The 57,671-nt window shown below is 43.3% G+C and carries 56 protein-coding genes (1 of these 56 running past the window's edge); 52 read left to right on the top strand and 4 right to left on the bottom strand.

What is annotated here, in order from left to right; all coding sequences use genetic code 11:
• The 10 genes from O3626_RS08055 to O3626_RS08010 all read left to right on the top strand — a co-directional run.
• A protein-coding gene (locus O3626_RS08055) for an ROK family protein (RefSeq protein WP_070448808.1) crosses the window boundary here: on the top strand, positions 1–514 show its 3' portion. 356 nt of this gene lie to the left of the window's left edge; only the last 514 of its 870 coding nucleotides appear in the window; the start codon falls outside the window, past its left edge; it ends in the stop codon at positions 512–514.
• Positions 508–2,388, top strand: coding sequence for a beta-N-acetylhexosaminidase (locus O3626_RS08050; protein WP_371496288.1), 1,881 nt, complete (start codon positions 508–510; stop codon positions 2,386–2,388). The genes O3626_RS08055 and O3626_RS08050 overlap by 7 nt, the downstream gene beginning before the upstream one ends.
• A gap of 225 nt (positions 2,389–2,613) precedes the next feature.
• The gene (locus O3626_RS08045; protein WP_003009701.1) at positions 2,614–3,543 is read left to right on the top strand and encodes a sugar ABC transporter permease; all 930 of its coding nucleotides are present in this window, start codon (positions 2,614–2,616) and stop codon (positions 3,541–3,543) included.
• A gap of 13 nt (positions 3,544–3,556) precedes the next feature.
• Positions 3,557–4,489 (top strand): carbohydrate ABC transporter permease, encoded by a 933-nt coding sequence (locus tag O3626_RS08040; protein ID WP_070587891.1) that lies wholly within the window; start codon positions 3,557–3,559, stop codon positions 4,487–4,489.
• 79 nt (positions 4,490–4,568) lie between these two features.
• The gene (locus O3626_RS08035) at positions 4,569–6,050 is read left to right on the top strand and encodes an ABC transporter substrate-binding protein (RefSeq protein ID WP_070448811.1); all 1,482 of its coding nucleotides are present in this window, start codon (positions 4,569–4,571) and stop codon (positions 6,048–6,050) included.
• 171 nt (positions 6,051–6,221) lie between these two features.
• The gene (locus O3626_RS08030; RefSeq protein ID WP_021154271.1) at positions 6,222–6,833 is read left to right on the top strand and encodes a YesL family protein; all 612 of its coding nucleotides are present in this window, start codon (positions 6,222–6,224) and stop codon (positions 6,831–6,833) included.
• Positions 6,834–6,835: 2 nt separating this feature from the next.
• A complete protein-coding gene (locus O3626_RS08025; protein WP_049492095.1) occupies positions 6,836–8,482 on the top strand; it encodes a sensor histidine kinase in 1,647 nt (548 codons plus the stop codon).
• A gap of 10 nt (positions 8,483–8,492) precedes the next feature.
• The gene (locus O3626_RS08020) at positions 8,493–9,797 is read left to right on the top strand and encodes a response regulator transcription factor (protein ID WP_049492100.1); all 1,305 of its coding nucleotides are present in this window, start codon (positions 8,493–8,495) and stop codon (positions 9,795–9,797) included.
• A gap of 197 nt (positions 9,798–9,994) precedes the next feature.
• Entirely contained in the window at positions 9,995–10,588 is a 594-nt protein-coding gene (locus tag O3626_RS08015; RefSeq protein ID WP_003004492.1) for a TetR/AcrR family transcriptional regulator, read from the top strand.
• Positions 10,588–11,151 (top strand): NAD(P)H-dependent oxidoreductase, encoded by a 564-nt coding sequence (locus tag O3626_RS08010; protein ID WP_014712763.1) that lies wholly within the window; start codon positions 10,588–10,590, stop codon positions 11,149–11,151. Before O3626_RS08015 ends, O3626_RS08010 begins: the two co-directional genes overlap by 1 nt.
• 83 nt (positions 11,152–11,234) lie before the next feature.
• Here O3626_RS08010 and O3626_RS08005 read toward each other — a convergent pair whose 3' ends face one another.
• Complete coding sequence (locus O3626_RS08005; protein ID WP_070448816.1) at positions 11,235–12,089, bottom strand: methyltransferase domain-containing protein; 855 nt, start codon at positions 12,087–12,089, stop codon at positions 11,235–11,237.
• 235 nt (positions 12,090–12,324) lie between these two features.
• Here O3626_RS08005 and O3626_RS08000 point away from each other — a divergent pair, with 235 nt between their 5' ends.
• Genes O3626_RS08000 through O3626_RS07985 form a run of 4 tightly spaced genes read left to right on the top strand, consistent with a single transcriptional unit; the run spans position 12,325 to position 14,930 of the window.
• A complete protein-coding gene (locus tag O3626_RS08000; RefSeq protein WP_129299632.1) occupies positions 12,325–13,191 on the top strand; it encodes an ABC transporter ATP-binding protein in 867 nt (288 codons plus the stop codon).
• Entirely contained in the window at positions 13,191–14,033 is an 843-nt protein-coding gene (locus O3626_RS07995; RefSeq protein ID WP_070448820.1) for an ABC transporter permease, read from the top strand. Before O3626_RS08000 ends, O3626_RS07995 begins: the two co-directional genes overlap by 1 nt.
• Positions 14,034–14,051: 18 nt before the next feature.
• Positions 14,052–14,507, top strand: a complete 456-nt coding sequence (locus O3626_RS07990) for a LytTR family DNA-binding domain-containing protein (protein WP_031572580.1) — start codon at positions 14,052–14,054, stop codon at positions 14,505–14,507.
• A 9-nt stretch (positions 14,508–14,516) separates the two neighbouring features.
• Positions 14,517–14,930 carry a DUF3021 domain-containing protein gene (locus O3626_RS07985; RefSeq protein WP_129299633.1) on the top strand — a complete coding sequence of 138 codons (414 nt, stop codon included), beginning with the start codon at positions 14,517–14,519 and terminating at the stop codon, positions 14,928–14,930.
• A gap of 62 nt (positions 14,931–14,992) precedes the next feature.
• Here O3626_RS07985 and tyrS read toward each other — a convergent pair whose 3' ends face one another.
• Entirely contained in the window at positions 14,993–16,249 is a 1,257-nt protein-coding gene (gene tyrS / locus O3626_RS07980; RefSeq protein ID WP_003004779.1) for a tyrosine--tRNA ligase, read from the bottom strand.
• Between the two features lie 182 nt (positions 16,250–16,431).
• Between tyrS and pbp1b the strand changes: the two genes are divergently transcribed.
• From pbp1b to folK, 23 genes are all read left to right on the top strand, one after another.
• Positions 16,432–18,888: a penicillin-binding protein PBP1B gene (pbp1b, locus tag O3626_RS07975; RefSeq protein ID WP_371496281.1), complete on the top strand. Its 2,457-nt coding sequence runs from the start codon at positions 16,432–16,434 to the stop codon at positions 18,886–18,888.
• A 351-nt stretch (positions 18,889–19,239) separates the two neighbouring features.
• A complete protein-coding gene (gene rpoB, locus O3626_RS07970) occupies positions 19,240–22,809 on the top strand; it encodes a DNA-directed RNA polymerase subunit beta (RefSeq protein WP_371496279.1) in 3,570 nt (1,189 codons plus the stop codon).
• Between the two features lie 159 nt (positions 22,810–22,968).
• Positions 22,969–26,622 (top strand): DNA-directed RNA polymerase subunit beta', encoded by a 3,654-nt coding sequence (rpoC, locus tag O3626_RS07965; RefSeq protein ID WP_195423841.1) that lies wholly within the window; start codon positions 22,969–22,971, stop codon positions 26,620–26,622.
• A 322-nt stretch (positions 26,623–26,944) separates the two neighbouring features.
• Positions 26,945–28,102, top strand: a complete 1,158-nt coding sequence (wecB, locus tag O3626_RS07960) for a non-hydrolyzing UDP-N-acetylglucosamine 2-epimerase (protein ID WP_371496277.1) — start codon at positions 26,945–26,947, stop codon at positions 28,100–28,102.
• Positions 28,099–28,887 (top strand): hypothetical protein, encoded by a 789-nt coding sequence (locus O3626_RS07955; RefSeq protein ID WP_371496275.1) that lies wholly within the window; start codon positions 28,099–28,101, stop codon positions 28,885–28,887. The genes wecB and O3626_RS07955 overlap by 4 nt, the downstream gene beginning before the upstream one ends.
• Positions 28,888–28,896: 9 nt before the next feature.
• Positions 28,897–29,037 (top strand): hypothetical protein, encoded by a 141-nt coding sequence (locus O3626_RS07950; protein ID WP_003004308.1) that lies wholly within the window; start codon positions 28,897–28,899, stop codon positions 29,035–29,037.
• Positions 29,030–30,340: a glycosyltransferase gene (locus tag O3626_RS07945; RefSeq protein WP_195423844.1), complete on the top strand. Its 1,311-nt coding sequence runs from the start codon at positions 29,030–29,032 to the stop codon at positions 30,338–30,340. The genes O3626_RS07950 and O3626_RS07945 overlap by 8 nt, the downstream gene beginning before the upstream one ends.
• An 8-nt stretch (positions 30,341–30,348) precedes the next feature.
• A complete protein-coding gene (locus O3626_RS07940; protein ID WP_371496273.1) occupies positions 30,349–31,452 on the top strand; it encodes a glycosyl hydrolase family 8 in 1,104 nt (367 codons plus the stop codon).
• Positions 31,453–31,671: 219 nt separating this feature from the next.
• Complete coding sequence (locus O3626_RS07935; RefSeq protein ID WP_371496307.1) at positions 31,672–32,061, top strand: DUF1033 family protein; 390 nt, start codon at positions 31,672–31,674, stop codon at positions 32,059–32,061.
• An 87-nt stretch (positions 32,062–32,148) separates the two neighbouring features.
• Positions 32,149–33,090 (top strand): competence type IV pilus ATPase ComGA, encoded by a 942-nt coding sequence (gene comGA / locus O3626_RS07930; RefSeq protein WP_371496271.1) that lies wholly within the window; start codon positions 32,149–32,151, stop codon positions 33,088–33,090.
• Entirely contained in the window at positions 33,023–34,054 is a 1,032-nt protein-coding gene (gene comGB, locus O3626_RS07925) for a competence type IV pilus assembly protein ComGB (RefSeq protein ID WP_371496305.1), read from the top strand. The genes comGA and comGB overlap by 68 nt, the downstream gene beginning before the upstream one ends.
• Positions 34,051–34,368, top strand: a complete 318-nt coding sequence (gene comGC, locus O3626_RS07920; RefSeq protein ID WP_101770912.1) for a competence type IV pilus major pilin ComGC — start codon at positions 34,051–34,053, stop codon at positions 34,366–34,368. The genes comGB and comGC overlap by 4 nt, the downstream gene beginning before the upstream one ends.
• Positions 34,358–34,762, top strand: a complete 405-nt coding sequence (gene comGD / locus O3626_RS07915) for a competence type IV pilus minor pilin ComGD (RefSeq protein ID WP_371496303.1) — start codon at positions 34,358–34,360, stop codon at positions 34,760–34,762. Before comGC ends, comGD begins: the two co-directional genes overlap by 11 nt.
• Positions 34,728–35,015 carry a competence type IV pilus minor pilin ComGE gene (comGE, locus tag O3626_RS07910; protein WP_371496269.1) on the top strand — a complete coding sequence of 96 codons (288 nt, stop codon included), beginning with the start codon at positions 34,728–34,730 and terminating at the stop codon, positions 35,013–35,015. The genes comGD and comGE overlap by 35 nt, the downstream gene beginning before the upstream one ends.
• Positions 35,005–35,457 (top strand): competence type IV pilus minor pilin ComGF, encoded by a 453-nt coding sequence (gene comGF / locus O3626_RS07905; RefSeq protein WP_371496267.1) that lies wholly within the window; start codon positions 35,005–35,007, stop codon positions 35,455–35,457. Before comGE ends, comGF begins: the two co-directional genes overlap by 11 nt.
• Positions 35,423–35,881: a competence type IV pilus minor pilin ComGG gene (gene comGG / locus O3626_RS07900; RefSeq protein ID WP_371496301.1), complete on the top strand. Its 459-nt coding sequence runs from the start codon at positions 35,423–35,425 to the stop codon at positions 35,879–35,881. Before comGF ends, comGG begins: the two co-directional genes overlap by 35 nt.
• A 30-nt stretch (positions 35,882–35,911) precedes the next feature.
• On the top strand, positions 35,912–36,865 hold the full coding sequence (locus O3626_RS07895) for a class I SAM-dependent methyltransferase (protein WP_371496265.1): 954 nt from the start codon (positions 35,912–35,914) through the stop codon (positions 36,863–36,865).
• A gap of 51 nt (positions 36,866–36,916) precedes the next feature.
• Entirely contained in the window at positions 36,917–38,110 is a 1,194-nt protein-coding gene (locus O3626_RS07890) for an acetate kinase (protein WP_049513868.1), read from the top strand.
• A 72-nt stretch (positions 38,111–38,182) separates the two neighbouring features.
• Positions 38,183–38,914, top strand: a complete 732-nt coding sequence (locus O3626_RS07885) for a CPBP family intramembrane glutamic endopeptidase (protein WP_371496263.1) — start codon at positions 38,183–38,185, stop codon at positions 38,912–38,914.
• A 152-nt stretch (positions 38,915–39,066) separates the two neighbouring features.
• Entirely contained in the window at positions 39,067–40,017 is a 951-nt protein-coding gene (folP, locus tag O3626_RS07880; RefSeq protein WP_049505966.1) for a dihydropteroate synthase, read from the top strand.
• Entirely contained in the window at positions 40,018–41,328 is a 1,311-nt protein-coding gene (locus O3626_RS07875) for a folylpolyglutamate synthase/dihydrofolate synthase family protein (RefSeq protein ID WP_371496261.1), read from the top strand.
• 8 nt (positions 41,329–41,336) lie between these two features.
• Complete coding sequence (gene folE, locus O3626_RS07870) at positions 41,337–41,891, top strand: GTP cyclohydrolase I FolE (RefSeq protein WP_031572633.1); 555 nt, start codon at positions 41,337–41,339, stop codon at positions 41,889–41,891.
• Positions 41,892–41,916: 25 nt separating this feature from the next.
• Positions 41,917–42,726 carry a 2-amino-4-hydroxy-6-hydroxymethyldihydropteridine diphosphokinase gene (gene folK, locus O3626_RS07865; protein ID WP_049475011.1) on the top strand — a complete coding sequence of 270 codons (810 nt, stop codon included), beginning with the start codon at positions 41,917–41,919 and terminating at the stop codon, positions 42,724–42,726.
• Between the two features lie 63 nt (positions 42,727–42,789).
• Here the strand turns inward: folK and O3626_RS07860 are convergent, their stop codons facing one another.
• Positions 42,790–44,274 (bottom strand): DUF1846 domain-containing protein, encoded by a 1,485-nt coding sequence (locus tag O3626_RS07860; RefSeq protein ID WP_003009791.1) that lies wholly within the window; start codon positions 44,272–44,274, stop codon positions 42,790–42,792.
• A 448-nt stretch (positions 44,275–44,722) separates the two neighbouring features.
• Positions 44,723–45,787 (bottom strand): glutamyl aminopeptidase, encoded by a 1,065-nt coding sequence (gene pepA, locus O3626_RS07855; RefSeq protein ID WP_021154295.1) that lies wholly within the window; start codon positions 45,785–45,787, stop codon positions 44,723–44,725.
• A 142-nt stretch (positions 45,788–45,929) separates the two neighbouring features.
• Between pepA and O3626_RS07850 the strand changes: the two genes are divergently transcribed.
• The 15 genes from O3626_RS07850 to groL all read left to right on the top strand — a co-directional run bounded on the left by O3626_RS07850 (position 45,930) and on the right by groL (position 57,415).
• Positions 45,930–46,220, top strand: a complete 291-nt coding sequence (locus O3626_RS07850; protein WP_003004245.1) for a DUF4651 domain-containing protein — start codon at positions 45,930–45,932, stop codon at positions 46,218–46,220.
• A complete protein-coding gene (locus O3626_RS07845; RefSeq protein ID WP_045759006.1) occupies positions 46,217–46,534 on the top strand; it encodes a thioredoxin family protein in 318 nt (105 codons plus the stop codon). The genes O3626_RS07850 and O3626_RS07845 overlap by 4 nt, the downstream gene beginning before the upstream one ends.
• Positions 46,535–46,543: 9 nt before the next feature.
• Positions 46,544–47,170, top strand: coding sequence for a YtpR family tRNA-binding protein (gene ytpR / locus O3626_RS07840; protein WP_023919637.1), 627 nt, complete (start codon positions 46,544–46,546; stop codon positions 47,168–47,170).
• Positions 47,171–47,270: 100 nt separating this feature from the next.
• A complete protein-coding gene (locus O3626_RS07835) occupies positions 47,271–47,666 on the top strand; it encodes a single-stranded DNA-binding protein (RefSeq protein WP_031572656.1) in 396 nt (131 codons plus the stop codon).
• A gap of 188 nt (positions 47,667–47,854) precedes the next feature.
• The gene (locus O3626_RS07830) at positions 47,855–48,838 is read left to right on the top strand and encodes a substrate-binding domain-containing protein (protein WP_031572659.1); all 984 of its coding nucleotides are present in this window, start codon (positions 47,855–47,857) and stop codon (positions 48,836–48,838) included.
• Positions 48,838–50,154 (top strand): sensor histidine kinase, encoded by a 1,317-nt coding sequence (locus O3626_RS07825; protein WP_045759008.1) that lies wholly within the window; start codon positions 48,838–48,840, stop codon positions 50,152–50,154. Before O3626_RS07830 ends, O3626_RS07825 begins: the two co-directional genes overlap by 1 nt.
• 5 nt (positions 50,155–50,159) lie before the next feature.
• Positions 50,160–50,843 carry a response regulator transcription factor gene (locus O3626_RS07820; RefSeq protein ID WP_037585171.1) on the top strand — a complete coding sequence of 228 codons (684 nt, stop codon included), beginning with the start codon at positions 50,160–50,162 and terminating at the stop codon, positions 50,841–50,843.
• Entirely contained in the window at positions 50,840–52,138 is a 1,299-nt protein-coding gene (locus O3626_RS07815) for an ABC transporter substrate-binding protein (RefSeq protein ID WP_003009814.1), read from the top strand. Before O3626_RS07820 ends, O3626_RS07815 begins: the two co-directional genes overlap by 4 nt.
• Positions 52,139–52,278: 140 nt before the next feature.
• A complete protein-coding gene (locus tag O3626_RS07810) occupies positions 52,279–52,716 on the top strand; it encodes a PTS sugar transporter subunit IIA (protein WP_031572670.1) in 438 nt (145 codons plus the stop codon).
• A 14-nt stretch (positions 52,717–52,730) separates the two neighbouring features.
• Complete coding sequence (locus tag O3626_RS07805; RefSeq protein WP_000261775.1) at positions 52,731–53,225, top strand: PTS sugar transporter subunit IIB; 495 nt, start codon at positions 52,731–52,733, stop codon at positions 53,223–53,225.
• Between the two features lie 56 nt (positions 53,226–53,281).
• A complete protein-coding gene (locus O3626_RS07800) occupies positions 53,282–54,124 on the top strand; it encodes a PTS sugar transporter subunit IIC (protein ID WP_003004789.1) in 843 nt (280 codons plus the stop codon).
• Entirely contained in the window at positions 54,108–54,962 is an 855-nt protein-coding gene (locus O3626_RS07795; RefSeq protein ID WP_371496298.1) for a PTS system mannose/fructose/sorbose family transporter subunit IID, read from the top strand. The genes O3626_RS07800 and O3626_RS07795 overlap by 17 nt, the downstream gene beginning before the upstream one ends.
• Positions 54,963–55,063: 101 nt before the next feature.
• Positions 55,064–55,357 (top strand): hypothetical protein, encoded by a 294-nt coding sequence (locus tag O3626_RS07790; protein ID WP_003004348.1) that lies wholly within the window; start codon positions 55,064–55,066, stop codon positions 55,355–55,357.
• Positions 55,358–55,486: 129 nt separating this feature from the next.
• Positions 55,487–55,768, top strand: a complete 282-nt coding sequence (groES, locus tag O3626_RS07785) for a co-chaperone GroES (RefSeq protein ID WP_024055367.1) — start codon at positions 55,487–55,489, stop codon at positions 55,766–55,768.
• Between the two features lie 21 nt (positions 55,769–55,789).
• The gene (gene groL / locus O3626_RS07780) at positions 55,790–57,415 is read left to right on the top strand and encodes a chaperonin GroEL (protein WP_371496257.1); all 1,626 of its coding nucleotides are present in this window, start codon (positions 55,790–55,792) and stop codon (positions 57,413–57,415) included.
• The last annotated feature ends 256 nt before the right edge of the window (positions 57,416–57,671 follow it).

Here is a 57,671-nt window from a genome sequence, read left to right as displayed (position 1 = left end):
CTGTGTTGTCATTGGCACAGGAATTGGTGGGGCTATGATTATCAATGGTAAGCTTCACCGTGGTCGCCATGGTTTGGGTGGAGAGTTTGGTTACATGACAACCATCGAACCAGCAGAAAAACTCAATAACTGGTCACAATTAGCTTCTACAGGAAACATGGTTCGTTATGTGATTGAAAAATCAGGTCAGTCAGACTGGGATGGCCGTAAGGTTTATCAAGAGGCTGCAGCAGGCAATGCCCTTTGCCAAGAAGCCATTGAGCGGATGAATCGAAATCTAGCTCAAGGGCTCCTCAATATTCAGTACCTAATCGACCCAGATGTCATTAGCCTCGGTGGCTCTATCAGTCAGAACCCAGATTTTATCAAAGGGGTGCAAAAAGCGGTAGACGTCTTTGTGGAAAGATATGAAGAGTATACAATTGCGCCAGTGATCCAAGCTTGCACCTATCAGGCAGATGCCAATCTCTACGGTGCCCTTGTCAATTGGTTACAGGAGGAAAACCAATGGTAACTTTTACAGGACTTAGTTCCAAACAAGCCCAAGCTATCGAAGCATTAAAAAAGCACATTTCTCTACCAGATGTAGAAGTGGCGGTCACCCAGTCTGACCAAGCTTCTATCTCTATCAAAGGTGAGGGTGGAGAATATCAATTGACTTATCGCAAACCTCACCAACTCTATCGCGCCTTGTCTGTTCTCGCAACAGATTTGGTAGAAGGTGATAAGGTAGAGATTGAAGAACAAGCGGCTTATGAAGATTTAGCCTACATGGCGGACTGTTCGCGAAATGCAGTTCTAAATGTTGCATCAGCCAAGCAGATGATTGAAGTCTTGGCTCTGATGGGTTATTCAACCTTTGAGCTCTACATGGAAGACACCTATCAGATTGAAGGGCAACCTTATTTTGGTTATTTCCGCGGGGCTTATTCAGCTGAAGAATTACAGGAAATTGAAGCCTACGCCCAGCAGTTTGACATGACCTTTGTACCATGTATCCAGACCTTGGCCCACTTGTCAGCTTTTGTCAAGTGGGGTGTCAAAGAAGTCCAGCAACTCCGCGATGTAGAGGACATTCTCCTTATCGGTGAAGAAAAAGTTTATGACCTGATTGACGGCATGTTTGCGACTTTGTCTAAGCTCCAAACACGCAAGGTCAATATCGGCATGGACGAAGCCCACTTGGTTGGTTTGGGACGCTATCTCATCTTAAATGGTGTTGTGGACCGTAGCCTCCTCATGTGTCAACATTTGGAGCGCGTGCTGGATATTGCAGACAAGTATGGTTTCCACTGCCAGATGTGGAGCGATATGTTCTTCAAACTCATGTCAGCAGATGGCCAGTACGACCGTGATGTGGAAATTCCAGAGGAAACACGCGTTTATCTTGATCGTCTCAAAGACCGTGTGACCTTGGTTTACTGGGATTATTATCAGGATAGCGAAGAAAAATACAACCGTAACTTCGGTAATCACCACAAGATTAGCCAGGATATTGCCTTTGCAGGTGGTGCTTGGAAATGGATTGGTTTTACACCACACAACCATTTCAGTCGTCTCATCGCTGTCGAAGCTAATAAAGCCTGCCGTGCTAATCAGATCAAGGAAGTCATTGTGACGGGTTGGGGAGATAATGGTGGTGAAACAGCTCAGTTTTCGGTCCTGCCAAGCTTGCAAATCTGGGCAGAACTCAGCTACCGCAATGATTTAGACCGTTTGTCTGCTCACTTCAAGACCAATACAGGTCTATCCGTTGAGGACTTTATGCAACTTGACCTAGCCAATCTCTTACCAGACCTACCAGATAATCTCAGTGGTATCAACCCTAATCGCTATGTCTTTTATCAGGATGTTCTCTGCCCTATTCTTGACAGACACATGACACCTGAACAGGACAAGCCCCACTTTGCTAAAGCTGCTGAGACCCTTGCTGACATTAAAGAAAAAGCAGGCGCCTATGCTTATCTTTTCGAAACTCAGGCCCAGTTGAATGCCATTTTAAGTAGTAAAGTGGATGTGGGACGACGCATTCGTCAAGCCTATCAAACAGGTGATAAAGAGAGCTTGCAACAAATTGCTAGGGAAGAATTACCAAAACTTAGAAGCCAGATTGAAACCTTCCACAAGCTCTTTAGCCAGCAATGGTTGAAAGAAAACAAGGTCTTTGGCTTGGATACAGTAGATATTCGTATGGGTGGACTCTTGCAACGAATTAAGCGAGCAGAAAGCCGTATTGAGGACTATCTAACTGGTTCCATCTCACGTATCGATGAACTAGAAGTAGAGATTCTACCATTCAACGATTTCTACGGAGATCAGGACTTCGCAGCCACAACAGCTAATCAATGGCATACCATTGCGACTGCGTCAACTATTTATACAACGTAAAAAATGCCAAGTTGGATGACAGATGTCTTATCCACGGTGGATAGGAGTAGAAGAGGAGCTGTGTTTACCATCGCCCTTTTCTACTCCTTTTTTAAAGCTATGTCATAAATTTGTAGAATTTTTTCTATAATTAGGAGTTTGAAAAGAGAAAATGGCTATCTTATAATAAGTATTGTAAACGCTACCAAAGTGAAAACACGCTCAAGGCTCAAAGGGGGGAGTTAAATGAAAAAGTTTGTAAGGACTCTGAGAGAAAATTTCATTTTTCTTTTAATGGTCTTACCTGGTGCAGCGTGGTTAATCTTATTCTTCTATATTCCGGTTTTTGGGAATATCGTAGCATTTAAGGACTATCATATTACAGGAGAAGGCTTCATCGACAGTGTCATGAAGAGTAAATGGGTTGGCTTTGACAACTTCAAGTTCCTCTTTAGTTCCAAAGATGCCTACATTATTACAAGAAATACGGTCTTGTACAACTTAGGATTTATCTTCTTAGGATTGATTGTTTCCGTTGGGATCGCCATCATCTTTAGTGAGTTGAGATCAAAAAGAGTGGTCAAGGTGCTTCAAACCTCCATGCTCTTCCCATACTTCCTATCATGGGTTATCATCAGCTTCTTCACCGATGCCTTCCTGAACGTGGACAAAGGATTGGTCAACCACATCTTAACTTCATTTGGTATGAAAGCCATCAATTTCTATTCGGAATTGTGGATCTGGCCAGCGCTTCTCCTCTTCTTAGGAATCTGGAAAGGCTTTGGTTATAGTAGTGTCATGTACTATGCAACCATCATGGGAATTGACCCAACTTACTATGAAGCAGCGACCGTGGATGGTGCGTCTAAGTGGCAACGCATTCGCAATATCACTATTCCTCAGTTGTCTTCCTTGATCACGGTCTTGACCATTCTTGCAGTCGGAAATATCTTCCGCGCAGACTTCGGTCTCTTCTACCAAATCCCGCATAATGCTGGAGCGCTCTATAGTGTGACCAACGTTATTGATGTTTATGTCTACAACGGTTTGACCAAGTCAGGGGATATCGGGATGACAGCAGCAGCCGGTCTTTACCAATCGGTAGTCGGTTTGGTTCTTGTTTTAATCTCAAATATCATTGCCCGTCGCATTGATAAGAATGCCGCTCTCTTCTAGAAAGGAGGATCGTATGAAAAAATCAACCATTCAAAAAGAAAAAATTGATAATGTCGGGATCCATTCTTTCAGTAAGAAGAGCAACTTCTTCTTTACCTTGTTGTTGACCTTAGTCGGATTGACCTGTGTACTTCCCTTCATCTTCGTTGTCATGATCTCTTTGACAGACGAACAAAGTTTGGCAGTCCATGGATTCCAATTCTGGCCGGCAAAATTTGGATTTGATGGTTACCTTTTCTTGGTACAGTTCAAAGACAAAATCTTGCAAGCCCTCTTCATTACCTTGTTTGTGACCATTGTGGGGACAGCATGTAATGTCTTTATCACAACAACCTATGCTTATGCGATCTCACGGAGTACCTTTAAATACCGCAAGTTCTTTACCGTATTTTCACTCCTTAGTATGCTCTTTAGTGCAGGGTTGGTACCGGGCTATATTGTCACCACTCAACTCTTGCAATTGGGTGATACCATCGGGGCTTTGATTATCCCAATGTTGCTTAGCCCATTTAACATCATCTTGATGCGGACCTTCTTTAAACGGACCATTCCAGAAGCCATTCTTGAATCCGCTCGGATCGATGGGGCAAGTGAAACACGGATCTTCTTCCAAATCTGCTTGCCATTGTCTCTACCAGGGATTGCGACTATCAGTTTGTTCACTGCTTTAGGATTCTGGAACGACTGGTTCAACGCCCTCCTCTATATTAAGAGTGACAACCTTTACCCATTGCAATACCTCTTGATGCAAATCCAAAACAATATGGATTACATCGCTAAAAACGTCGGGGTATCCGGCCAATTGGCAGGAGCTGTACAATCCATCCCACGGGAAACAGGACGTATGGCCATGGTGGTTGTGGCAACAGTGCCAATCGCCATTCTCTATCCATTCTTCCAACGCTACTTTGTAAAAGGCTTGACCATCGGTGGTGTGAAAGAATAACATCGTTCATTGAAAATCAACAGGATTTTCAACTCATAACTTAGTCTAAAAAGAAAATAACATAAAGGAGATTTTTCTTATGAAAAATTGGAAAAAATATGCGTTAGCATCTGCTAGTGTCATCGCTCTTGGAGCTACTCTTGCTGCTTGTGGAAGCCTTACAGGTAACAACAAGAAATCTGCAACAACTGAAGACGGTAAACCAATCATCAAGATGTACCAAATCGGTGATAAACCAGATAACTTGGATGTTCTTCTTAAAAATGCCAACAAGATCATTGAAAAGAAAGTTGGCGCAAAATTGGATATCCAATATCTTGGTTGGGGTGACTACGCACAAAAAATGAACGTCATCATCTCATCTGGTGAAAACTATGATATTGCCTTTGCCAACAACTACGTTATCAATGCTCAAAAAGGTGCCTATGCTGACTTGACAGAATTGTACAAGAAAGAAGGGAAAGAACTTTACAAAGCACTTGACCCAGCATACATCAAAGGGAACACTGTAAATGGCAAGATCTATGCTGTTCCAGTAGCAGCCAACGTTGCATCTTCTCAAAACTTTGCCTTCAACGGACCACTTCTTGAAAAATATGGTATCGACGTTTCAAACGTCAAAGACTATGCTTCTCTTGAACCAGTCTTGAAAGCTATCAAAGAAAAAGATCCAAACGTTGTTCCATTTGCAATGAACAAGAGCTACGGTGGACCTTCAGATGACTTCGACTATGTGGCTGTTGATGGACTTCCATTCGTTGTTGACTTGAAAGGTGACACTACTAAGATCGTTGACCGTTACACAATTCCTCGTTATGTAGAAAACTTGAAGACTCTTCACAAATACTACGAAGCAGGATACATTCCAAAAGACGTAGCAACGAGCGACACTGGTTATGATCTTTCTCAAGATACATGGTTGGTTCGTGAAGAAACAGTAGGACCAGCTGACTACGGTAACAGCTTGCTTTCTCGTGTAGCAAACCGTAAGATCGACATCAAACCATTTACTGAACTGTACAAGAAAAACAACACCACTCAAGTAGCTAACTTTGTTATCTCAAACAACTCTAAGAACAAAGAAAAAGCCATGGAAGTGTTGAACCTCTTGAACACTGATCCAGAACTCTTGAACGGCCTTGTTTATGGACCAGAAGGCAAGAACTGGGAAAAAGTTGCCGGTAAAGAAAACCGTGTCAAAGTCTTGGATGGCTACAACGGAAACACTCACATGTCTGGATGGAACACTGGTAACAACTGGATTCTTTACATCAACGAAAACGTAACAGATGAACAAATTGCACAATCTAAGAAAGATTTGGAAACTGCAAAAGAATCTCCAGCACTTGGCTTCATCTTTAACACAGACAAAGTGAAATCAGAAATCACTGCTCTTACAAATACTTTGAACCAATTCGCAGGTGCGATCAATACTGGTACTGTGGATCCTGAAGTAGAAGTTCCTAAGATGCTTGAAAAATTGAAATCAGAAGGTGCTTACCAAAAAGTGCTTGACGAAATGCAAAAACAATACGACGAATTCCTTGCTTCTAAAAAATAAGAAACAGGTCGTGTGAAAAGGCTTTGGGGCTGTCTCCAAGGCCTTTTTAAGTTTTTATGAAAATGAATCCTGGAAATGAAAATCAATATTTCAATTCACTAATGCAAATATGAGGAAAGCGTTTTATTTTTATGATATAATAGAATAACTAATTGGGAAAGAGGCTGAATGATGGGAAAAATCATCGAGTTCATTTTTACGAGAGTCTATGTTGCTATGCTGGTAACAGGGATTTTTTGGGTCTTGACGATCTGTGGGGGTGTTCTGCTAGGAGTAGGACCGGCTAGTGCCACTATCATGAGCCTCTATGCGGAAAATGGCATGACCTACAAGGACTATCATTGGTCACGCGCTTGGGAACTCTTCAAAGAAAATCTACGCCCGGCTAATCAAGTCTTTTACACCTTCTTTGCCATTGAAGGGGTTCTCCTTTATGGCATGTACCTCATGATCCAGATTCCTCACTTGAATTTCTTCCAAATTTTGGTTCTTTTGTTTAATCTGGTTTTTCTCTTGGTTGCGCCTCTAGCTTACGCCGTTTATTTGAAATTGCAAGTTCATTTCGATCTCTCTTATGCCAATAGTATCAAGCTCAGTTTGATCGGAATGTTGCTGGACATTCGTCCGGTTCTCAAGTTCATCCTTGGAACTGCGCTACTTGGCGTCATTAGCTACTATATGCCAGCCCTTCTCTTTTTCGTCTTGATCGGTGTATGGCATTTCTTTGTCAATGATATCTTTGACCCTGTTTATCAAAATATCCACGAAAAATTGGTATCCTAACGATGAAAAAAATCTGGTTAAGTACGCTTTTAAAATTCTACGCCTATGTCATGGTGGTCATTTTGACCATTATGGGTCTCGTCGTAGCGGGGATCTCTTGGAAAAACCAGCAAACTGAAGCCGATCGGATTGCCCAACGGGTCTTGACTGAAGTCGTGACGGATCTCGAGACCTCTTATCAGCGGGTCACACAAGAAGGGCGTAGTCTCGTTGAAAACCCTGCAAAGTTAGAAGGGGTTTATCGCTATTTTACCTTGTCACCATCGGAGTATGAGACTTGGCGATTGAATGCCCAGTTCCCTTCTTATATCCAATTGTCCCTACATAAGAATATTGACAGTCTCTATTTGAGCAATAAAAACATCGAGGGCATCGATGTCACCTTGTCTGATTACAAGACAGTATTTGTCTCTACCCGGCAATCGAAGGGGGGGAAGCAAGTTTCAGCGGACCATTACAAGGCTCCTGCGACAGCCATTCCGGTTCCTTTGACAGATCCGACTACGGGTGCTGGAGTTGGGATCGCTTATATGACGCTGGACCAGGAAATTTTGACGGCAGCAATTGACAATGCTAGAGGAGATCTACCGGTTGCTGTGCGGATCTTCACTCCCTTTGGGAAAGAAATGTACCATGAAGGGGATAAGGAGCAAGCAAAAGATGTTAAATGGCAAACCCGTAGCACGATCTATGGCTACAAGGTGGATGTCGTCGTTTCTGAAAGTTATTTGGTCAAGAAGGGTCTAGCTAACCTGACCACTTTTCTCTCCATTGCCTTCCTGATTTTCTTGATCCTGTACTTGTTATTACGGCAGATTTTCAAAAATTACCGGCGTCAAGTCCTCGACTTGGTTGATACCATGAATCAGATCAGTCAAGGCGATAGTGAACGTCGGATTGATACTTCGACCAAGGACCAAGAACTTTTGGTCATTGGTAATATGATCAATACCATGTTAGACAATATGGACAAGAACATTCGGGATATCTACCAGTTGCAGCTCAGCCAAAAAGATGCCAATATGCGGGCCTTACAAGCCCAGATCAATCCCCATTTCATGTACAATACACTGGAATTTATCCGGATGTATGCCGTCATGCAAGAGCAGGATGAATTGGGTGATATTATCTATGAGTTTAGTAGTCTCTTGCGCAATAATATCTCAGATGAGCGAGTGACGACGGTTGAAAATGAGCTCGAATTTTGTCGCAAATACAGCTACCTCTGCATGGTACGTTATCCAAAATCGATTGCCTATGGCTTTAAGATCGATCCAGGTTTGGAAAAAATGAAGATTCCAAAATTCACCATCCAGCCTTTGGTCGAGAACTATTTTGCGCATGGGGTGGACCATAAACGCAAGGACAATGTGATCAGTGTCAAGGTCTTGCAAGGAGAAGGGCAGGTCATCATCTTGATCACTGATAATGGGCGCGGGATGAAAGAAGAACAGCTAGAAAGCATTCAAGAGATGCTAGCCAATCGCAATCCACGCTCAGAAATCGAAGAAAAGAGTGGTCGGCAGTCCATCGGAATTGTCAATGTCCATGAACGCCTGCTGCTCTATTTTGGAGATCGCTACCATATCCAAGTCTTCTCCCAACCTAACCATGGAGTGACTTATACGATAACCATTCAAGATGAATAAAGGAGACAGAATGTACAAAGTCTTATTAGTAGACGATGAGTATATGATTACAGAAGGGTTAAAAAAATTAATCCCCTTTGACCACTGGAATATGGAAGTGGTCGCAACTGCAGAAGATGCAGACCAGGCCCTTGATTATGTGCGAGAGTATCCGGTAGATGTGGTGATCACGGATGTCAATATGCCTGGGAAAACTGGACTTCAGATGATTGCTGAGATGAAGGATTTGATCCCAGATGCTGCCTTTATCATTATGTCAGGCTATCAGGATTTTGAATACGTCAAGACAGCTCTCAATTTGCGCGTGGCAGACTACCTGCTCAAACCGGTCAATAAGGTGGAGATGGGCAATATCCTAGAAAAAATTCAGCATAAAATCCAGCAACCAAGCCAAGAGTTGGCCGACCGTTTGATTCACGATGATATCTCTGAGGAAGAGTTTTGTCGCTATATCGCAGGTCGGAACTCATTGTGGATTGGAGTCGCTAAGGAGAAAAAAGGCTTTATCAGCTCGTCTTATCAAGTTCTTGGGCAAAATCTTCAACTCTTTATCTCGGATCAGGAAGAAGAAGCCATGATTGAGAAGGCCTTTGAACCTCCGTATAAGGAGCACTTTCATCAATTTAAGGATCTAGTGGAGCGGAGCCTCTTTTATGGGGCGACCCCTCTCAATCAAGATGAAGAAGTCTTCCATTACTACGAGCCGGCCTATCGGGTGATCATGCAAGGAAATATCCAACAGATCTTAGAAGAACTGGACTGGTTAGAAAAAATGATCCTTGAGAAGACCCCTAAGGTCTCACTGACCAAGCAGCTCTTTATCCAATTTTTGATGGATGTCTTTCATTTGTTTGAATACCTACAAGGAGATGATTTGGCCGATGTGGTCAAGAAAGTCCAAGAAGCTGCTACCTTTAGAGAGATGATTAGCTTTATCCAGGAAGAATTGTCCCGTTTCTTATCCCACTATCGGATGAACGAAAATGTAGCGAGTGTCCTCCAAGTGATTAGCCGTGATTACCAAAAAGAGCTGTCGCTCAAGGACATCAGTCAGGCTCTCTTTATCAATCCAGTCTATTTAGGCCAATTGATTAAACGAGAAACCAATGCAACGTTCGCAGAACTCCTCAACAAACAGCGGATTAAGGCTGCCCAGCAGCTCCTCTTATCGACCAATGACAGCATTGAAGATATCTGCTATAAAGTTGGTTACAGTAATGTAGGCTATTTCTACAAGGTTTTCCGTAAACTCTGTGGGAAATCGCCTAAAACCTATCGCTTACAAGTCATGACAGAGCATACAGAAGATGAGTAAAAGGCTGAGACGATTTGTCTCAGCTTTTTAATTGAAGATAAAGTCTTCTTAGAAACTTTCCTTAGGTGAGTAGATAACAGAAGGTCAGAGACTCTGAAGCTAAGTTTTGAGTATTTTTTAATTTGACAAATATAAGTAGACAGTGTATACTTTATAAAAAGTAGACGGCGTATACTTTGATAGGGAAAGGTGGTCAAATGAAACGGAATACGGAAGAACTGAAAGAAAAGTTAATTTCGGTCGGCATTGAAGAAATTAGAACTAACGGGATTGACCGGATGTCTATGCGTACAATAGCTCAAAAATGTGGGGTGACTCATGGAGCTCCCTATAAGCATTTTGGAAGTAAAGATAGATATATTCAAGTGGTTATGGAACACTTATCAATGTTCTTTTTGACAAATATGATACAAGGGATTGATACTTCCATAGATGCAAGAACTCAACTAATTCTGATGGGCTGTAACTTTGTAAGGTTTGCCCAAGAGGAAACCTATCTATTTGAAGCATTATTTATCAAATTTCCATATAACTATTTGGAGCTATCCCAGGAAACTATTTCAGTCAACTCCTCTTTACCAGGATTTGAACATTTTAAGTCGGTAGCGTTAAGACTTAAAGATGAGGAAAATCTTTCTAGTAGTGACGCAGAAATTTTGATCCATTTTTGGAGTTTTATTGCTGGTTTGGCTCTATTGGTAAGGAGTCCCGTTGGAGAAAGCTTTAAAGAAAATGATGTTCAAAAGACCGTCAGAACGATGCTTGATATTTATATAAAAGGAGATAGCTGATGAATGTTTTAATAATCTATTCACATCCGAATGAAACAAGTTATAATGCATCAATCCTTCAAACTGTGCAAAAGCATTTAGCACCAGAGCATAGGGTTAAAATAGTAGACTTATATAAAGAAAACTTTGATCCGGTTTTACGTTTTGATGAAAGGCATAAAAGGAGAGATTTACAGCATAATGAAGACATGAAACCGTATAGAGATTTATTGAGTTGGGCGGATCAGTTGATTTTTATTTTCCCTACTTGGTGGAGTGGAATGCCAGCTATTTTAAAAGGTTTTATTGATCGTGTTTTTGTTGCAGGTTTTGCTTATCAGAATGGACCTCGAGGTCCGGTGGGGCAACTAGATGGAAAAGCATGGATCATTACGACGCATAATACGCCAAAAATTTTTCTTCCTTTTTCTCAAGACTACGCAAAGGTTCTAAAATCCCAAATCTTGAAACCCTGTGGTATTAAACCGGTTAAAGTGACACAAGTTACACGAGTGGAATATATGAGTGATCGTCAACGGAAAGAAGAACTCGAAAAAATCGCACAAATAGCAAAAAGGATTTAAAAAGTGCTTTACAAGTCATGACAGAGCATACAGAAGATGAGTAAAAGGCTGAGACGATTGTCTCAGCCTTTTTACTTTTCATTTTACGTCCTTTGTATCTTGATTTTCCCAACTAGCAGCTCAGCTTCAATGGTGATTTCTTTGAGTTGGGTCCAATCGATTTTTTCTTGGTCAACGTGAAATAGAAGGGGGGTCATGGCGAGGAGCGCCTGGCGTTCTTCAGGAGTTAAACTCTTGGTGAGGCTGACCGTTTCGGATGAGAGGATCTGGCAGTGGTCTTCAAAGTGCTCCAAAATTTCCTGGTTGGAGTAGGACTGCTTGGTCAATTGATCTTGGGCCAACTGACGAATTTCTTTTAGATGAGAAGAGGTTGGAACGACCTTAATGATGACCCCTTCAGCTTTTAAGACACGCTCAAATTCAGCGTAATTAGCCGGGGAGAAGATGTCCAAAATGACATCCATACTCTTGGATTGAATGGGTAGATGAGCCAAGTCTCCTACAAACCAATTGACCTTCCAGCTAGCGTCACTCTTGGCAGCTAGTTGCACAGATTCCTTGGAAAGATCAAAGGCATAGAAAGTAGCCTTGGGATAGGCTTCTTGTAGTTTTCGGGAGTAATAGCCTTCTCCGCAACCGATATCTAGAATTCTGGCATCACTGGTCGGAATTTTTTGTCCGATCGCTGTTAGAATCGGCTCGTAAAAACCTGCTTCCAAGATTAGCTGGCGATTCTGGAAATTTTCTTTGTCATAGTCCTTCGATTGTTTGATCTGAGGAGCTAGGTTGACATAGCCGAATTTCGCTAAATCAAAAGAATGGCCCTTGGGACATTTAAAACTGGTCTCCACAAGTTCTAGGTCCAGTTGACAGATGGGACAGGCAAAAGCAGTGGCTGTTTGAAATCGTTGTAATTTTGGTTTGATCGGTGTATTCATATTAGTAGTGTAACAAAAGAGCCTCTAGATAGCAACCGATGTTTTAATGGGACTAAGTCACACTTTTTTAACGAATCTACGCGGTATTGAATGGAACTTGAGTCTCTTTATTTAATTTCCTTATTTTAATCTCTTCTATCTCGCCACTCATCTCTTCATTTTGACCACTTATCCCCAAAAGCCGTTTTTTAAATGGCTTTTTTGTTAGACTGGTTCTATCAAAAGGAGAGAGAACATGATATTACAAGCTAAAAACATCAGTAAACGATATGGAAATCATTTAGCCGTAAACAATATTCATTTACAGTTTGAAAAGGGAACCTTTAATGCGATTCTAGGACCAAATGGGGCGGGGAAATCAACAACGATTTCCATATTGATTGGTTTGAAACAACCAACGCAAGGTGAAATCATCTATGAACCAGGTACTAAAATTGGTGTGGTCTTCCAGACTAGTGTCTTAGATGAGATGCTAACGGTTAGGGAAAATCTGACCATTCGTGCGAAACAGTATAAAGGCTTAAAACCCGATCGTGTGTCTGATCTCATTGGTCGGCTAGGCCTATCAGCTTTCCAAAAGCAGAAATACGGAACGCTTTCAGGTGGCCAAAAGCGTCGAGTTGACATTGCGCGTGCTCTACTACACAGTCCAGACCTTTTGTTCTTAGATGAGCCAACGACAGGTCTGGATATCCAAACCCGGAAGTCTATTTGGGATTTGCTCTATCAATTGCAGAGAGAAGAGGGAATGACTGTTGTTTTGACCACGCATTATCTTGACGAAGCAGATGAAGCTGATCAAATTTATATTGTAGACCATGGGGAAGTGATTGCTCAAGGATCGGCACTAGATATTAAGAGTCAGTATGCTACTAATATCTTAAAGATTCGTTTCAAGGAGATGCAGCAGATAGAAAGTCTCAAATCTTCGGGAATGTCAGTAGAGCAACAAAGTCAATTGGAGTATATTTTTCAACCCAAGAGTGAAAGGGAAGCCATTGATTATCTGGCGCAAGTTAGAGATAATCTAGCCCATTTTGAGTTTCGTCCAGGGACCATGGATGATGCCTTTATTGCACTTACAGGAAGAGAGGTCCGCTAATGCTAGCCTTACTAAAGCGAAATTTTTTATTGTATTTTAGGAATCGTTCAGGAGTTTTCTTCTCCCTGTTGGGAGCCTTGATTTCCTTTGTTCTCTATATTATTTTTCTTCAAAAAAATCTAACAGATGCTTGGGCTCAGCTCCCCAATAGTGGTCCTGTGTTAAATAATTGGTTAATGAGTGGGACGCTGGCTGTGACAGGGATTACGACAAGTCTGGCTGCCCTGACTCAGTTAGTAAAGGACCGTGAACATCAAGTAGATCAGGATCTTTATTTATCGGACCAAGGAAAGTGGCGGTTACCATTTTCGTATCTAACGAGCGCAATCATCATCTCTTTTTTCATGCAGGCCCTTATGTATGTGCTGATGTGTGGCTATTTTAGAGAAGTTCCAACCCTTTCTCTATTACCTGAGGTACTCCTCATCATGTTGCTTAGTAGCCTGCTTTCTAGTTTAGTGAATGCCATTTTTGTTTATTTTTTCCATTCCGTAGACAGTCTTGGGAAGTTTTCGACCATAGTGGGTACAGCTTCTGGTTTTTTGGTAGGGACTTATGTACCTTTAGGTGTTTTACCTGATTTTGCACAACTACTAATGGAATGTACTCCAGCAACTTATATTGCTGCACTTTATCGACAAGTACTCATGAAAGAAGCAGTGAGCGAAACCTTTAAGGGGCGAGATGATCTTCTTCGAGAATTTCAAGAAAAAATGGGCGTTCAGCTCAAATGGCAAGCCTTATTGACAAAGGAACAAACATACCTTATAGTGTTAGGTGGTATTCTTCTAGCTTTGGGGATTTGGATTTCCTTAGCAAAAAGATCGAGTAAAAGAAAGTAAGTGAGAATTGGAGTAGGAATGAAGATTCGTTTTGAGGAAAAACAGGATATCCCAGAAAACGACCCCTGTGTGGTCATTCAAGCCAAGCAATTATCTGATCAAGCACGAGAGGTGATGGACTATCTTGAACAGTTTTCGACAGTGAATCAAGTAGTGATTCCTATCAAAACAGATGATCATTTGATCATGGTGAAAATTGATGACATTATTTTAGCCGAGATTGATAAGAATCAGCTAACCATTTATACGACAGACAAAACGTTCACCGTCAGAGATACTTTGACAAATTTTCAACATCGGATTAATCGTCGTAATTTTTTACAGATATCCCGCCACGCGGTGATGAATATCGACCATTTGGAATCGCTATCGGATAGTTTTTCAGGCAATATGATGGCTAAACTGACACGCGGAGTAAAATCAAGTGTCAGTCGGAAATATGTCAAATCCTTGATGGATTATTTAGGGGTATAGGAGAAAGTGATGAAACGAGTTATAGCTTATTTTGTATCTGGTATGAGGACAGGATCCTTCTTTTATTTGTGTTTGGTGTTATTATCCCATGTCTATCCCAACATCGTCTATCCCGCTGTAAATGTCCGCAATATCCTGGCGATCTTTTTGATGAGTGGGACAATGGGGGTCTTGACATTCATTCTTGAGGAAGAAGAGTTTTTGACCTATAGTTTGCGTGTGGCCTTGCATTTAGTTGTGACAGCTGCCATCTTAGCATTAACCTACTTGTTTTTTGGCTGGGGGGCAGCCTTACAGAGTCCTATTCCTTGGTTGATCTTTCTAGCCATTTACGGCCTGATCTGGCTTTACCAGATTTGGCAACTCCATAAAAAAACTCAACGAATCAACCAAGCTTTGTTGCATCGTAGAAAAGGGAAATAGTCCCAGAAAAAAGTGTGTAAGAAAACCACGAAGTTCATACCAAACTTCGTGGTTTTACTTTCTTAATAAGTCAAAACAAAGTATTTTTTCTTACCGCGACGGATAACGGTCAATTCATTTTCTAATTTATCGCTATCGCTCAAGACATAGTCAAGGTCTTGGATGCGTTCGCCGTTGACGTAGATAGCTCCATTTTGAACATCTTCGCGGGCTTGGCGTTTAGAATTGACCACACCAGCTGTGACCAAGAGTTCAACAATGTTGAGGTTATCTTCTGCTTGGACCTGGTAGTTTGGCACACCACGAAGGCCTTGTTTGAGTTCTTTGACAGAAAGGTTTTTGATGTTTCCTGCAAAGAGTTGTTCTGTGATGTTGAGGGCTTCCTTGTAGGCTTCTTCGCCGTGGACAAGGGTAACCACTTCACGCGCCAAGATCTTTTGAGCCAAGCGTTCATGAGGAGCGGCCTCAAACTGTTTGCGGATCTCTTCAATCTCATCAAGTGACAAGAAAGTGAAGATCTTCAAGAAGCGCACAGCATCTGCATCCATCACATTCATCCAGAATTGGTACATTTCGTATGGAGATGTTTTGTCTGCATTGAGCCAGACCGCATTGCCTTCTGATTTACCGAATTTCTTACCAGTTGCATCTGTGATCAAAGGCACAGTCATAACATGACCAGTTTTATCTGCTTTACGACGCATCAACTCAGTACCAGCTGTCATGTTTCCCCATTGGTCAGATCCACCGATTTGAAGGGTTACATTGTGTTCTTGGTTGAGGACGTAGAAGTCATAGCCTTGCATGATTTGGTAGGCAAACTCTGTGTAAGAAATCCCTGTTTCAATCCGTTTTTTAACAGATTCTTTACTCATCATAGCATTGACTGTAAAGTATTTTCCGACATCACGAAGGAAGTCAATAAAGCTAATGCTTCCGAACCAATCGTAGTTGTTGACCATTTCGGCTTTATTGTCACCATTTTCAAAATCGAGGAAACGAGACAATTGCCCTTGAATGGAGCGAACCCATTCTTGTACAGTTTCTTTTGTTTGGAGACTACGTTCAGCATCTTTGAAGGACGGATCACCAATGAGACCAGTCGCACCGCCAACGAGCGCATAAGGTTTGTGGCCTGCTAGTTGAAGGCGACGGCTCGTCAAGATGGCAACCAAGTGACCAAGGTGAAGGCTGTCAGCAGTTGGATCATAACCAGTATAATAAGAAACCTGACCTTCTTCCAGTGCTTTGCGTAAGGCTTCTTCATCCGTCGTTTGAAATACCAAACCACGCTCTTTTAGCTCATCAAAAATGTGCATGTGTCTTTTCTCCTTTATAAGTTTATTCATTTCTCTATTCTACCATAAACCACGGAAATGGCAATGCTTTCCATCATTTTCTTGTCCTTACCCAGGAAGATTGAGTGACGATTTCTACGCTCTTGTGATTGAAAACAAAGGGCCTAATCTGCTATAATATAGGGAACAAGGAGAAAGAATCAGTGAATCAATTAAAAGAGAAGCTGCAAGAGTTTTGGAAGAAAGTCCAAAAATTCTTTGCAAAGATGTATACAGAAACTCCGAATAAGGAAAAAAATGAGGAAAGTAGCTGGTCTGTCGGCGATATTTTTGCGACCTTTTTGCGCACCCTCAAACTCTTGTGGGATGTCATGATCGCCCTGTTCGTGTGCCTCTTTTTATTTGGCGCAGGGATCGGGATTGGTTATGCGGCGAGCCTCTTTAGCAACGTCAAGGTTCCAAAGACAGAAGAATTGGTCCAGCAGGTTCGCAATGTTAGCAGTGTTTCAAAACTGACCTATTCCGATAAGAGCTTGATTGCAGAAGTGGACAGTGATTTGATCCGCACGCCAGTCACAGGAGACGCCATTTCAGACAATGTCAAGAAGGCTGTGATTGCTACTGAGGATGAGAATTTTGAAAGCCACAAGGGGGTTGTACCTAAAGCCGTTCTTCGGGCAACACTTGGATCTGTAGCCGGCGTGGGTTCCTCTAGTGGGGGATCAACCCTGACCCAGCAGTTGATCAAACAGCAAGTCGTGGGAGACGCTCCAACCTTTACTCGTAAGGCGACAGAGATTGTTGATGCCTTGGCTTTAGAGCGGGGAATGGATAAAAATGAAATCCTGACCACCTACTTAAATGTTTCGCCTTTTGGACGCAACAATCGGGGACAAAATATTGCGGGTGTGGAAGCTGCAGCTCAAGGGATCTTTGGCGTCTCTGCGAAAGACTTGTCCGTTCCACAAGCGGCCTTTATCGCTGGCTTGCCACAAAGTCCGATTGTCTACTCTCCTTATGCTGCAGACGGTAGCCTAAAGAGCAAGGAGAACCTCGAGTTAGGTCTGGCGCGTGCCAAAGACGTTTTGTTCAATATGTACCGGACAGGAGCCTTGTCGAAAAAAGACTACGAGACCTATGCTCAGTACGACTTGACCAAAGACTTCATCGCTCCAGATGGCATCGAGAAAACACCGCATGACTACCTCTACTTCCAAGCAATGGAAGAAGCAAAAGAGGCCATGTATGATTACTTGATCAAGCGAGACAATGTAACCAAGCAAGACCTGAAAAATAATGAAACTGTCAAGGCTTATCAAGAATTAGCTGAGAGTGAGTTGCGCGAAGGTGGTTACACTATCCAAACCACTATTAACAAACCGGTTCACAATGCGATGCAGGCTGCAGTCGCGAATTTTGGAAGCGTCTTGGATGATGGAACGGGACTGGTAGAAGTTGGGAATGTCCTGATGGACAACCGAACGGGTGCTGTTTTAGGATTTATCGGTGGTCGAAATTTTGATGGTAACCAAAACAACCATGCCTTTGATACAGAACGTTCCCCAGGATCTACTATCAAGCCACTGTTGGCCTATGGGATTGCGATCGACCAAGGCTTGATGGGAAGTAATAGCATCCTTTCTAACTACCCAACTAATTTCTCAAGTGGGGAGCCGATCATGCACGTGGATAGCCGAGGAACAGCCATGATGGATCTCCGTGAGGCCCTCAATACCTCGTGGAATATTCCGGCTTACTGGACTTACCGAACCCTTCGTGAAAAGGGTGTGGATGTCCCATCCTACATGAAGAAAATGGGCTATGATATCCCTGAATATGGCATTGAGAGTCTACCAATGGGGGGAGGAATTGAGGTCACTGTTGCCCAACATACCAACGGTTTCCAAACCATTGCTAACAATGGGAACTACCTCAAACGCTACATGGTGGAGCAAATCATCGACCGAGATGGGGATGTAGTCTACAAGCACGAAGCAGATCCGGTTCGTGTCTACTCTCCAGCAACAGCAACGATTATGCAGGATCTCTTGCGTGGGGTCATCACATCTGGTGCCACAACGACCTTTAAGTCACGGATTAGCCAAGTCAACCCAACGCTGGCAGGTGCTGACTGGATTGGAAAAACTGGTACCACCAACTCAAACGGGGATATGTGGTTGATGTTGTCCACCCCAAATGTTTCTTTAGGAGGTTGGATCGGTCATGACAACAATGCTTCCATGCAAACCTTGACCGGATACAACAACAATGCTCAATACATGGCGCAGTTGGCGAATGCGATCTACCAAGCAGATCCAAGTCTCTTTGGGATTCAGGATAAATTCACTCTCGATAAGAGTGTGATCCGTTCTGAAGTGCTCAAATCGACTGGTGAAAGACCGGGCCGCGTCAATGTCAATGGCCGGGATATCGATGTGAGCGGTCAAACGGTAACCAGTCTTTGGGCTAAAAACGGAGCGCCAACCACTCAATACCGCTTTGCCATCGGGGGATCGGATAGCGATTATCAAAGTGCTTGGGCAGCAATTCTCGGCAATACCAGTGGCAATCAGTCGAATAATAAGAACAATTCGACAACCAATAGTTCATCAAGCAATAGTTCAAATCGAAATAGTTCCAATCGCGGCAATCGACGCTAGTCTGATCCAGTAGAAAACCTAGAGAAAGCCTTGATTTTTGGAGCAAAAAACGATATAATAGTGATAACTAATTTGTCGTGTGCTTTATTTGAAATATTGTCCAAATAAGAGCTTACAGCAGTTAAATCTTACTTGAATAAGTCGATTTAGCTGCTCTTTTTGTGCCTATTTTTCAGGAAAACCCTAGTTTGTTACACAAATTTAATTTTTCTAAAAATTACAAAAAGCGACGAATAAGGTGAAGAGACAGCTCTTCACGTGATGCAAATCACAAAATTGTAGTTAAAACCGGATAGGTGGTAGGAGTGATGTTACCAAGCTATCCTAGTATAGAAAAAGGAGCTAAAAACTTTGGCAGGACATGACGTTCAATACGGGAAACATCGGACCCGTCGTAGTTTTTCAAGAATCAAAGAGGTTCTTGATTTACCAAACTTGATTGAAATCCAGACAGACTCATTCAAAGATTTCTTGGATCATGGCTTGAAGGAAGTATTTGAAGATGTGCTTCCAATCTCAAACTTCACGGATACAATGGAATTGGAATTTGTGGGTTATGAAATCCGCGAACCCAAGTATTCGCTTGAAGAAGCGCGCATTCACGATGCCAGCTACTCAGCACCAATCTTTGTGACCTTCCGTTTGGTCAACAAAGAAACAGGTGAAATCAAGACCCAAGAAGTTTTCTTTGGTGATTTCCCAATCATGACTGAAATGGGAACTTTCATCATCAATGGTGGAGAACGGATTATCGTATCTCAATTGGTCCGCTCACCAGGTGTCTACTTCAATGATAAGGTGGACAAGAATGGTAAGATTGGTTATGGATCAACAGTTATCCCTAACCGTGGAGCTTGGTTAGAGCTTGAAACCGACTCAAAAGACATCGCCTACACACGCATCGACCGCACACGTAAAATTCCATTTACAACGCTTGTGCGTGCTCTTGGATTCTCAGGAGATGATGAAATCATCGATATCTTTGGGGATAGCGAATTGGTTCGCAATACTATCGAAAAAGATATCCACAAAAATCCAATGGATTCACGGACAGATGAAGCCCTCAAAGAAATCTACGAGCGTCTTCGTCCAGGTGAACCAAAAACAGCGGAAAGCTCACGTAGCTTGTTGGTAGCCCGTTTCTTTGATCCACGTCGTTATGACTTGGCACCAGTTGGTCGCTACAAGATCAACAAGAAACTCAATATCAAGAACCGCTTGTTGAATCAAACAATCGCAGAACCATTGGTGGATGCTGAAACAGGAGAAATCCTTGTAGAAGCTGGTACTGTCATGACGCGCGATGTCATTGACAGCATCTCTGAACAATTGGATAACGGTTTGAACAAAATCACTTACATTCCAAATGATGCTGCTGTTTTGACAGAACCAGTTGAATTGCAAAAATTCAAAGTTGTCGCTCCAACAGATCCAGACCGTGTTGTCACCATCATCGGAAATGCTAATCCATCTGACAAAGTACGCATCGTAACTCCAGCAGATATCTTGGCAGAAATGAGCTATTTCTTGAACCTTGCAGAAGGTCTTGGCCGTGTGGATGATATCGACCACCTTGGAAACCGTCGGATTCGTGCCGTTGGTGAATTGCTTGCCAACCAAGTGCGTCTTGGACTTTCACGGATGGAACGAAACGTTCGCGAACGGATGTCTGTACAAGATAACGATGTCTTGACACCACAACAAATTATTAACATTCGTCCAGTAACTGCAGCAATTAAAGAATTCTTTGGTTCTTCACAGTTGTCACAGTTTATGGACCAACACAACCCACTTTCTGAGTTGTCTCACAAACGTCGTTTGTCTGCCTTAGGGCCTGGTGGTTTGACACGTGACCGTGCCGGATATGAAGTGCGTGACGTGCACTATACCCACTATGGTCGTATGTGTCCAATCGAAACACCTGAAGGACCAAACATCGGTTTGATCAACAACTTGTCATCCTACGGACACTTGAACAAGTATGGTTTCATCCAAACACCATACCGGAAAGTGGACCGTGAAAAAGGTGTAGTGACCAACGAAATCGTTTGGTTGACAGCCGATGAAGAAGATGAGTACATCGTTGCTCAGGCCAACTCTAAGTTGAACGAAAAGGGTGGCTTTGCTGAGCCAATCGTTATGGGACGTCACCGTGGTAACAACCAAGAGTTCCCATCTGATCAAGTCGACTACATGGACGTGTCTCCAAAACAAGTAGTTGCCGTTGCGACAGCATGTATTCCTTTCTTGGAAAACGATGACTCCAACCGTGCCCTCATGGGTGCCAACATGCAACGTCAGGCTGTTCCATTGATTGATCCAAAAGCCCCTTATGTGGGTACTGGTATGGAATACCAAGCAGCCCATGATTCAGGAGCTGCAGTCATTGCTCAACACGATGGTAAAGTTACCTACGCGGATGCGGATAAGGTGGAAGTCCGTCGGGAAGATGGTTCTTTGGACGTCTACCATGTTCAAAAATTCCGTCGTTCAAACTCTGGTACAGCCTACAACCAACGTACTCTGGTTAAAGTTGGTGAAACCGTTGAAAAAGGTGACTTTATCGCTGACGGTCCATCAATGGAAAAAGGAGAAATGGCCCTTGGTCAAAACCCAATCGTCGCTTACATGACTTGGGAAGGGTATAACTTCGAGGATGCCGTTATCATGAGCGAACGCTTGGTGAAAGAAGATGTCTACACATCTGTTCACTTGGAAGAATTCGAATCAGAAACACGCGATACCAAGTTAGGCCCTGAAGAAATTACCCGTGAAATTCCAAACGTTGGTGAAGATGCTCTTCGTGACTTGGATGAAACAGGTATTATCCGTATTGGTGCTGAGGTTAAAGAAGGCGATATCCTTGTCGGCAAGGTAACACCGAAAGGTGAAAAAGACCTTTCTGCTGAAGAACGTCTCCTTCACGCTATCTTTGGGGATAAATCTCGTGAAGTGCGTGATACATCACTCCGTGTACCTCACGGTGGAGATGGAGTCGTTCGCGATGTTAAGATCTTTACCCGTGCAAACGGTGATGAATTACAATCTGGTGTCAACATGTTGGTTCGTGTTTACATTGCACAAAAACGCAAGATTCGCGTCGGAGATAAGATGGCCGGTCGTCACGGAAACAAAGGGGTTGTGTCTCGTATTGTTCCAGTTGAAGATATGCCTTACCTTCCAGACGGTACACCAGTTGATATCATGTTGAACCCTCTTGGGGTGCCATCACGTATGAATATCGGTCAGGTTATGGAACTTCACCTTGGTATGGCAGCTCGTAACTTGGGTATTCACATCGCGACACCAGTCTTTGATGGAGCAAGCTCAGAAGATCTCTGGGATACTGTGAAAGAAGCTGGTATGGATAGCGATGCCAAGACGATTCTTTACGATGGACGTACTGGTGAGCCGTTTGACAACCGTGTCTCTGTTGGTGTCATGTACATGATCAAGCTTCACCACATGGTTGATGATAAACTCCATGCCCGTTCAGTCGGACCATACTCAATGGTTACCCAACAACCACTCGGAGGGAAAGCTCAGTTTGGTGGACAACGTTTCGGGGAAATGGAAGTGTGGGCCCTTGAGGCTTATGGTGCATCAAATGTCCTTCAAGAAATCTTGACTTACAAGTCAGATGATGTCAACGGACGTTTGAAAGCCTATGAAGCGATTACCAAAGGTAAACCAATTCCAAAACCAGGTGTACCAGAATCCTTCCGCGTTCTTGTCAAAGAATTGCAATCACTTGGTCTTGACATGCGTGTCTTGGACGAAGATGATCAAGAAGTGGAACTTCGTGACCTTGATGAAGGGGAAGACGATGATGTGATTCATGTGGATGACCTTGAAAAAGCACGTGAAAAAGCAGCAAAGGAAGCAAAAGCAGCCTTTGATGCCGAAGAATCAGAAAAATAATCAGTAAAAATGATTGTCCTGTGAGCAACCAATGCTTCTGACAGGATGATTCGATAACAAGATACAGACACAAGGGGGTGGCAAGAAAATTTCCTTTCTTCCCCCACCTAAGCTGTATCCAAATGAAACAAGTATGAAAACAAGGAAAGGTAAGAAATAGTGGTTGATGTAAATCGTTTTAAAAGTATGCAAATCACCCTAGCTTCTCCAAGCAAGGTCCGTTCATGGTCTTATGGAGAGGTCAAGAAACCTGAAACAATCAACTACCGTACATTGAAACCAGAACGTGAAGGTCTCTTTGATGAAGTCATCTTTGGACCCACAAAAGACTGGGAATGTGCGTGTGGGAAATACAAACGAATCCGTTACAAAGGGATTGTTTGTGACCGCTGTGGGGTTGAAGTAACACGTGCGAAAGTTCGTCGTGAACGCATGGGGCACATCGAGTTGAAAGCACCTGTATCACACATCTGGTACTTCAAAGGAATCCCTTCTCGTATGGGATTGACCTTGGATATGAGCCCTCGTGCCCTTGAAGAAGTCATCTACTTCGCAGCTTATGTGGTGATCGATCCAAAAGATACTCCACTTGAGCACAAATCCATCATGACAGAACGTGAATACCGTGAACGCTTGCGTGAATACGGACCAGGTTCCTTTGTAGCTAAGATGGGTGCAGAAGCCATCCAAGACCTCTTGAAACAAGTGGATCTGGAAGCTGAAATTGCTCTCTTGAAAGAAGAATTGAAGACTGCAACTGGTCAAAAACGTGTGAAGGCTGTGCGTCGTTTGGATGTCTTGGACGCCTTCTACAAATCTGGCAACAAGCCAGAATGGATGGTCCTCAACATCCTTCCCGTTATTCCACCAGATCTTCGTCCGATGGTCCAATTGGATGGTGGCCGTTTTGCAGCCTCTGACTTGAATGACCTTTATCGCCGGGTAATTAACCGGAACAACCGTTTGGCACGTTTGTTAGAATTGAATGCCCCTGGTATCATCGTGCAAAACGAAAAACGGATGCTCCAAGAAGCGGTTGACGCTTTGATCGACAACGGCCGTCGTGGTCGTCCAATCACAGGACCAGGTAGCCGTCCACTCAAATCATTGAGCCACATGCTCAAAGGGAAACAAGGACGCTTCCGTCAAAACTTGCTTGGTAAACGGGTGGACTTCTCAGGACGTTCCGTTATCGCCGTTGGTCCAACTCTGAAGATGTACCAATGTGGTGTGCCACGTGAAATGGCTATCGAGCTCTTCAAACCATTTGTTATGCGTGAAATCGTTGCACGTGATATCGTACAAAACGTTAAAGCTGCAAAACGCTTGGTCGAACGTGGAGATGAACGTATCTGGGATATCTTGGAAGAAGTGATCAAAGAACACCCAGTTCTCTTGAACCGCGCACCGACCCTTCACCGTTTGGGGATCCAAGCCTTTGAACCTGTCTTGATTGACGGGAAAGCCCTCCGCTTGCACCCCCTTGTCTGTGAAGCCTACAATGCCGACTTCGATGGAGACCAAATGGCCATCCACGTACCGCTTTCAGAAGAAGCTCAAGCAGAAGCTCGTATCTTGATGTTGGCTGCTGAGCATATCTTGAACCCTAAAGATGGTAAACCAGTCGTTACGCCATCTCAGGATATGGTATTGGGGAACTACTACCTCACTATGGAAGAAGCTGGTCGTGAAGGTGAAGGAATGGTCTTTAAAGACCGTGATGAAGCCGTGATGGCTCTTCGCAATGGCTATGTTCACTTGCATACACGTGTCGGAATTGCGACGGATAGCTTAAACAAACCATGGACAGAAGCACAACAACACAAGATTCTCTTGACAACTGTTGGTAAGATTCTCTTTAACGATATCATGCCTGCAGAACTTCCATACCTTCAAGAGCCTAATAATGCCAACTTGACAGAAGGTGTTCCAGCTAAGTACTTCTTGGAGCCTGGTCAAGATGTCAAATCAGCGATTGAAAAATTAGAATTAAACGTTCCATTCAAGAAGAAAAATCTTGGAAATATCATCGCCGAAATCTTCAAACGTTTCCGTACAACTGAAACGTCTGCTTTCTTGGACCGCTTGAAAGACTTAGGTTACCATCATTCAACCCTTGCTGGTTTGACAGTGGGGATTGCCGATATTCCGGTCGTTGAAGATAAGGCAGAAATCATTGAAGAATCTCACAAACGTGTGGAACAGATCACCAAACAATTCCGTCGTGGTTTGATCACAGATGACGAACGCTACAATGCTGTTACAGCTGAATGGCGTGCAGCCCGTGAGAAATTGGAAAAACGCTTGGTGGATAACCAAGATCCGAAGAACCCAATCGTTATGATGATGGATTCTGGAGCCCGTGGTAACATCTCAAACTTCTCGCAACTTGCCGGTATGCGTGGTTTGATGGCCGCTCCAAACGGACGGATCATGGAATTGCCAATCCTTTCAAACTTCCGCGAAGGTTTGTCAGTACTCGAAATGTTCTTCTCAACTCACGGTGCCCGTAAAGGGATGACCGATACGGCCTTGAAGACAGCCGACTCAGGTTACTTGACTCGTCGTTTGGTTGACGTTGCCCAAGACGTTATTATTCGTGAAGATGACTGTGGAACAGACCGTGGACTTGTGATCCGTGCTATTACTGATGGCAAGGAAATGATCGAGCCACTCGAAGAACGCTTGACAGGTCGTTATACTAAGAAATCTGTTAAACACCCTGAAACTGGTGAAGTCATCGTTGGTCCAGATACCTTGATCTCAGAAGACCTAGCACGTGAAATTGTTCATGCTGGTGTGGAAGAAGTCACTATCCGCTCTGTCTTTACATGTAACACCCGCCATGGTGTCTGCCGTCACTGTTATGGTATCAACTTGGCGACTGGTGATGCGGTTGAAGTGGGTGAAGCAGTCGGAACCATCGCTGCCCAATCTATCGGGGAACCTGGTACACAGTTGACCATGCGTACCTTCCACACGGGTGGGGTTGCCTCAAATACCGATATCACTCAAGGTCTTCCTCGTGTCCAAGAAATCTTTGAAGCCCGCAATCCAAAAGGGGAAGCGGTCATCACTGAGGTCAAAGGGGAAGTCACAGCCATTGAAGAAGATGCTTCTACACGGACCAAGAAAGTCTTTGTTAGCGGAGCAACTGGTGAGGGTGAATACGTTGTCCCTTACACTGCCCGCATGAAAGTCGAAGTAGGAGATCAAGTCTCTCGTGGTGCGGCTCTGACAGAAGGGTCTATCCAACCAAAACGTCTCCTTGCCGTTCGTGATGTCTTGTCGGTTGAAACTTACCTTCTTGCGGAAGTACAAAAAGTATACCGTAGCCAAGGGGTAGAAATCGGCGACAAACACATTGAGGTAATGGTTCGTCAAATGATCCGTAAAGTACGTGTCATGGATCCAGGAGATACAGACCTTCTCATGGGTACGCTTATGGACATTACAGACTTTACAGATGCTAATAAGGATGTCCTTATCTCTGGTGGAGTTCCTGCGACTGCTCGTCCAGTCCTTATGGGAATCACCAAAGCCTCTCTTGAAACCAACAGTTTCTTGTCAGCTGCTTCCTTCCAAGAAACCACTCGTGTTCTTACTGACGCAGCGATCCGTGGTAAGAAAGACCATCTCCTTGGACTGAAGGAAAATGTTATCATTGGTAAGATTATTCCTGCAGGTACAGGTATGGCTCGTTACCGTAACTTGGAACCACAAGCGATTAACGAAGTTGAAATCATCGAAGAAGTGCCAGTAACAGATGGAACAGTCGATGAAGTTCAAACAGCTGAAGTCGTAGAAGAATAAGAAAAAAAGTCGGAACTACATGTTCCGGCTTTTTTTTGAAAAAATTATAAAAATTTATTATTTAAAAAATAATTGTATAATTATTGATTTATTTTTTTACCAAAAATATTAGCCCGGTAGAAGTCGTGCTGTAAATACTTACAATTAGTGATTATATGGATATGTATTCTAAACACCAAAATAATAAAATGACTAACTATTAGTAATTTCTTTATAAAACCCAAAATCGGTTTGACATTTAAAGTCATTGGCGGTAGAATGGAAAAAGATGTACACAAATTAAAAAAATGTCGAATTACATGTATGTCAACGGGGGAAGTTTATGGGAAAATTGAAAATTATGGTTGTGTTTGGGACGCGACCGGAGGCCATTAAAATGGCCCCTTTGGTGTTGGAGTTGCAAAAGCAGAGGGAGACCATTGAGACCATTACGGTGGTCACTGCCCAGCACCGTCAAATGCTGGACCAGGTTTTAGAAACCTTTAACATCGTACCTGATTACGATTTGGATATTATGGGGAAAAGCCAGACCTTATTAGACATTACCTCTAAAATTCTGAATCAATTAGATCCAGTTATCAAAAAAGAAAAGCCAGATATGGTGCTCGTTCATGGAGATACGACCACTACCTTTGCGGCGAGTTTGGTTGCCTTTTACAATCAAGTCCGCATTGGTCACGTCGAAGCCGGTTTAAGAACCTTTGATAAATATTCTCCGTATCCAGAAGAGATGAACCGTCAAATGACGGATGATCTAGCGGATCTGTATTTTGCGCCGACTAGCGAAAGTAAGGCCAATCTCTTAAAAGAAAATCATCCGGAATCCTCTATTGTGGTGACAGGAAATACTGCTATTGATGCGCTGAAACTCACGGTTCAAGAGAACTATCATCACGAAGTACTGGATCAATTAGATCCAGCTAAAAAAATCATCCTTGTCACCATGCACCGAAGAGAAAATCAAGGAGCTCCTATGAGAGCGGTCTTTGGAGCTCTGAGAGAAATGGTGGATCAAGAACCGGATATTGAAGTGGTTTACCCAGTGCATCTTAGTCCAGCGGTACAAGAGGCGGCAAACGATCTATTAGGAGATCATGATCGGATCCATCTCATTGCACCTTTAGATGTGCTTGACTTCCATAACTTGGCTTCGAGAAGTTACTTTATCATGTCGGATTCAGGTGGGGTACAAGAAGAAGCACCATCATTGGGGAAACCGGTATTGGTATTGCGTGATACAACAGAACGCCCAGAAGGGGTCAAAGCAGGAACTTTGAAATTAGTTGGTACAGATCCTGCCGTCGTCAAATCTACGATGACGGAGCTCTTAACCAACGAACATCTTTATCTAGAAATGGCAAATGCCCGAAATCCTTATGGAGATGGAAGAGCTTCTGAGCGAATCGTGCAAGCTATTAAACATTACTTTGGCCAGGGAGATGCTGCTGAAGAATTTCATGAGGGAGAAAAGAATAAATGAAAAAAACGGAAAAGTTAAGTAGATGGTTGCTAATTTTGATTGTTTTCGAAGTACTTCTTTTACTTTACTGCTTGTTTTTTGCAAGAGAGATTCTGATTGAAGAAGGATTATTCTTTGTTTTAGGATTATTTTCTGCTATTGTTTTATCAGATTTGTTGTTGACATGGACCATCCTGTTGTCATTTGCCCTAGGGATTGTCTTTTTGGTGGCGGGTGTTGTCTATATCCCATTTCATCAAGCCTTGCTTCTGCTCTTTAGTTTTCCAATCTTGATTGGAATTTTGACCCAAATTCGCTACCACCTCTTTAAAGAGATTGCAAAAGTGAAGGATCAAGAGCCAGAAGCTTACGCAGATTACCGTAACCGCATCGCTTCTTATGGTGGGGAAACCAATGATACGATTCAAGCCTTACTCATTCACTGGTCGCACGAGGAATTGTTCTTCCAATTGCAACCGAGAGAGTACAATCGGACCTTGAACCAAATCAACTATTTGGTAACGCATCATCTAAAGCCAAATGAAAGCTTGTATTATGTATCAGATGGTAATTTCTTGATCTTATCTTCTGATAGCGAGCGGGATCTGAAGGGCGATTATATGACAGTCTTAAAACCACAGTTGGAAGGACTGGTGTTCCAAGGAGAAGATGTGGTGCAAGCCATCCAATTTCAGTCCGGCTTTCTTGTAGTGGATCAATCAAATCGCACCAAATACCATCGCTATAAAGAAATGATTCGTTACTTAAAACGTCAACTTGAAACAGATATTATTGTGGAATATTAGGAGGAAAACATGTCTCTTACAAATATATTTTTTAATATAGCTGTAGGCATTAGTGTATTTTTTGCCTTGTGCTTTATTGTATTATTTGTAGCTTATACGGTGATTTACCGCCGTGTCAATAAAAACTTTAAGGCGGTGGACCATGATTAGTCAAATTGTGATGATTATTGCCTTGATTTCGATTTGGCTGTCCTTAGCCTGGGGCCTAGTAATCCTCTTTTCAGCCGTTCATTTTTGGTTTAAACACAGTGATTTTCGTGTCAATACGGATCCGCTTCCTTATTATCCAAAAGTGACGATCGTCGTACCTGCCCATAATGAGGATGTGGTTATTGCACAGACAGCCAAAGCGATCCTTGATTTGAACTACCCACATGATCGTGTAGAATTACTACTGTTTGCGGATAATTGTTCCGATCGCACTTATGAAGAGTGTTTGGCAGTTAAAGCATTGCCAGAGTATGCAGGACGTGATTTGACCATCATCAATCGCAGTGGGACAGGTGGGAAAGCCGGTGTGTTAAATGACGCTTTGGCCATGGCGACCGGAGACTATATCTGTGTCTATGATGCAGATGCCATGCCTGAAAAGAATGCTCTTTATTTCCTTGTGAAAGAAGTGCTCAAAGATCCAGAGCGTCATGTGGCTTCTTTTGGTCGCAATAAAACGCGGAATGCCGGTCAAAACTTCTTGACCCGCTGTATCAACCAAGAAATTGTCGTCACCCAACGGGTTCACCATGTAGGCATGTGGCATCTCTTTAAGATTGGACGGATTCCAGGAACCAACTTCATTATTCAAACTGAATTTGTCAAGAGTATTGGGGGATGGAAAAACGGTGCCTTAACAGAGGATACGGATATTTCCTTTAAGATTATGCAAAGTGGGAAGTTGATTGCTCTAGCCTATAATTCAGAAGCTTTTCAACAAGAGCCGGAAACTCTGAAGAGTTATTATATGCAACGGAAACGTTGGGCCAAAGGGAATTATGAAGTGGTTCTTTCTAACTTCAAGCATTTATTTGGTAAGGGAAATTGGCGCGTGAAGTTAGAAGTGACCAACTATTCCTGTATCTTCTTCTGGTTCAATGCAGCTATCGTGTTATCAGACTTGATCTTTTTTGCCAATATTCTGGCCATGTGTCTCCATACAGTGTTGCCAGGCGTGCAAATTCCATTTGCCTTTGATTCAGAAAATATCTATATTGCGCAATTGATGTTGTTCAATTGGATCTTGATGATTGGGCTCTACTTACTTCAGATTAATGTGGCTCTTGCCTCACAATTTGGTCAAGCAACTACCAAGCAAATTTGGTTGGCCTTAGCTGCCTACTTCACCTATTCTCAACTGTTTATCATTGTATCGATTGATGCCATCTCTTCGATTGTGATGGACAAACTATTGCACCGGAAAGAAACTAAATGGGTTAAAACAAAACGATTCGCAGGATAGGAGAAATTATGAATACGAAAAAGATGAGATATGTATGGTTTCTAGTCATCCTTTGCATTTTCTGTTTGACCTTATTTTTAGCGAGAACGAGAAGTAAAGTGGAGATGCGAAATCGAATTTACCGTCAGTGGAATGAGCATTTTGTTGTTTCAAAAGGGAAAGAATCCTATGTTCGAACCACCAATGATAGCAATCAAACGGTGGTTTTATCCGAAGCGCAAAGTTATGGAATGCTCATTACTGTTGCGGCTGCTAAAAAAGGACAGGCCCAACAAGCAGACTTTGACCGACTCTATCAATATTATCTAAATCATCGCTTGGAAGGTACCCAATTGATGTCTTGGAAACAAACCATCAGAAATGGAAAAGCAAAGGATGAGGACCATAACGCCACAGATGGAGATCTCTATATTGCCTATGCTCTTCTAAAAGCTGCTCAGCAATGGCCAAAGCAAGCCAAAGACTACCAGGCTCAAGCCAAAGCGATTTTAGAAGATATTCTCGCACACAACTACAATGAAGAAACCGGTGTGTTAACGGTGGGAAATTGGGCCAATCAGGATTCGGAATTCTATCATTTGATGCGGACGTCTGATACACTGCCAGCGCAATTCCAGATCTTTTATGAAGTGACAAAAGATTCGAAGTGGTTGGACATCAAAGAAAAGATGTTGCAGCAACTCCAAACGATCAGCTCCCAAACAAAAACAGGTTTACTACCTGATTTCATCTGGGTAGATGAGCAAGGGACTCGCGTAGCGGATCCCAAGACGATTGAATCCAAGTATGATGGAGCCTACTCGTATAATGCTTGTCGCCTTCCATATAACCTTGTTCAAAGTAAGGATGCAACCAGTCAAAAATTGGTGAAAAAGATGCTTAACTTTTTCAAGAGTCAAAGAAACCTGTACGCGGGTTATGACTTGAAAGGAAAGGCCTTGAACAATCATCAGGCAGCAAGTTTTTTGGCACCGATAGTCTATGCTTCTGAACACGAAAAAGGCTATCTGAAGTTGGTGCAACAGAATAAGTATATCTTCACACAAGATCTACCTCTGAACAACTATTATGATGCAACCATGACAACCATGATTGCACTTGAATTGTTCTAAATACTTGAGAAGAGAGAGTTCCCAAGATGGCTCGTCATTTTGTTGGGACTCTCTTTTTTGATTCTCGAAAAAGGGACCCAAGAGAAATCAAGTAGTCTATTTTTGAAAAATAACTGTGAAAATCGCCTGAGAATACCTGAAAAATTATGCTCTGAGCAGAAAACTTTTATTCTCAAAGGATTTTCTATATAATAGAAGATACAAAGGATGGAAGAGTTTATGTATCGAGTGATTGAAATGTATGGGGACTGTGAACCCTGGTGGTTTTTAGAAGGTTGGGAAGAAGATATCGTCAGTAGTCAGAAGTTTGAAGACTATTACCAGGCTTTGAAATACTACAAGCAGAAATGGTTAGAGTTGAATGCAAACTTTCCAAGTTATAAGAGTCGGAGTGATCTCATGACGATCTTTTGGGATACCAACGAGCAAGAGTGGTGTGAGGACTGCAGTGATGATGTGCAGTTTTTCCACTCGATTGTTCTGCTAGAAGACGAGCACAAGATCCCTAAAAGCAAACTCCGTCCAGGTTACGAAAAGGAAAAAGGAAGTCGCAAACATCGTTCTTGTCAATATACACTCGATTCAAAAAAGGGGACAACCCTGTCATAAGAGATATTTAGAAGATTTTTTAGAGCTATCTAGAAAGTCTTCTTTTTTTGTCTTCTTTTTCGAATAGTATAAGTGAGAGGAGGAACTATGGTTCAAGAAATTGCAAAAAAATTGATCCGTATGGGAAAAAAAGAAGAAGCCCAGGATCTCTACTTTATTCCTCGGAGAGAGGAGTACCAGGTTTTTATGAGGGTTGGAGATGAGAGGCGCTTTGTACAATCCTTCCCTTTTGAGGAGATGATGGCTATGATTAGCCATTTTAAATTCGTGGCAGGGATGAACGTGGGAGAAAAAAGGCGGAGCCAGTTAGGATCGTGCGATTACCCTTTGGAAGATGGGCTGGTTTCGATTCGCTTGTCGACGGTGGGGGATTATCGCGGCTATGAAAGCTTGGTTATTCGGCTCTTGCATGATGAGGAACGCGAATTGCGTTTTTGGTTTGATCAACTACCTGAGTTGCAGAAGAAATTGGCTGGTCGTGGGCTCTATCTCTTTGCGGGCCCTGTTGGTTCGGGGAAGACCACGCTCATGCATGCTTTGGCGCAAGAGCGCTTTGCGGACCAGCAAGTCATGTCCATTGAGGATCCTGTCGAGATCAAGCAGGATAATATGTTACAGCTCCAGCTGAATGACCAGATCGGCATGACCTATGACAACCTGATTAAACTCTCCTTACGTCATCGACCGGACCTTCTCATCATTGGGGAAATCCGAGATAAGGAAACAGCTCGTGCAGTCGTACGAGCTAGTTTGACAGGGGTCACAGTCTTCTCTACTATTCATGCCAAGAGCGTTCGAGGTGTTTATGAGAGGCTTTTAGAGCTTGGAGTGAGTGAGGAAGAGCTCAAGATTGTTTTACAAGGTATTTGCTACCAACGATTAATTGCAGGAGGAGGTGTTGTCGATTTTGCGACGGAAAACTACCAAGAACACTCAGCCAGCCGCTGGAACCAACAAATGGATCTCTTGGCTCAATCGGGATATATCCAGCTGGCTCAGGCACAAGTCGAAAAAATTATCTACAACTAAACAAAAACAAATCATTGAATTGTTTTTGAATCTTTATTCGAGTGGTTTTCATCTGTCTGAGATTGTTGATTTTTTGGATCGTTCCCACCTAGTGGAGAGTCATTTGGTCTCCCAGATGCGAGCAGATCTCTCTCGGGGTCGGAGTTTTTCAGAGATGATGGCAGGGATCGGTTTTTCAGATGCGGTCACGACGCAGCTGTCTCTCGCTGAGCTCCATGGAAATCTTGCATTGAGCTTGGAGAAAATCAGTGCTTACCTAGAAAACATGCGTAAGGTCAAGAAAAAGTTGATCGAAGTTAGCACTTATCCTCTTATCTTACTTGGGTTTTTAGTTTTGATTATGCTAGGCCTGCGCAATTATTTGCTCCCTCAAATAGATGCACAAAATATTGGTACGCAATTGATCAGTTCCTTTCCCCAACTCTTTTTGGCGCTCGTAGCGGGAATAGTGGCCCTCTTCTTATTCAGCTTTCTCTATTATCGAAAATCTAGCAAGATCAAAGTTTTTAGAAGCTTGTCCCATCTTCCTTTCGGGAAAGGCATGATTCAAGCTTATTTGACAGCCTATTATGCCAGAGAATGGGGCAATCTGATTGGACAAGGATTGGAGCTGTCTCAGATTTTTACTATGATGCAGGAGCAAAAATCCCAGCTTTTCCAAGAGATTGGAAGAGACTTAGCTCTTTCTTTAGACCGCGGTCAATCCTTTTCAGAGACGGTCGGGGGATATTCTTTTTTCAAAAAAGAATTGCCGCTTATGATTGAATATGGCGAGGTCAAATCAAAGCTTGGAAGTGAGCTAGAGATCTACGCTGAAAAAACATGGGAAGACTTCTTTCGTCGGGTCCACAAGGCCATGAATGTGATACAACCCTTGGTCTTTGTCTTTGTGGCTCTTGTAATTGTCTTACTTTACGCAGCCATGTTGCTGCCGATTTATCAAAATATGGAGGTTCATTTATGAAAAAATTAAAAACATACAAGGTAAAAGCTTTTACGCTTATTGAAATGTTGGTGGTCTTATTGATCATCAGTGTACTCTTATTGCTCTTTGTACCGAATTTGACCAAGCAAAAAGACTCTGTGAAAGAGACAGGCAATGCAGCGGTTGTCAAGGTGGTCGAAAGCCAGGCTGAATTGTATGAACTCAATCATACCAATGACCAAGCCACTCTAGCCAAGCTGATTGCTGATGGAAATATTACCAACAAACAAGCAGAATCCTACCGTGCCTATTATGCGAAAAATAGTGGAGAAACTCGTGCGGTTGCAGATTAAGGCCTTCACCTTGGTGGAGACTCTTCTGACCTTGATGATCGTCAGCTTCATCTATCTGGGTCTAACGGGATCGATCAAGACTAGTTTTCAGCAGGTGGAAGAAAAAGTATTTTTTGCAGAGTTTGAACACCTCTATCAAGAAAGCCAGAAGCTAGCACTGGCAAGGCAAACGGAATTGGATGTTGAAGTGAGTGCAAGGAAGATTCAAACGCCTTACCAGACGGTGGAGATTCCTGATTCTGTCACGCTGCAAGATCCCAAAACTATTCGCTTGGACCGAGCAGGTGGCAATTCATCCCTGGCTAATGTTCACTTTCAGACACAGAGAGGAGTGGTGACCTATCAGCTTTCGCTTGGAAATGGAAAAATTAAAAAGAGCATCCGTTCCCGCTAGTATTCTCATAGAATCCCTAGTAGCTTTGAGTTTATTTGCCATGATTACGACCCTATTATTAGGGGAGATCCGGCGTTCGCGCAAGGAGCGACTAGCGGATTTCAATGAGGTAGAGGTCTTATCTGTCGCTCAAATGGCGCTTCAGACAGGGCAAAATCATCTGGAGGCTAATGGCATTCAGGTTCAAGTTGAAAAAGATGCCGATCAAATTACGGTCTATCATCAAGGAAAGGTGGTACTGCATGTGGAATAAAGGAATGGTTAAGGCCTTTACCTTGCTCGAAGCCTTAGTTGCTCTCTTAGTGCTCAGCGGAGGTGTGTTAGTCTTTCAAGGCTTGACCAAACTCCTGCATGCTGAATTGGACTACCAAGCGCATCAAAAGCAGGAAGAATGGATCTTATTTCAGCAACAAATGCAGGTGGAATTGGACCGGAGTCATTTTGAAAAAGTGGAGAACAACCATATCTACTTGATTCAGGATCAAAAACCAATTGCGATTGGCCAGTCTAAAGGAGATGATATTCGAAAAACAGATGCTAAGGGCAGGGGCTATCAGCCTATGATTTCAGGTGTTCACTCTAGTCAGATTTGGCAGGAGGGAGAGTTGATTCATCTGCGTTTGAATTTTGAAGAAGGTCTAGAAAGGGAGTATGTCTACCATGTGGTACCAGCGATGCAAAATGAAAAAAGTTAAGGCTGGTGTCTTGCTCTACGCCCTTTTGATGGCAGCTATTTTCAGTCTTTTGCTTCAGTTTTATCTTCACCGTCAGGTCGCGGGAAAACGGATCTTAAAGACGAGTCAAGATCGACTTCGGGCCTATGCTTTGGTACAATTGGCTCTTGAAAAAGGAAAGGGTGATGAGAAGGCATCAGAGATTCACTTAAAGTCTGGAGTTGTTCAACTACAGCAGGATTCTGGTTTTCTTCATGCCCAGGCTAAGATGGATGGAGAAAGCTATGAGTTTGTTCTTCCTGTAAGGGAAGAAAAAGATAGTAGAAAGAGTAAAAAAGAAAAGAAGAAGACACAGAAAGACAAGGAGAAGGCAGGGAGCGAAAAGCCTTCTGAAGAGACGCCAAAAGAGACGAAGGAACCATCAGAAAATAGCGAAAAAGACTAATTTTTGGTATGATAGGGTGCGGAGGAAATCATGAATTTCGAAAAAATTGAACAAGCCTATACCTATCTATTAGAAAACACTCAAAGTATTCAAAATGAATTGTCAACCAACTTTTATGACGCCTTGATTGAACAAAATGCCATGTATTTAGAAGGCAAGACAGATCTAGACATTGTCAAAAATAATAGCCAAAAATTAAAAGAACTAGGTTTAAGTAAGGAAGAATGGCGCAGAGCCTACCAATTCCTTTTTATGAAAGCTGCTCAAACAGAGCCTTTGCAAGCAAATCACCAGTTCACCCCAGATGCGATTGGTTTTATCATTACATTTTTGATCGATCAGTTGGCTAAAAGCGACCAACTGGATGTCTTAGAAGTGGGAAGTGGAACCGGAAATCTCGCTGAGACTATTGTCAACAATAGCCGTCTCACGATTGATTACTTAGGATTGGAAGTAGATGATCTCTTGATTGACCTATCTGCTAGTATCGCAGATGTGATGGAGTCTAGTGTTGTCTTTGCACAAGGAGACGCGGTTCGTCCACAAGTTTTGAAAGAAAGTGACTTGATTGTTAGCGATTTACCAATTGGTTATTATCCAGATGATGCGATTGCACAGCGCTATCAGGTAGTGAGCTCCGAAGGGCATACCTATGCCCATCACCTCATGATGGAACAGGCGCTGAAATACCTGAAACCTCAAGGAGTAGCTATCTTTTTAGCTCCCAACAACCTCTTGACGAGCCCTCAGAGTGATCTTTTAAAAGCTTGGTTGAAAGACAAGGCTCAAATCCTTGCCATGCTGACCTTGCCAGAAACTCTCTTTTCAAATCCAGCCTATGCTAAGACGATTTTCGTCCTACGAAAACAAGAAGAAGAGTCTGTTCAGCCCTTTGTCTATCCTTTTACCGATCTCCAGGATCAAGACCAGGTGGTTCACTTCATGGAAAGTTTCCAAAACTGGTTAAAGGATAGTGAAATTTGATCAAAGATCTGATATAATAGAGACAGTGAAAACGCTTAATGAGGTGAATATATGTCGAAAACAATTTCTATTAATGCAGGAAGCTCTAGTTTGAAATGGCAATTGTACCAAATGCCAGAGGAAACTGTTCTTGCAAAAGGGTTGATTGAACGGATCGGTTTGAAAGATTCTATTTCAACTGTTAAATTTGATGGACGTTCAGAAAAACAAGTATTAGATATCCAGGACCATACACAAGCTGTAAAAATTTTGTTGGATGATTTGATTCGCTTTGATATTATCAAATCCTACGATGAGATTACAGGCGTGGGTCACCGCGTCGTTGCTGGTGGAGAATACTTCAATGATTCTGCCTTGGTAGATGACGAAGTCCTTCGAAAAGTAGAGGAATTGTCTTTGTTAGCACCTCTTCATAATCCTGCAAATGCAGCTGGGATTCGGGCTTTTAGAGAGATTTGTCCAGATATTACCAGTGTTGTAGTATTTGATACTTCTTTCCATACAACCATGCCAGAAAAAGCTTATCGTTACCCTCTTCCAACCAAATATTACACAGAAAATAAGGTCCGTAAGTATGGCGCTCATGGAACCAGTCACCAGTATGTAGCTGGTGAAGCTGCTAAATTTCTTGGAAAACCGTTAGAAGAATTGAAATTGATCACCTGCCATGTCGGAAATGGGGTATCTGTTACAGCGGTTGATAAGGGAATTTCTGTCGACACATCGATGGGCTTCACGCCTCTAGGTGGCGTCATGATGGGAACGCGGACAGGGGATCTCGATCCAGCGATTATTCCTTACTTGATGGAACATACAGAGGATTTCAATAAGCCTGAAGACATCAGCCGCATCTTCAATCGTGAATCCGGTCTTCTGGGTGTTTCTGAATCTTCTAGCGACATGCGGGATATTCATACAGCGATGCACAATGGAGACGAAAAAGCCAAATTGGCTTACGATATCTTTATCGATCGTTTGCAAAAATACATTGGTCAATACTTAGCTGTCTTGAATGGTGCAGATGCCATCATTTTTACAGCAGGGATCGGTGAAAATGCAGTAAACGTTCGTTCTTCTATTATCAATGGGATCAGCTGGTTTGGATGCAAGGTCGACCCTGAAAAAAACGTCTTTGGAGTTGTCGGAGATATTTCCACAGACGATTCCCGTGTGAAGGTATTGGTTATTCCAACTGATGAAGAGTTGGTGATTGCGCGTGACGTTGAACGTTTCAAAAATCAGTAAACTGAAATAAAGTGAGAAGGCTAGAGGCGAAAGCCCCAGTCTTCTTATTTTATACGAGAAAGAGGTTGTCCATTGAAAAAAATACAGTCTTTTGTTCGAGAGCACCCATTATGTAAGAATGCTCTCTGGCTCCTGCTTTTTGTGCCCTTATTCTTTCTCTCCCAATTTCCCCTCATCACCATGGTTTATTCCCTTCAAGAAGGAGTGAATGCGGAGTCGGTTACTGTTTTTACAGCCTTAGCTACAGTGGTGGTGCTCTTTGCTTTTTATAGAATCATCAAGATGAGCCCTCTGGAGAACATAGATGTTCGGGTGATTACCTGGCCGGCTCTAGGGAGAAATTTTCTTTTTCTTCTCTTATTGATGGCTAATAACCTGCTCGCCTATCCCTTGTTGAAACAAGAGGCAGGTGGTACGACGGCAAATCAAGCAGCTCTAAATGAACTGCAATCTCATGCTCCTTTTCTTGCTATGGGTATGGTCGTGATCCTTGTCGCTCCGATTCTAGAAGAGCTGCTCTGTCGGGCTGTCATCCCTCGTTTGATCTTTCGAGGAGCAGAACCGATCGGTTACCTAGCTGGTGCTCTCTTTTTTACTTACTTACATGGACCGAGTACCTTGGGGGAATGGGTAGCTTACGGAGGCATGTCCTTGATCTTAACTTGGGTGGCTTATCGCTACAAGCGGATCGAGTATAGCATTTGCCTTCACATGACCTTGAATGCGCTGGCTTATTATTATCCGGTGGTCATACTCCTTTGTTTATTGCCAGTATGGAGAGTTTTCTTCCATGATAAATTATGATAAAATGGTAGGTACCAATGAGTTTTGATGCAGAACCATCCTACAGAAGGTCAGAAATCCGTATGGAGAGTAGACTCAGAGGTTTAGAACACTTGTTCTAGCCTCTTTTGTTCGCAATCATGCTGTAGGAAGGAAATCAAAGGAGAACGAAAATGATTGATAATAAATGGCTGAGTGGCCAAGGGACCCTTCTTTGTGGGATCTTAAATGTCACTCCGGATTCATTTTCTGATGGCGGTAAGTATACGAGTGTGGATGCAGCCTTGCAACAGGCGAGAAAACTGATCCAAGAAGGAGCTCAGATCCTCGATATCGGAGGAGAATCAACAAGACCAGGTAGTCATTATGTAGAGATCCAAGAAGAGATTGACCGCGTGGTTCCAGTAATTAAAGCCATTCGGAAAGAAAGTGATGTCTTGATCTCAGTGGATACCTGGAAGTCCCAGGTGGCGGCGGCGGCGCTCGAAGCTGGGGCTGATATTGTCAACGATATTACGGGTTTTCTTGGAGATCCTAAGATGGCTGCTGTCGTCGCGGAGCATGAAGCGAGCGCAGTTCTCATGTTTAATCCAGTGATGGCAAGACCGCATCATCCAAGTTCCACTATCTTTCCAAGTTTTGGTTTCGAACCAGTCTTTTCAGAGCAAGAGCTTCAACAGATGGCTCAAGAACCGATTCAAGACTTGATGTGGACCTTCTTTGACCGCTCGCTTGCGGTAGCGAAAGCAGCCGGTGTCCAGACGGATCGTATTATGTTGGATCCTGGGATTGGTTTTGGTTTGACCAAGCGTGAGAACTTACTCTTATTACAAGAACTCGGGACGATTCACCAAAAGGGGTATCCGATCTTTCTAGGGGTCTCCCGCAAACGATTTGTGGTCAATATTATTGAGGAAGCTGGATTTGAGACAGATCCTGCAACGGAGACTGGTTTTTGGAATCGGGACCTGGCTTCGAGCCATTTGACCAGTATTGCAGCCAGTCAAGGAGTCGAAGTGGTGCGGGTGCATGATATTCCCCTTCACAAGATGGCAGCCAGTCTGGGCCAAGCCATTTTCCAAGCCCAAGAGGCAGCAGATACCAATTTAAAACAATACAAGTAAATGAAGACAAAAGAACATCAGTTGGATCTTCGTTGGCTAGAAGCCTATCGTTCCCAAGATCCACATTTCGGTTTGGATCGCATGGAAGCTCTCTTGGCTTTGAGAGGAAATCCTCACCTAGACTGTCGGGTTATTCATGTTGCGGGGACCAATGGCAAAGGATCTACCATTGCTACCTTGTCTCAACTCTTGAGGCAGGCAGGTTTACGGGTTGGAGTCTTTACCTCTCCTTATCTGATCCATTACAATGACCAAATCACCATTAATGGCGAAGCCATTTCAGATCAAGACCTGCAAGCCTACCTGGATAGCTACCAGCAGCTCCTGCAAGCTGAACAATCAAGGGCCATCTTTCAAGGTTTGACGGAATTTGAAGTGATGACGGCGATCGCCTATGATTATTTTGCTCATGAGGAGCTGGATTATGTGATTATGGAAGTCGGTATGGGGGGACGACTAGACAGTACCAACGTCTGCCAGCCCGTTCTGACTGCGATCACATCGATTGGCTTGGACCATGTTGCTCTTCTTGGGCCAGATCTGGCTTCCATTGCCCGTGAAAAGGCAGGTATCATTAAGCCAGGAATTCCTCTGGTTCTAGGGAAATTAGAAGCAGAAGCTAGCCAAGTCATTGAAGGCATTGCGATTCAAGAGCAGGCACCGATAACAGCCTATGACAGAAATTACCAAGTTGAGCTAGAAGCCTCTTGTCTATCGGGCCAATCCTTTTCTTATCACAGTTCCAAAAGAGAAAAGACTCCCTATCAAGTAGCGCTCTTAGGTCATCACCAGGCTAGAAATGCAGCTCTTGCTATCAGTATCTGTGATGTACTTTTTGAAAGAGAAGGGCGTGAACTCTTGTCAAAAGAGTTGGTAGATAAGGCTTTGCGTCAGGTTGTCTGGCCTGGTCGGATGGAAGTGGTCTCGCAAAATCCCATGATCTTGCTAGATGGGGCCCATAACCCCCATGCCGTTGCGCCTTTGATCGCAAGTCTTCGAGAACTGTTCCCGAGTCAAAAAAAGACTATTCTTTTTACTTGCATCCGGACCAAAGCCTTAGAAGAGATGCTCATTCAGTGGCAGGAACTGGAAAATAGTCGCTTGATCCTCACGACCTTTGAAGATCCAAGAGCCTATTCTCAAGAAGAGATGACAACTGTTGCAAACCACCACCAGCTTGAGGAAGTCAACTGGCGAGAATTTCTACAAAACTGGCAAGCTGGAGATGATGAGCTTCTCATTGTAACGGGATCGCTCTATTTCCTTAGCCAGGTACGACCTTATTTATTAAAAACAGAAAAATTCAACTAGGAGATGATATGGATACAAAGAAAATTGAAGAAGCAGTAAAAATGATCATCGAGGCAGTCGGTGAAGATGAGAACCGTGAAGGGCTTCAAGAAACCCCGTCCCGCATTGCAAAGATGTACCAAGAAATCTTTTCAGGACTAGGACAGACGGCAGAAGAGCACCTGTCTAAATCATTTGAAATCATTGATAACAATATGGTGGTTGAGAAGGATATTTTCTTCCATTCCATGTGTGAACATCACTTTTTGCCGTTTTATGGAAAAGTGCACATTGCCTACATTCCAAATGGCCGTGTTGCTGGGCTTTCAAAACTGGCTCGTACGGTCGAAGTTTATGCTAAAAAACCACAGATTCAGGAACGATTGACGGTAGAAATCGCAGATGCCTTGATGGAATATCTTGGAGCGCAAGGTGCCCTTGTCTGGGTAGAAGCAGAGCATATGTGTATGAACATGCGTGGTGTCCGTAAACCTGGGACTGCTACAGTGACAACTGCTGCGCGTGGACTGCTTGCGACAGATAAAGACTTAAAAAATGAAGCCTATAAACTCATGGGCCACTAATGGCTGGCTATAAGAGGTGAACAGAGTGGATCAATTACGGATCAAGGACTTAGAGGTATACGCCTATCACGGTGTTTTCCCAGCAGAAAAAGAATTAGGACAACGCTTTGTCCTAGACCTATGGGTAGATTATGAGATGACTCGTGCTGCCCGCACAGGTGATTTGGAAGCTTCGATCCATTACGGGATCTTGGCGGAACAGTTGACCGAGTGGATGCAGGCAGAAAAGATTGATCTGATTGAAACGGTGGCCTTTCAATTGGTTCAAAAGATTTTCGAAAGCTATGCCTTCGTAGAAAAAGTTCGTCTGGAGTTGAAAAAACCTTGGGCTCCTGTTCCCTTGCCACTCGAGACTTGTTCGGTGACAATCGAACGGGAGAAAAAACGGGCCTTTATTGGGCTTGGCACCAATATGGGAGATAAACAACTGCAACTAGAGACGGCGCTAGAAAAACTCAAGGATCGAGGCATTCGCCTTCTTCAGACATCCACAAGGATTGAAACAGAACCCTGGGGAGGAGTGGAGCAGGACACCTTTTTGAATCAGGTGGCAGAGGTTGAAACCTGGATGACCCCAGAGGATTTACTAGAGACCTTACTTGCTATTGAGCAGGAAATGGGGCGTGTCCGTGAGATCAAGTGGGGGCCACGTGTGATCGATCTAGATCTGCTCTATATGGATGACACCATTTGTTACAGTCCGAGCTTGATCTTGCCGCATCCTTATGTGGCAGAACGTGCCTTTGTCCTAGAGTCTTTGAATGAAATTGCTCCTCATTTTGTGGACCCTGTTCAAAGAAAGCCCATTCGCCAATTATGGGAGGCTGTCAAATAGTCCCTCTTCTTTGCATCATAAAAAACAATCCCTCGAACAGGGATTGTTTTTGTTTGTCTTAGTTTATTTACGATACAAGCGATCGTATTGGTAGACAGGGTCCATGGTGACGTTGATACCGAGCTTACGAAGGACGTTCTTATCTTCGTCTGTCAGCATCACGGTTGAGTGGGCTTCACTGCCTTTCAACTTGCCTAATTCTTGCATAGCAAGCTTAGCATCTTCGTTGCTCATGGCTGTAATGGCAAGAGCAATGAGGATCTCGTTTGAGTGAAGACGAGGGTTACGGCTACCCAAATGATTGATCTTCAAGCCTTGGATAGGTTGGACGTATTCTGGCTCGATTAATTTGGTTTCTTTATCAATATGCGCCAATTTCTTGATCGCATTGATCAAGAGGGCTGCCGTTGGACCAAAGAGATCAGAGGTTTTTCCGGTCACCATCTCGCCGTTTGGCAATTCAAGGGCCAAGGCTGGCTCCCCTGTTTCTTCTTCTTTCTGACGAGCAAGCACGGTCACTTTCCGGTCATTTGGAGTAATGCCCAAATCATTCATCAAGAGCTCAATCTTCTTGACAGCTCCTTCACCGACACGCTCTGCTTTAACATCCAAGATAGTTTGGTAATAGCGACGGATGATTTCTTGTTGGGAAGCTTCAATCGCAGCGTCATTGTCCACAATGGCAAAGCCAACCATGTTGACGCCCATGTCTGTTGGAGAAGCGTAAGGAGAGGTTCCTAAGATGCGTTCCAACATGCGCTTCAAGACAGGGAAGATTTCGATATCGCGGTTGTAATTAACCGTTGTTTCCCCGTAGGTTTGGAGGTGGAAAGGATCGATCATATTGACATCGTCTAGATCTGCAGTCGCTGCTTCATAAGCTAAGTTAACTGGGTGGTGCAAAGGAAGATTCCATACTGGGAAGGTTTCAAACTTAGCATAACCTGATTTGATCCCATTTAATTGGTCATGGTACATATTGGACATACAAGTTGCCAGCTTACCAGAACCAGGTCCAGGAGCCGTTACAACGACCAAATTGCGGCTAGTCTTGATGTAGTCATTTTTCCCCATCCCTTCAGGAGAGATGATGTGGTCCATATCGGTCGGATAGCCCTTGATCGGATAGTGGAGATAAGAGGCGATGCCGCTCTTGTCCAGTTGTTTGCGAAAGGCGTCTGCTGCAGCTTGTCCAGCATATTGGGTGATGACAACAGAGCCTACAAAGATCCCCAATTCATTGAATTTGTCGATCAAACGTAGCACTTCTTGATCATAAGAAATTCCTAGATCCCCACGGGCTTTTGAGTGCTCAATATTGTTGGCATTGATGGCAATGACAATTTCCACTTGGTCGCGCAATTCTTGGAGCAACTTGATCTTATTATCTGGTTCGTATCCAGGGAGGACACGAGCAGCGTGGAAGTCTTCTAACATCTTACCACCAAATTCAAGGTAGAGCTTGCCATCGAATTGGTTGATCCGCTCAATAATGTGGTCACGTTGCAAGTTCAAATACTTTTCAGAACTAAAAGCTTGTTTTTTCATGTAAAACTCCTGTATATAAGGGAAGGGCCTGCCACACAAATCCAAGGATGAGTGTTCTGTTCCCTACCATTTCATTCTTTCATATTATATCAGAAAACAGATGGAAGATAAAATATTCTAAGATACTTTCCTAAGATGAGGTTAGACATCATAGAATTTGATTGTTCAGGCATATTTTTTTACATAAAATGACCTAAGTGATGCTAAACAAATAAAATGAGGTAGTCTATTAAGGTCATTGCAGGGTGCACTTAAACTTTCCGCTGTGAGAAAAGTGCCTGAAACGACTCAGTTTCAGGCACTCGGAATTATTGAGACCTCAGGCTCAATAATTAGTCTTGGAACTTCGGAGAAGTTCGCAGACGTCCGTACTCACCTAAGGAAAGTTTTTAAGAGGATTTTATCCTCGATCTGAAAGTCCCTTACGGGGACTCGTGATAGATGTTGCTTAATAGTGTTTGATCAAATCAACTGTAGAGCGATCCAATTTCTTAACCAATGCTTGTAAGAAGGCTTGCGCTTGCAAGAAATCATCCATGGCATAGAGGGTTTGGTGAGAGTGGATGTAACGTGCACAGACACCAATAGTGGTTGATGGGACTCCACCATTCTTCAAGTGTGCTGCACCTGCATCGGTACCACCTTTGGCACAATAGTATTGGAATTTGATGCCCGCTTCTTCAGCAGTAGTGAGCAAGAAATCTTTCATATTTGGTAGCATGATGTGACCTGGATCGTAGAAGCGAAGCAGTGTTCCTTCCCCAATCGCACCTTGGTCTCCAAAGACATCAGCTGCTGGCGAACAGTCTACAGCAAGGAAGATTTCAGGATCAAATTTAGTGGTTGAAGTGTGAGCTCCACGAAGTCCCACTTCTTCTTGAACGTTGGCCCCTACATAGAGTTCGTTGTTTAAGGCTTGTCCGGAAAGACTCTTAGCCAATTCGCTGACCATCAAGACGCCGTAGCGGTTATCCCATGCTTTTGAGATGACGTTTTTACCATTAGCAGTGAGAATCGCAGAGCTATCTGGGACCAAAGTATCTCCAGGACGGATCCCATAACTTTCAGCTTCAGCCTTAGAGCTAAAGCCTGCATCAAAGACGATGTCGCTAATAGCAGGTACGGTTGGTCCACCTGTTCCACGTGTCAAATGAGGAGGAACAGATCCTGAAATAGCAGGGTATTCACGCCCGTCACGTGTAAAGAGTTTGAAGCGTTGGCTGCTGACGACCATCGGATTCCAACCTCCGATTGGGACAACACGGAAAGTTCCGTCAGCTTTGATTTCGCTGATCATAAAACCAACTTCATCCATGTGAGCAGCTACTAAGATACGAGGAGCATCGGCTGCTGTGGAGTGTTTGACCCCAAAGATCCCACCGAGACCATCTGTCACGATTTCGTCCACATGAGGGGTCAATTGTTGGCGCAAATAATCCCGTACAGGAGCTTCATGACCTGAGATAGCAGGGATTTCAGTTACTTCTTTGATTTTAGAAAATAAATCAGTCATAGGTTACCTTCTTTCTGATGCTATTTTATCACTTTTTCTACAAGGATGGTAGCGTTATTATGGAAATCAGTCTCTAAAAGCAGAGGGAGAGATCTAGCCTAGACCGTTGTCCCTCTGCTTATTTTGTGTTACAATAGGCACTATGAAAGCTAAAAAAATTATTTTGTCTAGTCTGGCTGTAGCAAGTGCAGGAGCTCTTGCGGCCGGTGTCTATAAAATTGCCAAAGATCAAAAGCGTCTCCGTACCCAAGAAGAGTTGGTAGCAGAAGTACGGGAGCAAATGGAAGCCATGGGGACGATTGCGACTCTGTATGTGGAACTCTACGAGTCTAGTGAAGAGCGCTTAGTAGGTGGTGTCATTTTTGAAGATGAGCGCCATTACCGCTTTGTCTATGAGGACGGTCTCTTGCATTATGAAGAGGAAAAACTATGATTACACCAAATTCTCTAGAAGAAATTGCTTCTTATATAGAGCAAGAGGACAAGAAAGTGTTTGTCTTTTCAGCAGATTGGTGTGGGGATTGCCGTTACCTCAAACCTTTTTTGCCGGAGATTGAGGCTGAAAATCCCGAATTTACCTTTATCTTGATTGACCGCGATGCCTATATGGATCTGGCGAAAGTCTGGGATGTTTATGGGATCCCAAGTTTGGTGGTTCTGGAAAAGGATAAGGAAATCGGTCGGTTTGTCAATCGGGATCGGAAAACCAAAGCGCAGATTACAGCATTCTTAGCAGGATTAAAATAGGAGAAAATCATGATTGTAACATACAACAAAGAACAAGTCGGCGATGTCTTGATGTTGACCCTGAAAAATAGTGGGGAAGCCAAGCTCGCGGTGGAGAGAAAAGGAAAAGTGGCTCGTGTTTACCGTGAGGACAACCAAGAAACGGTTGCCTGGAATATCTTTGATGCCTCATCTTTCTTCGCCATCGAAGGCAAGGGCCAAGTCTTTTTGACAGATGAGCAAGTAGCTCGTTTGAACCAAGAATTGGAAAGAGAAGGCTTCGCAGAACGTTTGGTCAACGATCGGGAACCAAAATTTGTGGTGGGAGAAATCCTTGAAATGGTGGCCCATCCAGATAGTGACCACTTGAATATCTGCCAGGTAGCAGTTGGACCAGATAAGACAGTTCAGATCGTAGCAGGAGCTCCAAATGCGCGGGTGGGTCTAAAGACCATTGTTGCTCTTCCAGGTGCCATGATGCCGGATGGTAGCTTGATTTTCCCAGGGGCTCTTCGTGGAGAAAAAAGTTATGGCATGATGTGCAGTCCGCGTGAATTGCACTTGCCAAATGCTCCTCAAAAACGAGGCATTATTGAATTGGATGATGCAGAAGTAGCAGGGACACCTTTTGATCCTGCTCGTCACTGGCACGAATAAAGAGAAGAATCTAGGATATTTTGAATCCTAGATTTTTTGATTTTGGTTTGTCACCTCCATTTTTTAAAATTTTTTCGAATAAATAGATAGGAGGTAAATGATGTATAATAAAGTTGTTTTAATCGGTCGCTTAGTAGCGGCTCCAGAATTGCATAAAACCAGCACAGACAAATCCGTTGCCCGAGTGACCGTTGCGGTCAATCGTCGCTACAAGGACCAAAACGGGGAGCGAGAGACTGATTTTGTCAATGTCGTTGTCTGGGGGAAATTGGCTGAAACCATGGCTAGTTATGCTAGCAAAGGGAGCCTGATCTCTTTGGATGGAGAGATTCGGACGCGCCGCTACGAGAAAAATGGAGTTATGCAGTATGTGACAGAGGTCCTCTGCCAAAGTTTTCAGTTGCTAGAGAGCCGCGCTCAGCGAGCGATGCGTGAAAATGGTGGAACGGGAGATTTAGCCGATATCATCTTAGAAGAAGAAGATCTTCCTTTTTAGGATCAAAAAAGAAAGCTGGTTCGTTTATAGACCAGCTTTTTTGATACTTGCTAGGGATTTCATTCGGGAACTACTCTTTTAAAAATAAAGCAAAAATATGCATCTGTACAATAAAAGCCAGCACTTTTCTTGAAAAAGTAGTAGAATAAAGTAATATATATTCAAAATTTTCAGAAAAGGAACGGAGTTTGAAGGGGAAAGAAGAAAGAAAAGAACGGTTGAAATGGCTGATAAAACGGGTTTTACTGGTGATTCCAGTGGCCTGCATCCTCTTGTGGATCTATGCCGTTTGTCAAACCAGTAGCATCAAGGATCAGACCAAGATCGGTGTCACCTATATGACCATGAACAATGAGTTCTATAAAAGTATTCATTCGGAAATTAGTCGAATTGCCGATGAGAGAGGGGCTCTTGTATCTGTCCGAGATCCGGAATTGGATGAAAAAAGGCAGAGCCAGCAGATCGATGATTTTTGCGCCCAAAAAGTAAATGTGATTGTGATTAATCCGGTCAAAGGGGATAGTCAGCCCATTTTAAGAGCTCTTAAAAAAGCTAGAAAACAAGGAATTAAGATCATTGCAGTTGATACCCAGCTCAAGCATTTTAAGCCGGATGCCAGCATTGTCTCCGACAACTACCAAGCAGGAGTCTTGATTGCGAAAGAGCTGATGAAACGCTCTTCAAATGCTCGGATCCTTCTCTTGGAGCATAAGGGGACTGTTTCAGCAGATACGCGGATTCAGGGATTTAAGGATACCATCAAAGGACATGGGTCATATGAGATTATCTCGGAACTAGAAACCAAGGGTCAGACGGAGATCGCTATGCCAGCTGTCCGTAAGTTCTTGCAGTCAGGGGGGAATGTCGATACACTAGTTGCCCTGAATGACCGTTCAGCTATAGGAGCTTTAGCAGCGATCAAGGAGCAAGGAATCACCCATCCCATTGCGATCTATGGGATTGATGGCTCACCAGATATGAAAGCCTTGCTGCACTCGACAGATGATGTCGTAGGAACCGTTGCCCAGTCTCCGTTGAAGATGGGAGACCGTGTGATGGAGGTCATCCAAGATATGACGGCTGGGAAGAGCTACCAAAAAGAGATAACCATTCCGGTTCAAATGATGACAAAGGAAAACATCGATCACTTTGATGTGAATGGGTGGCAGTAATGAGAAAATTTAGAGGTGTGAGATACAGTTTGGCAATTCTGATGGTCGTGAATTTTATCGCTGTGATGCTCAACAGTATCATCTATCTTCAAGCAACCAACTATATCATTGCCCAACGGCAAGCTTCTCTATTAGTAGAACGCTTAGAGCGTATTCCTTTTGCGCCCTCTACAACTTTTTGGTTGTCTGCGCTCTTATTTGCTGGAATTGCCTTGATCTCCATGAGTCGTTACCGGTCTCAAACGAGTCGATGGTCCATTTTTGATAAGTGGAACATTCTGGAGATCCTCCTGATGTTGCTCTTGATGTGGGTCCAAAATGTAGCTTATAACGGGCTCATTCTCTTGGTTTTTGCGGATATCTTCTATGGTTCCAAAGAGTTGAATACCAAGCGAGACCGCAAGTATTGGTTTGCTTTTATCCTAGTGAGTTTCTTGATGCTTCTTGTGACCAATTCAGACGTCTTTTCGCTTTTCTTTCCGATACCTTCTCTGGATGTCTATATTCATTTTTATCCTGCCTCCATTCGGATTCTGGCCTTTTTCTTAAAGAATTCCCTCTATGCCTTGAATATGGTGCTCTTCATTATTTCGCTTTTGTTCTATATTATGAATGTTCTTGCGGAAAACCACGAAGTAGAAGAAGAGTTGGCCATGGTTTCGAAGGTCAATACGGAGTTGAACAACTATATGGCCTTGTCTGAGAAGATTGCAGAAGATCGGGAGCGCAAGCGGATTGCTCGGGAAATTCACGATACCTTGGGACACGCGCTAACAGGGATCTCGGCCGGCTTAGATGCTGTTGGGGTCTTGATTGATATCGATCCCAATCGGGCAAAAGAGCAGGTAAAAAGTGTATCAGAAGTTGTCCGGGAAGGAATCCAGGATGTGAGGGGCTCTCTCAACCGCCTCCGTCCAGGTGCCCTTGAGGGACGAACCCTCAAAGATGCTTTGGAAAAGATGATCCGCGAGTACCAGACGCTTTCCAACTTGCAGGTTGATTTACACTATGAATGGGTCGATGTCGATATGGACGTCATGATTGAAGATACGATCTTTCGTGTGATCCAAGAGTCTATGACCAATGCGGTTCGCCACGGTCATGCCAGTCAGATGAGCCTTCATTTTTTTGAGGATAAAGAAAATTACCTGATTGAGTTGCAGGACAATGGGGTTGGATTTGAAACCTTGACCTATGGCTATGGGCTCAAGCAGATGATGGAGCGTATTTCCATCCTAGGAGGACAGCTTCAATTTGAAAGTCGCGATGGATTTTTCACGCGCGTCAGTTTACCGAAATATAAAGAAGGGAGATAGAGATGGTGATAAAAGTAATGGTGGCAGATGACCAGGCCTTGATTCGAGAATCTCTGAAAATTATTTTGTCAGCCCACCCCGATATCGAAGTGGTGGCCACAGTGGAAGATGGGAATCACGTCTTATCTAGCATTCCACAGACACATCCTGACCTGATCTTAATGGATATCCGGATGCCAGGCATGGATGGGGTTTTGGCGACAAAAGAAGTCAAAGAGCACTATCCGGATATCAAAATTATTATTTTAACGACCTTTGACGATGATGAATTTATCTATAGTGCACTCAAGTATGGTGCTTCAGGTTATCTTTTAAAGGGAGCCTCGACAGAGGAACTCTATGAAGCGATTAAGGTGGTATATCAGGGCGGAGCCATGATCAACCCGAATATCGCTAGTAAAGTCTTTCAAATTTTCTCACAAATGGCCAAAACCAACTTCTCTATTGCTGTAGATGAGGACAATGTCAAGGATTTGAGCACGACGGAATGGCGCATTATCCAAGAGGTCGGCTATGGGGAGTCCAATAAAGAAATTGCAGCCAAACTCTTCTTATCAGAAGGAACCGTGCGCAATTACTTATCAACGATTTTGGCGAAATTAAACCTACGAGATCGAACGCAATTAGCGATCTGGTCAGTCCAAACAGGAGTGACGAGACGTGATTTTTCTAAAGGAAATACAGAATGAAATTGAAGCGAAAGCATCTTTGTTGGGGGATTGGTCTCCTTGTTGTGCTCTGTGCGAGCGCGGGTTTTTATTGGTGGAAACAGCAACCGACCGTACTCCATATCGGCGTTTATGCAGGTTCTAGCTGGGATGTGCCGACCAGTCAACGTTCCCATGCCTTGGATCGTGCGATTCAAAAATTTGAAAAATCCCATCCCCACGTTCGTGTAGAGTATGAAAACGGGATTCCGCAGTCAGATTATTCAGACTGGCTCTCTGAAAAGATTGTCTCAGGAAAGACGCCAGATGTGTTTATGGTCTCTGAGCAAGATCTTTCCTTATTAGCAGCGCGAGGCGTATTAGAAAAGTTAAACGGCTATATGGATCGAAAAGATCAAGCTGCCTTTTATCCCGTTGCCTTTGAATCCGGTGTCTATCAGGGGCAAACCTATGCCTTACCTTATGAAAGCAATCCGATTTTGATGTGTGTCAATAAAGATCTCTTGGATAAAGAAGGTATCGCGGTTCCCAAAGAAGGCTGGACCCTTGAAGAGTTCTATACGATTTGCAAGAAACTAACCAAAGATACCAATGGGGATGGGCAATTGGACCAATTTGGGAGTACAGAATACACCTGGAAAGAAGCCTTGGCGGCAAATGGAGGTCATCTCTTCCAAGGAGGCATGCTCAAGCTGACAGCTCCAGAAGTCAAAGAATCTTTGACTTTTCTGCAAAAATTGGAAGATCTAAATAAAAATTACAAGGTGAGCTCTAAAGATTTTGACCAGGGGAAAGTCGCCTTCTATCCCATGACCTTGGCCCAATATCGGACCTATAAACCTTATCCCTACCACGTTTCAAAATATTCAAACTTCACCTGGACCTGTATCCCGATGCCTGCTAAGTCAAAAACGACCAAGGCAACCTTAGTCACGACGACTTCTTTTGCTATGTCAGCTCGGAGTTCTCATTCCAAGTTGGCTTGGGAATTGATGCAACTCTTAACAGAGGATCCCGAAATTCAACAAACCCTCTTTGCCCAATCCCAGGGGATCTCTGTCATGCCACAGGTCGTCAAGAGTCGCTCTAGTAAAGACCTTTTGCAGGTAGATGATTTTGGGACGGATTCCTTGACCAATCAGACCTTGAACCGCATCATGGAACAAGCTGTTGAAAGTAGTCCTAAAAATGTCTCAAAAGAGGTGTTAGAAAAGTTAGATTACTTGATTGGCAATGCCTTGCGCGATCAAGATGTTGAGAACCGCTTGCCTCAAATTCAGAGGGAGATTGAAAGTAGTCTACAGGTAGGAGTTTAGAGTAAAATAAGATGGCATTTTGTCAAGTGACAGATGTCATTTTTTTATTGCTAAATGTCATATTGGGAATGTGACATTTGACAATATAAAAACGCTTTCAAATAGTCTACAATAGAGTCAAATAAAGGAGGCGTAGAAAAATGAAATACCTCGTTTTGGTCAGTCATGGTGGACTGGCAGAAGGTCTAAAAACATCACTAGCCATGTTTGCTGGTGATAAGATGGATCAGGTCATCGCAGTTGGACTCAAAGAAGGAAAATCAGTTGATGACTTCGCAGTTGATTTCAGAGAGAGCATTTCAGGATTGACAGCTGATGATTCTGTTTTGGTCTTGGCAGATATCGTAGGTGGTAGTCCATTAACCACTGCAGCCACGGTTCTAGAAGAAGCTGGAAAGCTCGATGGAGCCTTAATCCTTGGTGGGATGAACCTCACCATGGCCTTGACGGCAGTTGTGATGAAGGATGTGTTGGATGGAGACGATTTGTCAGCCACCATCTTATCAGAAGCACGATCTGCACTACAGCCTTTTGAAGTTTCAGCCACTGGTGCTGAAGAAGATGATGACGATATTTAATAGGGAGGTACCTTATGGTAGTAACATTTGTACGGATTGATGACCGCATGATTCACGGTCAGACAGTCACACGCTGGGCAAAGGAAAAACCATGTGATGGTTTGATTGCCGTAAACGATGCAGCAGCATCAAACAAGGTTTTGATTCAAGCTTACAAAGGCGCATCAGACAAGAAAACCTTTGTATGGACAAAGGAAGCCTTTAAAGAAAAATCAGCAAAAGTAACAGAATCAGATAGTCGTTACTTCTTGATCACCAAAAATCCAATCGATATGAAGGAAATTTTGGTCGACCAAGGGTTTGTCCCAGGTGATGTCAAAGAAATCATTGTTGGCCCTGCAAATGATCGTCCAGGTGCTGTGAAATTGGGAAATAACCAATCCATCACTCAGGAAGAAGCAGAAGCCTTCCAAGCCATTCAAGCAGCAGGCTACAAGGTGAAATTCCAATTGTTGCCAGATGTTTCCATCGGGTATTGGGATGATTTCAAATCAAAATTTGGTTTTTAAAACTAACAGTCCTATCTGTTAGGTAAATAAATTTACAAACAAAAGGAGCGTTTGTTATGACAATTTCATGGATTCAAGCAATCTTGCTTGGTATTTTCGCCAGCTTGTCTTCAATGCCTGGTATGGGAGGTTCCAGTATCGGGAACTATACACTCGGTCGTCCTTTGATCGGTGGGTTGATTTCAGGTTTAATTCTTGGAGATGTGACAACTGGTATTATGGTCGGGGTTGCCCTTCAAGTCGTTTATATCGCCTTAGTAACACCTGGTGGTACCGTATCTGCCGATGTGCGTGCCATCTCTTACATCGGTGTTCCTCTTGCTATCTTGTTTGTGCATGCCAACAACATCACAGATGAAGCAGGAATCGCCGCAGCTGCAGCTCCAATCGGTGCAGCCGTTGGGACAATCGGTACAGTTCTTTTCTACGGTACCGCTACTATGAACTTGGTATGGCAACACATCGGTTGGAAAGCCGTTGAAGAAGGAAACTTCAAAAAACTCTACGCAGTTGACTGGGTTTACCCTTGGATCTCTCACTTCCTCTTCTCTTTCCTTCCAACAATGATTATCACCAAATACGGTGAAAACATGGTTGATTTGATGAAACAATACCTTCCTATGGATGGTTACTGGATGAAAGCCCTCTTTACAGTCGGTGCTCTTCTCCCATGTGTCGGTATTGCCATCTTGTTGAAACAAATTGTTACAGAAGCAACTGACTTCATTCCATTCTTTGTTGGATTTACCTTGGCAAAATCTCTCGGATTGAACTTGGTATCCAGTGCCGTTGTTTCATTAATCTTTGCAGTAATCTACTATGAACTTGAAGTGATCAAATCGATGAAAGCTGCTCCAGCCGGAGTGGTGGACCAAGACGATGATGAGGAGGATATTTAAAATGGCTGATAGAAAGAAAATTTCAAAGAAAACATTAGCAAAAGCATTCCATCATTGGTATTATGGTCATTTGACTTGTTTCTCTCAAGAACATATGCAAACCTTCGGGTACTTGACTTCTATGCTTCCAATCGTAGAAGAAATATATGACACAAAAGAAGAACAAAAGGATGCTATGCAAACCTATACGGCCTTCTTCAACACTGAACCACAACTTGGATCTCTTGTTGTAGGGATCACAGCTGGTTTGGAAGAAGCGCGTGCAAACGGAGATGCAGTGGATGGCGAAACCATCAACGGTATGCGTGCCGGTTTGATGGGACCAATCGCTGGTATTGGTGACTCATTGGTCGTTGGTACCTTGATTCCAGTTCTCTTGGGGATTGCCCTTGGCCTTTCTAAAGGTGGTAACGTCGCTGGTGCCCTCTTCTACATCGTCGTATGGAACCTCTTAGTCTACTTTGGTATGCGCTTTGCCTTCTTCAAAGGTTACCAATTAGGGGATAAAGCCGTTGAATTCCTTGTAGGACCAAAAGGACAAGCTCTTCGTAAAGCGATCAGCGTTGTCGGTGGTATGGTTATCGGTGCCGTAGCAGCTACTTGGGTATCTGTTACAACAGCCCTTCAATTCAAGAATTCTGAAGGAAAAGTCTTCTTGAACATCCAAGAAAAGATCGATGGTGTTTATCCAGGTCTCTTGACAGCAACCTTCATCACCCTTTGCTGGTGGTTGATGTCTAAGAAAAAAATTTCACCAAACAAAGTTATGTTACTTCTCGTTGTAGTTGCTTTGATCGGTGTTGCCCTTGGTATCTTCGACCCACATCTTAAATACTAAGGAAAAGAAAAAACGAATTTGCTAGTAGGAGTTTTTGAGAATGAAGTGAATTGACCTCCTTTACTTGCACTTCATTCTCAATTTTTATCAGGAGGAATCCCATGGTTACAAAACAAGAACTTGTCAATGGATATGAAACAGAAATCAAGTACCAACGCCACATGCTTGAAAACCTTGGTCGTTGGTTCAGCTTACTCTTTATCATTGCCAGTATTGGTGTGGTATTGATCTATCTCTTTCACAAAAGTTTCCTCCCACTCTTGATCCTCGGGATTTTACTAGCCTTGGTTGGAATTTTAGGCATGATTGTTTTTGGATATGGCATCTACCGCGGGCGGATCAATCTTCAAAAAGTGATCGACGATTTCAATCAAAAATTGACAATTTTAAATTGATATTTTAGAAACATCTCATCTATTTTTGAGGTGTTTTTTTCTTGACTATTTCTGACCAAGTGATACAATAGAAACATAAGTTAGCACTTACGTATAGAGAGTGCTAAAAACACGTATGGAGGAATGAACATGTTAAAACCATTAGGAGACCGTGTGGTCTTAAAAGTAGAAGAAAAAGAACAGACTGTTGGAGGTTTTGTCCTCGCCGGTGCGAGCAAGGCTGATACAAAAACAGCTGAAGTAGTGGCCGTTGGTGAAGGTGTGCGTACCCTAAGTGGTGAACTCATCGCCCCAGCTGTAAAAGCAGGAGATCACGTTTTGGTTGAAAGCCATGCAGGAATTGAAGTGAAAGATGGGGAAGAAACCTACACCATCGTTGGAACAGCGAACATTCTTGCAATTGTAGAGTAAGAGAAGAAAGAGGTAAGAGAAATGGCAAAAGATATTAAATTTTCATCTGATGCACGTTCTGCAATGGTCCGTGGTGTCGATGTCTTAGCAGATACAGTGAAAGTTACGTTGGGCCCTAAAGGTCGCAATGTGGTTCTTGAAAAATCATTTGGTTCACCCTTGATCACAAATGACGGGGTGACCATCGCAAAAGAAATCGAATTGGAAGACCATTTTGAAAATATGGGTGCTAAATTGGTGTCAGAAGTGGCTTCTAAGACCAATGATATCGCAGGTGACGGTACAACGACCGCAACGGTTTTGACTCAAGCCATCGTCCGTGAAGGGATCAAAAACGTCACTGCAGGTGCTAACCCAATTGGCATACGTCGTGGGATTGAGACCGCTGTTGCAACAGCAGTAGAAGCTTTGAAAAACAATGCGATCCCAGTATCGAGCAAGGAAGCGATTGCTCAAGTAGCTGCTGTGTCTTCTCGTTCTGAAAAAGTTGGTGAGTACATCTCTGAAGCCATGGAAAAAGTTGGCAAAGATGGGGTTATCACCATTGAAGAATCTCGTGGAATGGAGACAGAACTGGAAGTCGTTGAAGGAATGCAGTTTGACCGTGGTTACCTTTCACAATACATGGTCACTGATAATGAAAAAATGGTAGCAGACCTTGAAAATCCATACATTTTGATCACTGACAAGAAGATTTCAAATATCCAAGAAATCTTGCCATTGTTGGAAAGCATTCTTCAAAGCAACCGTCCACTCTTGATCATCGCTGATGATGTCGATGGCGAAGCTCTTCCAACACTTGTCTTGAACAAGATCCGCGGTACCTTTAATGTCGTAGCTGTCAAGGCACCAGGATTTGGAGATCGCCGCAAAGCCATGTTAGAAGACATTGCCATCTTGACAGGTGGTACAGTCATTACAGACGATCTTGGTTTGGAATTGAAAGATGCAACCATTGAAGCACTTGGTCAAGCAGCTAAAGTTTCAGTCGATAAAGACAGTACTGTCATTGTCGAAGGTTCTGGTAACCCAGAAGCGATCGCTAACCGTGTCGCTGTTATCAAGTCACAAATCGAAACCACAACCTCTGAGTTTGACCATGAAAAATTACAAGAACGTTTGGCTAAATTGTCTGGTGGTGTTGCCGTAATCAAGGTCGGTGCTGCAACAGAAACAGAATTGAAAGAAATGAAACTTCGTATCGAAGATGCCCTTAATGCGACTCGCGCAGCCGTTGAAGAAGGGATCGTTGCCGGAGGTGGTACAGCCCTTGTCAATGTCATCTCTGCGGTCGCAGCCCTTGAATTAGAAGGAGATGAAGCGACCGGACGCAATATCGTTCTTCGTGCTTTGGAAGAACCGGTGCGCCAAATTGCCCACAATGCCGGTTACGAAGGATCTATTGTGATTGATCGCTTGAAAAATGCCGAAGTCGGAACAGGCTTCAATGCTGCAACAGGTGAATGGGTGAATATGATTGATGCAGGGATCATCGACCCTGTTAAAGTCAGTCGTTCAGCCCTTCAAAACGCAGCTTCTGTTGCTAGCCTCATTTTGACAACCGAAGCAGTCGTAGCCAACAAACCAGAACCAGCAGCCCCAGCAGGACCAGGAATGGATCCAGGCATGATGGGGGGAATGATGTAACCTGATACCAATGATTGGTGCTAAAGCACCGAATCATTGGACGGTAGCCGCTATATTGCGGTCTACCTAATCATCTTACTAGCTCAAAGGGAGGAAAGTATCGTTCCTCCCTTTTCACGTCGTAACCTATGTAAAACAAAGAAGGCAAGATCGGCCTTCTTTATTTTCTGTCGTAATCGGTACATGATTGAGGCTTTGCCTCTCATCATTTGACGCCAGCCGCTATTGTGCGGCATGGCTAATCATCTTACTAGCT

This window comes from Streptococcus sp. 20925_1_77, from assembly GCF_041432125.1.
Lineage (GTDB): Bacteria > Bacillota > Bacilli > Lactobacillales > Streptococcaceae > Streptococcus.
The sequence above is the reverse complement of the archived record's forward strand: the minus strand, read 5'-3'. Positions and strand labels throughout refer to the sequence as shown.

Bases quoted from the DNA above. Each gene is read 5' to 3' on its own strand.
- ytpR (WP_023919637.1), top strand. From the start codon at position 46,544: ATGATTGTAACATACAACAAAGAACAAGTCGGCGATGTCTTGATGTTG.
- comGA (WP_371496271.1), top strand. From the start codon at position 32,149: ATGGTTCAAGAAATTGCAAAAAAATTGATCCGTATGGGAAAAAAAGAA.
- O3626_RS07810 (WP_031572670.1), top strand. From the start codon at position 52,279: ATGAAATACCTCGTTTTGGTCAGTCATGGTGGACTGGCAGAAGGTCTA.
- comGE (WP_371496269.1), top strand. From the start codon at position 34,728: ATGGAAAAATTAAAAAGAGCATCCGTTCCCGCTAGTATTCTCATAGAA.
- O3626_RS07940 (WP_371496273.1), top strand. From the start codon at position 30,349: ATGAATACGAAAAAGATGAGATATGTATGGTTTCTAGTCATCCTTTGC.
- O3626_RS08040 (WP_070587891.1), top strand. From the start codon at position 3,557: ATGAAAAAATCAACCATTCAAAAAGAAAAAATTGATAATGTCGGGATC.
- O3626_RS07935 (WP_371496307.1), top strand. From the start codon at position 31,672: ATGTATCGAGTGATTGAAATGTATGGGGACTGTGAACCCTGGTGGTTT.
- O3626_RS07825 (WP_045759008.1), top strand. From the start codon at position 48,838: ATGAGAAAATTTAGAGGTGTGAGATACAGTTTGGCAATTCTGATGGTC.
- O3626_RS07800 (WP_003004789.1), top strand. From the start codon at position 53,282: ATGACAATTTCATGGATTCAAGCAATCTTGCTTGGTATTTTCGCCAGC.
- O3626_RS07950 (WP_003004308.1), top strand. From the start codon at position 28,897: ATGTCTCTTACAAATATATTTTTTAATATAGCTGTAGGCATTAGTGTA.
- O3626_RS07835 (WP_031572656.1), top strand. From the start codon at position 47,271: ATGTATAATAAAGTTGTTTTAATCGGTCGCTTAGTAGCGGCTCCAGAA.
- O3626_RS07875 (WP_371496261.1), top strand. From the start codon at position 40,018: ATGAAGACAAAAGAACATCAGTTGGATCTTCGTTGGCTAGAAGCCTAT.
- O3626_RS08020 (WP_049492100.1), top strand. From the start codon at position 8,493: ATGTACAAAGTCTTATTAGTAGACGATGAGTATATGATTACAGAAGGG.
- O3626_RS08025 (WP_049492095.1), top strand. From the start codon at position 6,836: ATGAAAAAAATCTGGTTAAGTACGCTTTTAAAATTCTACGCCTATGTC.
- O3626_RS08015 (WP_003004492.1), top strand. From the start codon at position 9,995: ATGAAACGGAATACGGAAGAACTGAAAGAAAAGTTAATTTCGGTCGGC.
- O3626_RS07790 (WP_003004348.1), top strand. From the start codon at position 55,064: ATGGTTACAAAACAAGAACTTGTCAATGGATATGAAACAGAAATCAAG.
- comGF (WP_371496267.1), top strand. From the start codon at position 35,005: ATGTGGAATAAAGGAATGGTTAAGGCCTTTACCTTGCTCGAAGCCTTA.
- O3626_RS07795 (WP_371496298.1), top strand. From the start codon at position 54,108: ATGAGGAGGATATTTAAAATGGCTGATAGAAAGAAAATTTCAAAGAAA.
- wecB (WP_371496277.1), top strand. From the start codon at position 26,945: ATGGGAAAATTGAAAATTATGGTTGTGTTTGGGACGCGACCGGAGGCC.
- O3626_RS07850 (WP_003004245.1), top strand. From the start codon at position 45,930: ATGAAAGCTAAAAAAATTATTTTGTCTAGTCTGGCTGTAGCAAGTGCA.
- O3626_RS07890 (WP_049513868.1), top strand. From the start codon at position 36,917: ATGTCGAAAACAATTTCTATTAATGCAGGAAGCTCTAGTTTGAAATGG.
- folE (WP_031572633.1), top strand. From the start codon at position 41,337: ATGGATACAAAGAAAATTGAAGAAGCAGTAAAAATGATCATCGAGGCA.
- tyrS (WP_003004779.1), bottom strand. From the start codon at position 16,249: ATGCACATTTTTGATGAGCTAAAAGAGCGTGGTTTGGTATTTCAAACG.
- comGC (WP_101770912.1), top strand. From the start codon at position 34,051: ATGAAAAAATTAAAAACATACAAGGTAAAAGCTTTTACGCTTATTGAA.
- O3626_RS07995 (WP_070448820.1), top strand. From the start codon at position 13,191: ATGCTAGCCTTACTAAAGCGAAATTTTTTATTGTATTTTAGGAATCGT.
- comGG (WP_371496301.1), top strand. From the start codon at position 35,423: ATGTGGTACCAGCGATGCAAAATGAAAAAAGTTAAGGCTGGTGTCTTG.
- pepA (WP_021154295.1), bottom strand. From the start codon at position 45,787: ATGACTGATTTATTTTCTAAAATCAAAGAAGTAACTGAAATCCCTGCT.
- folP (WP_049505966.1), top strand. From the start codon at position 39,067: ATGATTGATAATAAATGGCTGAGTGGCCAAGGGACCCTTCTTTGTGGG.
- O3626_RS08045 (WP_003009701.1), top strand. From the start codon at position 2,614: ATGAAAAAGTTTGTAAGGACTCTGAGAGAAAATTTCATTTTTCTTTTA.
- O3626_RS08010 (WP_014712763.1), top strand. From the start codon at position 10,588: ATGAATGTTTTAATAATCTATTCACATCCGAATGAAACAAGTTATAAT.
- O3626_RS07955 (WP_371496275.1), top strand. From the start codon at position 28,099: ATGAAAAAAACGGAAAAGTTAAGTAGATGGTTGCTAATTTTGATTGTT.
- groES (WP_024055367.1), top strand. From the start codon at position 55,487: ATGTTAAAACCATTAGGAGACCGTGTGGTCTTAAAAGTAGAAGAAAAA.
- O3626_RS07895 (WP_371496265.1), top strand. From the start codon at position 35,912: ATGAATTTCGAAAAAATTGAACAAGCCTATACCTATCTATTAGAAAAC.
- O3626_RS07805 (WP_000261775.1), top strand. From the start codon at position 52,731: ATGGTAGTAACATTTGTACGGATTGATGACCGCATGATTCACGGTCAG.
- O3626_RS07990 (WP_031572580.1), top strand. From the start codon at position 14,052: ATGAAGATTCGTTTTGAGGAAAAACAGGATATCCCAGAAAACGACCCC.
- O3626_RS08030 (WP_021154271.1), top strand. From the start codon at position 6,222: ATGGGAAAAATCATCGAGTTCATTTTTACGAGAGTCTATGTTGCTATG.
- O3626_RS08005 (WP_070448816.1), bottom strand. From the start codon at position 12,089: ATGAATACACCGATCAAACCAAAATTACAACGATTTCAAACAGCCACT.
- groL (WP_371496257.1), top strand. From the start codon at position 55,790: ATGGCAAAAGATATTAAATTTTCATCTGATGCACGTTCTGCAATGGTC.
- O3626_RS07945 (WP_195423844.1), top strand. From the start codon at position 29,030: ATGATTAGTCAAATTGTGATGATTATTGCCTTGATTTCGATTTGGCTG.
- O3626_RS08000 (WP_129299632.1), top strand. From the start codon at position 12,325: ATGATATTACAAGCTAAAAACATCAGTAAACGATATGGAAATCATTTA.
- O3626_RS07860 (WP_003009791.1), bottom strand. From the start codon at position 44,274: ATGAAAAAACAAGCTTTTAGTTCTGAAAAGTATTTGAACTTGCAACGT.
- O3626_RS07985 (WP_129299633.1), top strand. From the start codon at position 14,517: ATGAAACGAGTTATAGCTTATTTTGTATCTGGTATGAGGACAGGATCC.
- O3626_RS07845 (WP_045759006.1), top strand. From the start codon at position 46,217: ATGATTACACCAAATTCTCTAGAAGAAATTGCTTCTTATATAGAGCAA.
- O3626_RS07815 (WP_003009814.1), top strand. From the start codon at position 50,840: ATGAAATTGAAGCGAAAGCATCTTTGTTGGGGGATTGGTCTCCTTGTT.
- O3626_RS08050 (WP_371496288.1), top strand. From the start codon at position 508: ATGGTAACTTTTACAGGACTTAGTTCCAAACAAGCCCAAGCTATCGAA.
- O3626_RS08035 (WP_070448811.1), top strand. From the start codon at position 4,569: ATGAAAAATTGGAAAAAATATGCGTTAGCATCTGCTAGTGTCATCGCT.